We start from the raw sequence: 42631 nt of genomic DNA on the forward strand, positions 1-42631 counted from the left end.
ATCTCTGCCGCTTCAAACAAACGGGTGAACACGCGTTCCTGCAAGGCGACGGGACGTTCCATCAGGCGGGAAAGGTTGCGGAGCACAAACAGCCACTTGTCGAACATGGTTTCCAACTCAGACTCCGTCTTGTTGAACTTGGGCATCTCCAGGTAGACGAAGGTCAACTTGTCAAAGAATACATCTTTCGTGCGGGTGTCCATCAGTTTCACCTCCCGGCGGTAATAGGAATCGGCACAATCATCCATCGTGAAGTTCAGGATGCCTATCACATAGACGGCTTTCAATCGGTAGTCCCAATCGTTGCCGCGACTAGCCTGCTCACGGATGGGGAAGGTGGCGTAGTACAGGCTGCGGTCCTTGAAGAACTGCTGCTCGCCCCGCTGCATCTCCACCAGGAAACGTTCGCCTTTCTCGTTCGTGCAATATACGTCGAAAACGGCACGGCGCTCGACGGGCTGGTCAGACAAATGTTCCGTGTTGAGATACGTCACGTCCATGATCTGCTCGCGCTCCGGTAGCAACGCATTGAGGAAGCTGATTAGCAGTTCCTTGTTCAGTTCGGTTCCAAACAGCTTCTTGAAACCAAAGTCCGTATAGGGATTGACAAAACGTTCTTGAAAACCTTCCGAGCCCATCGTTCTTTCTTCTTTATCGGTTGATACCAAACACAGAGGCACGGAGACACAGAGTTTTTTGTTTTCTTCTCCATAGCTCACAGAGTTAATTTCCCTTCTCTCGAATGCGGCGAAGCCGCGGACTCTGTGCCCTCCCGTCATTTTTACCGACAGACAGTTACAGAACTTTGTGGCTCTGTGGCTCTGTGTTGGATATAAATTAAATCTAATTGATTACTTATGTCCTGCAAATTAACGAATTCATCGGGGAAATTCCAAACGATGAAAGGCATTTTTCACTGCTCAATCTTCCAGTCGCTAATCGTCCGTTTCTCCCTGTCGAAATTGATGCCTACCTTGACGATGGGCAGCCCGCACAAGGCGAAACGTTCGGGATAATTCTTCAAATCTATCTGCTGCATCGCCGTTTCGGCGGTTTGGTCCAGCTTCAGTTCCACCACATAGAGGGTGTCTGCTGTGCGCAACACCATGTCCACCCGTCCATGAGGCGTGCGGACTTCCACATCCACGTACATGCCCAGCAGGCTGAAGATGACATATAGCAATTGCTGGTAATGGCCCTCGTAATTGGTATTTTCCGCATAGGGAACCGTAGCGAGGAACTGCTGCAGGTGCTGCAATGCCATATCCATGTTCCCCACACGGAGGGCACGGTACATATTTGCCACCATGTTCTTGCCTTCTATGCTTCGGTGAGGCAAATAAAGCGGGAGCAGGCTTTTTAACAGGCCGATGCGGACTTCCTTGTTGGGGAGGTCAAGCAGGTACTGTCCGGTAATCTCGTCACAATCCTTTATGGTGATGTAACCGCTCTGATAGAGCAGCGGGGTGATGTCGGTCATCCGTTCGGTGGGGGCATCAAAATCTTCCACCATCGTTTCACGGCCGCCTATTTCCTGGGGAGAGACATGGTATTTCCGGAGCATCTCAATCAGGTAGGTCGGCGTGCCGCTACCGAACCAGTAGGAATTCAACCGTCCTACGCTGAAGGTATTCAGCAGACTGAAGGGATTGTAGATGTCGGGCGATGGCCACGTGAAGTGATAGCCGTCGTAGTTGTCCTTCAACTGTTGCAGCGTCTCTTCGCGGCTCAGTTCCAGGCGGGAAGCCAGCACATCCAGGTCCTTGTCCATTTGCGTTTCCATCTCTTCCTGAGTGATGCCACAGACGGCGGCATATTCGGGCAGCATACTGATGTTCTGGATGTTGTTCAGTTCGCTGAAGATGCTCAGCTGCGAGAACTTGGTGATGCCGGTCAGGAACACGAAGCGCAGGTAAGGGTCGCAAGCCTTCAGCGGACTGTAGAAGTTGCGCATCACGTTACGGAGCACGGGAAGGTCTTTCTCTTCGTGCATCACGTCCAGCAAGGGAGCATCGTATTCGTCAATGAGGACCACTACCCCTTTGCCGGTCTGTTTATAGGCACGCTGTATCAGACCCTCCAAGCGCTGGTTGGGCAGTATGTCACCTTCACCGCGCCCGTATATCTGCTCATATTGCAGCAGCTTACGTTCTAATTCCAATACAAGCGCTTCCTTATCCGTATGTTTGGCCGTACTCATGTCGAAATGCAGCACCGGATGCGGTGTCCATTCCGTCTCCGACTGTTCGATTGCCAAACCCTTGAACAATTCTTTCCGGCCTTCGAAATAGGCATGCAGCGTGCTGGTGAGCAGCGACTTGCCGAAGCGGCGGGGCCGGCTCAGAAACAGGTATTTGGAATTGCCGTGTGCCATGCGGTACACGTATTCTGTCTTGTCAATGTACAGATATTGCTTGTTTACAAGCTCGGAAAATGTCTGTATCCCTATGGGGTAACGCCTTGGCTGTTCCATGTTGTTGAAGTTTTTTCGGGTTCTGTAGCACAAAGATAATGAAAACGGTTGAGACGACCAATCTTTTTGCGTGAATTCATCCTTCACATAAACCTTAGGTTTAGTGTGCTAACTCTAAGGTTTATCGTACTAACCCTTAGTTTGAGCGTGCTAACCCTTTACATGCTCTTTTTATATAAAAGAACCGTGCCGTCCGTGACAGACGTGACAGTGGTTTTGCAACTTTCTCTGCGTATATACGTAATATAAGATTATAAAAACGTTTCTCGCGTACATACGCGTAAAAAGTTATAAAAGTACTGTCACAACTGTCACGCCGCCGGTGCAGAGCTTACCTTAAACGGCTAAGGATCAATCTCATCCAAGTGCTTCCTTTCGTCCGAACTCAGCAGGGTGTCGCGGTAAACATCCGTAACCACGTTTGCCAAATGCCGTTTGAGCCGGCTAAAATGGCATTTGAGCGTTCTAAAATGCCATTTTAGGATACGCGGATAGCAGTTTATGCTTTTCTGTTTTTCACTTTCTCCATATCCTCCAGGAACCACTCCAGCTTTTTCTCCCTCCATTGCCGGTACCGTCCCATGTCTACATGGGGTGCCGGGAGCGTCATCCTTTCCAGGCGTTGGCTGCAGGCCGGAAGGTCTTTTCTGTGGACACAGGCTGCGAGGACCGGGTGGGGCACCTCCCTGATCCGGAGCGGTATGATGCTGGCACCTGTGCACCGGCATGCCAGTTGGAAGGCGGAAGTCTCGAAAGCCACCCAGTATGTGCCGAGGCTGTACAGGTACATCGCTTCCCGGTTTCCGTCCTCCTTCCTCAGGATGGGACGAATTTCGTTTTGTATCAGTTGTTTCAGGTTGTATCCGGATGGCATGTCTGGTTGTATTTTAGAATTTCTTTCCGAATATGATGTTTCTGAAAGTCATCCAAAGGATTTTGAAATCGAACCACCAGGACCGGTGCTCCAAGTAGAACAGGTCATACCTCAGCCTGCGGAGCATCTTTTCGATGGTGTCCGTGTAGCCGTTGTAGAGTGTGGCGTAGGAGGTAACTCCCGGCCGTATCTGGTAGAGGTACCGATAGCGCGGGTCACGCTCCATTATCTGGTCGATGTAGAATTTCCGTTCCGGCCTTGGTCCGATGAACGCCATTTCCCCGATGAAGACGTTCCATAGTTGCGGCAGTTCATCCAGATGGTGTTCCCTGAGGAACTTCCCCACCTTTGTCAGCCGTGGGTCACATCCGCTTTTGTATAATGCCGGTCCGGACTTTTCCGCATCCAGCCTCATGCTTCTGAACTTGTAGATGTAGAATGGGCGTCCGAAACGTCCGATGCGCTCCTGCTTGAAGATGGCCGGTCCGTGGTCCTCCTGTTTTACTGCTATGTAGCAAACCAGAAAGAGCGGTGCGAAAATGATCAGGGCTGTCAGTGCCAGGATGCAGTCGACAAACCGTTTTACATTCCGTTCAAACCCGTTCATTCCGTCCCGTATGAAGCGGTCGTCGTTCATGTTATTATTTTTTTCTTCTTTCATTGTGGAGTCATTAAAGAGGATTTATAGAGATTGTATTCAAGGGCTTCCTATCTATTCCGGCAGGTTCCACCGTTTCATTTCCCGTTCAGCGTTGCTGTATTTTTTCTGTCCCATCCGGCAAAGCCTGTCAGCGGTTTTCTGTGCCTCTTCGGGTTTGAATGGGATTGCGTTTCCTTCGGTGCAGAGTGTGTACCATCGTTCCAGCACGGGTACGGAATGCTTGGACAGGTTGTGGATGCGTTTTGCATAGCAGGCGTAAGCTCTGCGTATGTCCGCGTCCCGCGAATGGTCGAGCAGCATGTAGGATATTCGGTTCATCACCTCGATTCGCTCCAGGGCTTCGGGGATGGTGATGCCCTGCCAGAGTCCGTCCGGTGTGAGGGAGTCTACCCATTCATCGGCCGTTTGGGTGAGGTAGGCATACCATTCGTCGTCCCGTTCGGCGTGCGACAGGTAGAAGTAGCAGGTCAGGCAACGGCACAGTGCTGTCCGCACCATCCCGTTGTTTCGTGCCGTTGCGAAGCTTCCTTCCACGGCCCGTTCTGCAGCCTCATACCAGCGTTCCATCCGGCGGAAGTCCACGATGAGTGAGTCCTTTCCCATGCGGTCGTATGCTGCGCACAGGCGGCGCAGGGTGGGGAGCGGGGTAAACATATTGAATATTTGTATCTTTATATCGTTATACCAGTTTGATATACTCCGGTTCCACTTCCACTGCTGCAGCCAGGAGCATGGGTATTTCCACGAGCAGCCTTTTGTGTTTTGATCCCCGGACGGTGACCAGTGTCCCCGTGTATCCGTCCAGTGGTCCTCCAATGATTCGTATTTTTCTGTCCCGCATGTCCGGTGTGATTTCTTCCGGGGTATAATACCTGGGCGACTGTGTACTTTCCACGGCCCGTATGAACCTCTCCATCTCCCGGTCCCTGACCGTCATGGGTTCCCTCCAGGTGTTCCTCAGGTACCGGTATTGGAAAGTCCGTATCCGCTCCACCAGGGGGTCAATCACTTCCCTTGTGTCGTACACGAATATCAGGTCCTGTATATAGGGCACCAGTCTGGGCTGCCGTTTTCCGTTTGCAGTGGCCATCAGCCAGACCATCGGCGTGAAATGCCGGATGTTTTTTTCCCTCAGCATTTCTCGTGCCGGCAGTTTGGCATTGCTCCGGCTCAGGTCCCGCATCACGAACCATTGCCTGTGGCCTGTTCCCGCCTGGTTGTCGGCCGGAATCTTTATGCCCGTTGTGGCTTCCATTTTTCGTTTCAAGACAATTTTATCAATCCTGCAGACGGTTGTAATCTGCAGATACCCAAACGGTTATTTCGGGCTCCTGAAAAAGTTCCGGCATCAGCCCGACCGGTATTTCCCGTTGTGCGACGGTCATGTGTACAACTATTGTTGCAGTACATCTCTTCGTAGGAGATGTACGATTTGTTATAACCGTATGGAAATCAGATAGTAGAAAGGGGAAAGGCAGAAGGGAATGCTAAACAAGACCAACAATGCTAAACAAAAAAATAAACAGAATTTGATTTTTAAATGTCCTGGAAGTTGCTCTAATCAATATTTTGCCTAACTTTGCACCGCGGTACATCTCCTACGAAGAGATATACCTATTCGTACAACACAAAGCCTCCATGAAGCAGTGTATGGATGGCGGTTCTGAACCTCCAGTTTTTCCCATCTTGTTTTTCTTTTTGTCTACGGCATAGTAAGGGTGCGTCTGGCACGCAAGGAAGCATCGGCTTGCACCTTGCAGGCGGTACACACCACTCTAATCCCGTTCTTGAAATGGAAATTCCCAAAGGCGAGGGCCAGAAACACAGTCGGGCACCCTGACAGCAGCAGGATGCCCGAACAAATAATAGTGTGGAATTTGGAAAGCGCTTATTTCCTCATAAATTCGCTCTTATTCCGGAAAGCGCAACAGAGTTTCCAGCGCAGGGACTGCAGGGGTTGAAGCAGGTCGAAGACGGGAAGTGTGAAGTAATAGCGCCGTTCTTCGCCCAAAGCCCGTGCATTATGGTTGATGACATACAACTGGAGAGCCAGACGGAGGAAGAATGCAGTCAAAGCCACGGCTGCCATCAGCCATTGCTGCAGGAGGATGCCCATGACAAGAGCCGTCAGCCATGACAGATGGAACAACAGGCGGGTCAGCGTCTCCAGACCGGCGGCATATCGTTGGGTACCTTTGTAAAAACGGGCTGTAGAGGCATAGCCTATTTTCTCTTCCCGCCAGTCTTTGGCACGGGCGCAGGGTGTGCGGCGCACCACCGAGGCGGTGTCAATCTCTACGCGTGTATTTTCGCCCATAGCCACTTGGTTGATGAAAAGGTCGTCGTCGCCGCGCACCAGGTTGAGGTATTCTGAAAAACCTTTGTTTTGATAAAACAGTTCCTTGCGGTAGGCCAGGTTGCCACCCAATCCCATGTAAGGGTGCCCGCCGAGAGCGAAACCTAGATAGCGGATGGCTTGGAACAGATTATCGTAAGCAATACGTTTGTGCAGCCATCCTTTTCCCCTGGCATAGCCGACGTGTCCCAGCACTATTTGAGTGGAGGGGGTGAAGTTACGTGCCAGCAGGCGGAGCCATTGGTTGCTTTCAGGGTGGCAGTCGGGTTCGGTCATCACCAGCCAGTCGTATTTGGCAGCCCGTATGCCCAGAGTGAGTCCCAGCTTCTTGTGGCTGATGTATCGGGATGAATTAGGCACGAAGCTGTGGTAGAGGTGGGGATACGATTCGCGGAGTTGGGTCAGATAGTCGGCTGTGCCGTCATCGGTTCCGTCTGTAATGACAATGACTTCGAAGCGCGGATAGTCTTGTGATAAGATGGAGGTCAGGTTGGCACGGAGATATTCGCAAGCTTCGCGGGCGTATATGACAACAGACAGTGGAGGGTATTCCGTGGCAAAAGATATGTCACCTTGCCTTGCGGCTTTGGCATGACGGGGTATACGCAGGTAGAGGCAGGCGTAATAGAGTGCCTGAATGAGCAGAAGACCACCCAGCGTGGCCAGTAGAAGTGTTTCGTTTTTGTCGAAAGTGAAAGCTTCCATAGGATGATATTATGAGTAAGAGCGCTGCAAATTTACAAAAAATCCGGAGATTGGTGCGGGTGCAGGACCATTTAGTTTCTATCAAACACAGAGATACAAAGTTCCGTGACTTTCTGTCGGAAAAATGACGGGAGGGCACAGAGTCCGCGGCTTCGTCGCATACGAGAGATGGGAAACTAACTCTGTGAACCGTGGACAAGAAAACAAAAACTCTGTGCCTCCGTGTCTCTGTGTTGTATCACTTAATTTTGCACAATTCCTTAGAAATTCAAAGCGATGTTTTATGGAAGAACCGGCACTACATCAAAGCGTGTTCCCGTAAAATGCCGTTCTATGTAGTGCTGCAGATAGTGCATTGTGTCATCGCGGATGGTTGTGTCTTTTACTTCCGGATAGAGGTTGTATAGCACAGTATGGAGTGGGATACCGCGTTTTTGGATGGCTTCGAAACTGAGCAGGGTGTGGTTGATGCTGCCCAATTTGCCCGAAGTGACAAAGATGAGAGGGGCATGCCGTGAAGCGATGTAGTCGATGGTGAGGAGTTCGTCGGTGAGGGGAACCATCAGTCCGCCGGCACATTCTACAAGTACCGTATCATACCGTCGTGCCAGTTCATCGGTGGCCAGTCCTATCTTTTCGAGGTCTATGGGACGTTGGTCGATGCGTGCAGCCAGGTGTGGCGAGCAGGGATAAGAGTAGATTTCCGGGGCAGTGAGCCCTTCTTTGTCTTCCGGCAGTAGACCGGTACCCATCAGTTTTCGGTGCAGGTCTATGTCTTCGGAGTGACCGGTGTTGCCAGTCTGTACGAGTTTCTGGGTGATGACGCGCAAGCCTGCCCGCTGAAGTTGTTGGGCCAGCCAGCCTGTGCAATAGGTCTTTCCGGCATCGGTATCAATGCCGCTGATGTAGAAAATGTTGTTGCTCATAGTCTTTTATTGTTTATGAAGAATGTTCGACTTTCCGGGTTACTATATAAATAGGGTGATAAGTGAGTGGAACCTTTCCGTCGTCTTGTGCAAAAAGCCGGATGTAATTGTCGGTGAAGTGCTGGAGGCGGGTACGGGTCCAGATACGCTTCTCGGTGCCGGTCACTCCCGTTTGCTTCAAATGACGGAGTACGTCTGCCGGCGTGGGGAAGGTAAGCGTGGCTATTTCTTCCGAAGCATGGAGCAACTTGAGGTCCGGAGGAAACATCGCAGCCAGCTCATCGGGGGTGAAATAGGACAGTCCGTTGCCTGTGAGTGCCCGTATTTCTTGCAGGTTGGATGGTCCGAAGGTGCTGAAGGCCAGTATGCCGGCCGGTGGCAGGACTTCGGAGCACCGGACAAAGAACTGACGGGGCGAGGTGAACCATTGCAATGTCGAGCACGAGGTGATGACTCGTGTTCGGGGGGGCACGGGCAAAGTCTCGGCATCGCCTGGCAGGAAATGTACATCGGGCAGGCTTAAAAGGTCGTTGAGACTTTGCTGCATCTCCGTGCACAAGTCGTTGAGCCACATCTCTTGTGGGTGGAAGGCTTGTTGCAGGAGGCGTGAGTAAATGCCCGTGCCGCATCCCACCTCCAGCAAAGCACCATCGGCCAGGTCGTCGGGGGAGGCATAATCCCGGAGCAGTCGGAGCATTTCGGCGGCAGCTTGGTGTTGTACACGTGCTTCCCGGTCGTAGGTCTTCCGTGCCCGGGCAAATCCGGCGGCTATCTGTTGTTTTTCCATACGTCTTGCAGATAATGTTGAAACATGGGTACACTATAGTGCGCATCATCCAGTGTATGGACAGCCACTCCCTGTTTTTGCCAGGCGCGGAGTTGGTTGTCGGGTGGAATTATGCGGTCCTGTGTGCCTACTACGGCTTGTGTCCAGCTGAAAGCAGGAGCGGGCAGGGACAGACGCAGGCGAGAGATGGCACGCATCTCGTCGGCCAGTTCGTCTACGGGACGGTGGGGAGTAACGCGCAGGAAGTCGTGGAAGGCTTCGGTGTTGAGGCACATGCGTCGGCAGAATTTATGCAGGGAGGCAGGGCTCAGGTGCTCCAAGGTGCCTTGCCAGATGTCGGGATGGATGCCGCACTCCGGGTCTATGGGAAAGGGGGTACCGTTCAGGGCGATGCTTTGTCCTAACTGTACATGCAGGCGGGGTACTACATAGGTGGCAGCCCATACACCCATCGACCAGCCTACCACGTCGATACTTTCGTAGGCATCGAGAGGAGCAAAATTGGCGTCCAAGGTACGGTAGTCGTAGCAGAGCAGGAAGTCCCGTCCTCCAGGCCGGTAAGTACGGAAAGGAGTAGCATCCGAAGCCCACCCTGCAAAGAACAGGAGCAGGCGGGGATGATGTTCTTGGATGAGAAATTCGTGTTGCATCAGAATTCTATTTCTTGGAAGACAGATATTTGATTAGTTTCTCCACCTCTTCGTCCACCAGGTCGGCTCGCAGCGAAAGACGCAGGCGGGCGGTTCCTTCGGGTACCGTAGGTGGCCGTACGGGCAGGAGGTAGAAGCCGTGTCGTTGCATTTCTTCGGCCAACTGCAGGGCTTGCGTGCTGTCTCCTACGGGCAGGGGAATGATGTGGCTACGCGAGGCGGTCTGAATGCCTTGCCTGTTGAGGGCATCGTGCACATGCCGTGTGATTTCTGCCAGACGCTGCCGCCTTCCTTGCATTTCCGGCAGGTGACGGACAATGTAGAGGCTCCATGCGGCTACCAGCGGGGGCAGGGCAGTGGTGAAGATAAAGGGGCGCATGTGGTTTACTAAGTGGTTGCGTAGGGTCTGGTTGCATGCTACGAAGGCTCCGGCCGAGGCAGCTGCTTTGCCCAGTGTGCCCACCAGCAGGTCTATGTCAGGAAGTACCCCTGCTTCTTCGGCGCATCCCAGTCCTTTCGGACCGCGCACCCCGAAGGCGTGTGCTTCGTCCACGTAAAGCAGGACATGGGGATACTGCCGTTTCAGTTGGACGATGTCGCGGAGTGGAGCTTCATCGCCATCCATGCTGAAAATGCTCTCGGTGACGATTATGATGCGGCGGTAGTTGGCAGCATTACTTTGGAGGAGGCGCGTCAGGTGCGTCAGGTTGTTGTGCTTGAAGCGGAACCAGTGGGCTTGGCTCAGTCGCATGCCGTCGATGAGACTGGCGTGTACCAGTTTGTCGGCCAGGATGAGGTCGCCGCGTTGGGCAAAGGCAGGCAGAATGCCGGTGTTGGCATCGTAGCCGCTGTTGAACACGAGGGCTGACTGGGTGCCGTAGAGGCGTGCCAGAGCCACTTCAAGTTCATCGAACACGGGATGGTTGCCGGTGAGCAGCCGCGAAGAGGAACTGGAGGGTATGAGGTGTTCGGGAGGCGCATTGTGGAGAAATTCGGCGTAGAGCGCATGGTCGGCAGCCAACCCCAGATAGTCGTTGGATGAGAGGTTGAGCATGCATTCGCCCTGTTTCAGTAAGTAGCGTCCTTCCTGTACCGCATGTGCGAGGGAACGGTAATTGCCCGCTATTTTCAGTTCCTCCAGGTTGGCTTGCAGGTCGTTTATCAGTTTATCCATATTAGATGCCTTTTACTACTTTGATAAGTCCTTGTGTCAGTTTAGATAATTCTTCGGGTTGAATGACATAAGGCGGCATGACGTAGACCAGCCGTCCGAAGGGGCGCACCCAGATGCCTTCGTCTACAAAGCGGCGTTGCATGCGGGCCATGTCCACAGGCTGTTTCAGTTCGATGACACCGATGGCACCCAACACCCGGACATCGCTTACTTGCGGCAGGGCGCGGGCCGGTTCCAGTTCTTCTTTGAGCTGGCGTTCGATGCGGAACACCTTGCCCTGCCAGTCGTATTCCCGTGAGGTAAGCAGACGGATGGAGGCACATGCTACGGCGCATGCCAACGGGTTTCCCATGAATGTGGGGCCGTGCATGAACACCCCCGGTGTCTGTGCCGAGAGCATGTCTGCCACTTCGTTGGTGGCCAGCACGGCAGCCATGGTCATATAGCCTCCTGTCAGTGCCTTGCCGATGCACATGATGTCCGGCTCCACTCCGGCATATTCCCAGGCAAAGAGCCTTCCTGTACGTCCGAAGCCAGTTGCAATTTCATCGAAAATGAGCAGAATTCCGTATTCCTGGCAAAGTCTGGCAGCTTCCACCAAGTATTGCGGATGGTAGAACCACATGCCGCCTGCGCCCTGCACGATGGGTTCCAGAATGAGGGCGGCTAATGTATCGGCATGTTCTTCGATAAGGAAGCGCAGGGGGATAATGTCTTCTTCATCCCAGATTTCGTCAAAACGTGAGCGGGGTTGTGGGGCGAAGAAGCGTTTGGGCAGGGCGGGGCCAAACAGTGAGTGCATGCCTGTGACGGGGTCGCATACCGACATGGCATTCCAGGTATCTCCATGATACCCGCTGCGGATGGTTACAAAGTTCTGTTTCTGTGCCAGATGTTCCAGTCCGGGGTGGGAGCGGCTCTTGGCATACCAATATTGCACGGCCATCTTCATAGCCACCTCCACCGAGACAGACCCCGAATCGGCATAAAATATCTTCTGAAGTCTGGGCGGTATCAGAGGCAGGAGCAGTTGTGCCAGCTCGATGGCGGGTTCGTGTGTCAGACCGCCGAACATTACGTGCGACATCTGCTCCAGTTGTTCATGGGCTGCCTGGTTCAGTTCGGGGCGGTTATATCCGTGTATGGCGCACCACCACGACGACATGCCGTCTACAAGTTGTTGTCCTGTCGAAAGCGTGAGGGTTGTTCCCCGTGCGCTTGCCACTTTATATACAGGCAATGGGCGCGAAGTAGAAGTGTAGGGATGCCACAGATGCAAGGTGTCTGCCTGTGTGTCGTCCGTCTCATAACCTGCTTCTTGGGCCAGCCGGTGGTCTTCGGTAGAAGTGGAGCCGGTAGTTGTGAGCAGGTCGCCTGTAATGGCTGCATTGATACCGATGTACATGGCCCGGCGCTGCACGTCTTTGGAGAAGCGTTTTCGTCCTCCGGCAAATCGCAGGGCTGCGCGAGGCAGGATGAACCGGAAGATAGCCACAGATGTCAGCAGTTCTTCATCGTCCAGGAGAGGTTGATGTTCCAAGGGGGTGCCGGGAATAGGAGCCAGTACGTTGAGGGGGACGGAAGTGATGTCCAACTCCCGCAGTTTGAATGCCAGTTCTATGCGCTGCTCCATGGTCTCGCCCATGCCGATGATGCCTCCGCTGCAAACTTCCAGTCCGGCGCGTCGGGCAGCCTGCAAAGTGGCAATTTTGTCATCCTGGGTGTGTGTGGAGCAAAGTGTGGGGAAAAAAGAAGGCGCTGTCTCCAGGTTGCAATGGTAACGCGTGATGCCAGCATCGGCCAGTTGGCGCATGCCTTCTTCGTCTACCAGGCCCAGCGAAGCGCAGAGTCGGATGGAAGTATAGTGGCGCAGGTAGCGGGCCGTGTCGCAAATGCGCTTCAGCAGTTGTCGGGAGGGGCGTCGTCCGCTGATAACGAGCGAGAACCGTCCAATACCCTGCAACTCATGCTGGTATGCCTGATTCAGGCAATCGTCCGGGTGTGCCAAGTCATAAATTTCTGCGTCCGTCCGGTAGTGGACCGACTGGGCACACCACTTGCAATCTTCCGGGCAACGGCCGGAACGTGCGTTGATAATGGAACAGAAGTCTACGCGCCGGTCGGCCAGACGGAAGGTTATCTCGTGGGCGGCTTCGTACAGGGCTTCTTTATCAGGCTGTCCGGCCAGAAACAGGGCCTCCGTCAGGGTGATGTTCCCGCCCCGGAGGACTTTCTCTTTCAAGTCTTGTATTTTCATAAGGGTCTTCTTTAAAATCAGAGGGTTCATGTTCGGTAATGAAGGCGACCGTGCCCGTATTCACCTGCTTGCAGAGCGCGCGGTCGGCAACGTCATGATGCAGATGTCCGATGGTGACACACCGCCCCATGCTGGCAAAGGCGGCATATCGCCCACGGTTCCAGCATCGGAAACGCAGGGCAGGGCGGTTGATAGATTGCATGGTCTGCTTCATTTTCCGGATTCTTATTGTTTAATGCGGATGCAAACTTACTCATTTTTTCGGTGATTCTGGTGTCTTGCGGATAATTTTGTGCATTTGCGGGTGGCGGTTTGTGGCCGATATATAAGAGGGCTGCTCCGCAGCGCTTAGAAGTTTGCTTCGCAACGCTTAGAAGTCTGCTCCGAAAGGCTTTGCAGCAACCAGCCTGGCAGGTGCCTGTGTTTCAACGGGGTTCCTGCATGAGATTCAGTGAGGCGCGGATAGTGCCGGACAGGACTTCCGCCGCTTTTTTTCACACAAATCTTTCTTACTTGATTTGCTTTCGGTTGAAAATTCGTAATTTTGCGCCCTTGTAATCGGAAGCTAAAAACATTAAAAGAACAGAATAAAAATGGCAGTAGAATTAAAGAACCTTACCAAACGGAGCGAGAACTATTCGCAATGGTACAACGAACTGGTGGTGAAGTCCGACCTGGCCGAACAGTCCGCCGTGCGCGGATGTATGGTCATCAAGCCTTACGGATACGCCATCTGGGAGAAAATGCAGCGTCAGCTGGACGATATGTTTAAGGAAACAGGTCATGTCAATGCCTATTTCCCCTTGCTCATCCCCAAGTCTTTCCTCAGCCGCGAGGCCGAACATGTAGAAGGATTTGCCAAGGAATGTGCCGTGGTGACTCACTATCGCCTGAAGAATGACCCCAACGGAGGAGGCGTAGTGGTTGATCCCGAGGCCAAGCTGGAGGAAGAACTTATCATCCGCCCCACTTCGGAAACCATTATCTGGAATACTTATAAGAACTGGATTAATTCCTATCGCGACCTGCCTATCCTGGTCAACCAGTGGGCCAATGTGTTCCGTTGGGAGATGCGTACCCGCCTCTTCCTGCGCACAGCCGAGTTCTTGTGGCAGGAAGGCCACACCGCCCATGCCACCCGTGAGGAGGCCGAGGCCGAGGCTGTGAAGATGCTGAACGTCTATGGTGACTTTGCCGAGAAATACATGGCTGTGCCTGTCATTAAAGGCGTTAAATCGGCCAACGAACGTTTTGCCGGTGCCCTCAATACCTATACCATCGAGGCCATGATGCAGGACGGCAAGGCATTGCAGAGCGGCACTTCTCATTTCTTGGGGCAGAACTTTGCCAAGGCTTTCAATGTGCAGTTTGTCAACAAGGACAACCAGTTGGAATATGTATGGGCTACTTCGTGGGGAGTATCTACCCGCCTGATGGGAGCGCTCATCATGACGCATTCGGATGACAACGGACTTGTATTGCCTCCGCATCTGGCTCCTATCCAGGTGGTGATTGTTCCTATTTATAAGAGTCAGGAGCAGCTGCACCAGATAGACGAGAAAGTGGCAGGAATCGTAGCTTGCCTGAAAGATTTGGGCATCAGCGTGAAGTATGACAATGCCGACAACAAGCGCCCGGGATTCAAGTTTGCCGATTACGAGGTGAAGGGCGTGCCCGTGCGCCTTGTCATGGGAGGACGCGATTTGGAGAACAACACCATTGAGGTGATGCGTCGCGACACGCTGGAGAAAGAAACCCGTACGTGTGACGGCATCGGGCAATATGTGAAAGATTTGCTCGAAGACATCCAGACCAATATCTATCAGAAGGCACTGGCTTACCGCAATGCACGCATCACTACAGCCGATACCTACGACGAGTTCAAGGAGAAGATAGAGGAAGGCGGCTTTATTCTGGCTCACTGGGACGGCACTACCGAAACAGAGCTCCGCATCAAAGAAGAGACCAAGGCTACTATCCGTTGTATCCCGTTCGATTCTTTCGTGCCAGGCGACAAAGAGCCGGGCAAGTGTATGGTGACAGGAAAGCCTTCGGAGCGGCGCGTCATTTTCGCACGTTCTTATTGATTCTGATTCCGAGGTTATTAGCATTGGGTGTGTCTCCGATAGGTTTTATTACCTTGCGTGGGGGCACACCCTTAGCTTTTAGTTCTTCACTTCTTCGTAACTCTCATGTCACACCGTTGCAACATCCCCTTCCTATCTTTGCAGTGCAAAACCAATGAAGGAGGACACTATTATGAAACTGAACCAAAACGAATGCACGGTGGAAGCCGCTACAGGCGGAGGATTCTTCGCTTACTACAAAGACAATCTTTTGTGTAGTGCTTATGGGGAAACACCCGATGAAGCCTTCGAAAATTTGGAACGGGTCATCGATGATTTCATCAGTGACATGTACATGGTAGAGGAGTATGTTTAATCTCATGACATACAAGTCGCTGTGGAAGTAAGGAACTTCTTACGTAATATTCCATAAATTCTCTTCGGAACCGTGCCCGCGTGATGCAGGTACGGTCTGTTTTGTATAGTTTCTTCCCTAAAAATAAATGTTTTGTGTGATGCGTGGATTGAAATATAAATGCTAAATTCGCGCAGAATAAAGCGGTTGTTGGATACAAGCTTGAAGACACGCTGAGGAACTCTCCATGCCTCAGCGCGTCAATAGACTGATATTTAATATTTAACAGATATATCAATGGCTAAGACTATCAGCAAAAAAGGTCAGCCCGAGACCTATATCGACCGGGACCTTAGTTGGATGTATTTTAACCGGCGCATCCTTCAGGAAGCAACCAAAACGCAGATTCCGCTGTTGGAGCGTCTCAGTTTTCTGGGCATCTATTCGAACAATCTGGATGAATTCTTCCGGGTGCGTATGGCTACACTGAGCCGCATAGCCGAGTGCGATGACAAGAGCGTACGCCGGGAGAGTGAACGTGCTTCCCAGCTCATCAAGCAAATCACTCGCCTGAACAACCGGTATGCCAAGGAATACGAACAGGCAATCCGCGATGTTACTCAGGCCTTGCGCGAAGAAAACATCTTCTTGCTGAAAGATGATGAACTGAGTGAAGACCAACAGGCTTTTGTACGCCAGTTCTTTCGTCAGAAGCTGAGTGGATTTGTCAACCCCGTGTGGCTCTCTGCCGTGCGAGAGCTTACCGAGGCTGCCGACGACAACATCTTCCTGGCCGTAAAGCTCCATACCGATGCACGCAAAGCTGCCGACTATGCCCTCATCGAACTTCCCGTGGCTGTATGCGGACGATTTATACATTTGCCCGACAAGGAGGGGAAGAGCTATCTGATGTATCTGGACGATGTAATCCGCTTCTGTCTTCCCATGATATTCAGCGGCATGGATTTCGTAGCCTATGAAGCTTACGCCTTCAAGTTTACCAAAGATGCCGAGATGGAGATAGACAATGACCTGCGCAATGGTATGCTGCAAAAAATTTCCAAGGGAGTAAAGAGCCGGCGCAAGGGCGATGCCCTACGTGTCATTTACGATGCTGGTATGCCCAAGGATTTGCTGAAGCGGGTGATGAACAAACTGAATCTGGATAAACTGGATACGGTGTTGGCTGGAGGTAGGTATCATAACCACAAAGACCTTATGTCGTTTCCCGATTGTGGCCGTAAGGATTTGAAATATCCGGCTTGGCCACCCCTTATCAAGCATGAACTGGACGAGAATGTCAGCCTGCTGAAGCTTATACAAGAGCATGACCGATACATACATGTGCCCTACCACAGTTTTGACTATTATATTCGTGTACTTCAGGAAGCGGCTATCAGCAAGAATGTAAAGAGCATCAAAACCACCCTTTACCGTCTGGCCAAAGGTTCGAAAGTGGTCAATGCTCTTATCAATGCCGCCCGAAACGGCAAGAAGGTTACAGTAGTCATCGAACTGCTGGCACGCTTCGACGAGGCTTCCAATATCAGTTGGTCCAAGCTCATGCAGGATGCCGGTATACATGTCATCTTCGGGGTGGAGGGACTGAAGGTGCACTCTAAAATCACGCACATCGGTATGAAGACGGGAGCTGATATTGCTTGCATCAGTACGGGTAACTTCCATGAGGGGAATGCCCGCATCTATACGGACTTCATGCTGATGACTGCCGCCAAGAGCATCGTAACCGATGTAAACGCGGTGTTCAGCTTTATTGAAAAGCCTTATACGCCTGTGCGGTTCAAGGAACTGCTCGTGTCGCCCAATGAGATGAAGAAGAAGTTCCTGAAGCTGATAGATGATGAAATCAAAAACAAAAAGGCCGGGAAGCCTGCCTATATACGCATGAAGATAAACCATGTCACCGACGAGACCATGGTGAAGAAACTTTACGAGGCTTCGGCTGCGGGCGTGCCTGTCGACATGGTGTTGCGGGGCAACTGCTCGCTGGTAACGGGCATTCCGGGGGTAAGTGAGACCATCCGCATCAACGGCATCATTGACCGTTATCTGGAGCATTCGCGCATCTTTATCTTTGCAGCCGGGGGAGAGGAGAAATGCTTCATCGGTTCGGCCGACTGGATGCCGCGTAACTTGGACAACCGTGTAGAGGTAGTGACACCGGTCTATGATCCTGCCATTAAGGCAGACTTGCGCACGGTGGTGGACTATGGCTTGCGTGATACCTGCCAGGGACGCATCGTGGACGGACGGGGCGAAAATCAGCCGTGGACTACAGGTGAGGAACAACCGTTCCGTTCGCAGGAAGAACTCTACAAGCATTATTGCAGGTTGGAGAAGGACACACAGCAAGACCTGCATTAACCTCTCACTTCCTCCTGTCATCTGTCGGGGGCATTTTTACATCTGGCAGGAGGAGTGGTTCTTCCCATAACCGGAGATGCCATTCTTGTTATTGGACTATCGCGGTTATGGGGAGCGGAAATACCAGTTAGGGGTTCTTGTTAGGGTACGACTAAAGAATAACCATTTATATGATATGAAGAGAATAATATGAGTAAGAAGTGTTATGCCGCCATCGACATCGGTTCGAATGCAGCGCGGCTATTGATTAAGCGGGAAGAAGAAAACGAGAATCTGGTGAGCCGCAAGCTGGCCAAGGTATTGCTGTTGCGTGTCCCCCTGCGTTTGGGTTTCGACGTCTTTGCCTTGGGTAAGTTGTCTGACGAACGCATCATCAAGATGCGCCGCCTCATGAAAGCCTATCGCCAGCTGATGAAAATCTATGAGGTGACCGACTACCGGGCATGTGCCACTTCGGCCATGCGCGATGCCAAAAACGGCAAGGCTGTCATCAACAAAATCTTGCGTGAGACGGGCATTCACATTGAAATCATCGACGGCCAGGAAGAGGCCCGCATGATATACAACAACCATGTAGAATGTTTGGAGGACCGTACGGGTAATTTCATTTATGTAGACGTGGGCGGTGGAAGTACCGAGATTAACCTGATGGTTAACGGCGAACTGGTGCAGTCGCTCTCTTACAACATCGGTACGGTTCGTATTCTGAGTGGAGCCGTGAAGCCTGAAACGTGGAGCATCATGCAAGACGACCTGCGGAGGCTTACCGCCGGTTTTCAAGGCATCAACATTATTGGGTCGGGCGGCAACATCAACAAACTCTACCGCATGGCTGCAGACAAAGACAAGAAGACGCAGCGTTTGCCCGTTGCCTCTCTGCAAATGCTCTATGACCAACTCAAGCCCCTTACCCCCGAACAGCGTATGAAAGACTTTTCGCTGAAGGAAGACCGGGCGGATGTCATTGTGCCCGCAGCCGAGATTTTCCTGACCATTGCCAAGATCGTTCATGCCGAATACGTTCACGTGCCGGTTATCGGTTTGGCTGACGGCATTATAGACGCCCTTTACCTGCGCGACCAGGAAAAGAAGAAATAGCATTGTGCCTTTCCGTGTGAAACGGGACGGAGGCAGGCTGGAAATTGACATACGTCAAGGCCTGTTTCCGCCCCGTTTTTTACTTTTGCACGCTCAAACAAACTACTGGTAAATTAACTGTTCGCGAATTATGAAGAAGAGTCTTATAGCATTGGCATTCGGCACCTTAGCCCTGGGCATTGCCGAATTTGCCATGATGGGCATACTGCCCAGTGTGGCTTCCGATTTAGGTATCAGCATTTCCACTGCAGGTCATTTCATCTCAGCTTACGCTTTGGGCGTATGTGGGGGTGCTCCTATTCTGTTATGGGCGCGCAAGTATTCTTTGAAGCATATCCTGATAGGTCTGGTGGTCCTGATGGCAGCAGGTAATCTTTGTGCCGCTTTCTCTTCCGGCTACTGGATGCTTCTGTTGTCCCGGTTTGTCTCCGGTCTTCCTCACGGAGCTTATTTTGGAGTGGCCTCCATTGTAGCCGGGAAGCTGGCCGATGAGGGGCGTGGCTCAGAAGCCGTTTCCATCATGATTGCCGGCATGACGGTAGCCAACTTGTTTGGCGTACCCTTGGGCACTTCGTTCAGCCACCTCATCTCGTGGCGTGTAACCTTTCTTTTGGTTGGCTGTTGGGGGATTATCGTGCTTTATTACATCTGGCGTTGGATTCCCCATGTAGAAGCCTTGCAGGATACCGGTTTCAAAGGCCAGTTCCGTTTCCTGAAGAAACCAGCTCCCTGGCTCATCTTGGGAGCGACGGCCTTGGGCAACGGGGGAGTGTTTTGTTGGTACAGTTACATTACGCCCCTGCTCACCCAGGTTTCCGGATTCAGTGCCGAAAGCGTTACTCCGCTCATGGTGCTGGCTGGCTTTGGTATGGTGGTTGGCAATCTTGTCAGTGGCCGCCTGTCCGACCGCTACACACCGGGGCGTGTAGGTACGGTTGTGTTGGGCATCCTCAGTATCAGCCTCGTGCTTGTCTTCTTTTTCTCTTCCAATCCCTGGTGTTCGGCCTTGCTGATGGCTTTATGCACTGCCGGCCTTTTTGCCGTGTCTGGCCCGGAGCAGGTGCTTATTATCCGTGTGGCTCCTGGCGGAGAAATGCTGGGCGGTGCCGCCGTGCAGATAGCCTTCAATCTGGGCAACGCCGTGGGAGCCTACGTGGGTGGGTTGGCAGTGACGGGCGGATACCGTTATCCGGCTCTGGCAGGTGTGCCTTTTGTGTGTGTCGGTTTTCTCCTGTTTCTGGTCTTTTACAAGAAATATCAGAAGAATTATTGAAGTTTCTCATTTTTTTCCGTATGTTTGTCCTCGCTTATTCCTTCTGTATCTTTGAGATGAGACGGAATAAGCGGGGACTTTTATGTAAAACTGAATTAAAACAAAAAGATTTATGAAGACATTGAATGCTTGGCGGATGCTTTGGGTGTGTATATTTGTTTTTACGCTTTCATCCTGTGGCGATGATGTGTACTACACGCTTGAGAATAATGATAATGACTTGTGCAACAAGCTTTGGATTACAAACTATACAACGGATGAAGGGCTGACGGGTACCTACCAGCTTCGCTTCTATAGCGGAGGCAAGGGCCAGGAAGTAGTGATTCTGCCCGTTACGGGAGGTACCAATACCACTGATAAAGAGATTACCTGGCGTTGGACGGATGAGAGCAAGGAGTGTTTGCAGTGGGTTTATACCGACGGGACAGTGCGTTATATGGACAATGTATGGGTGCGGCAGCATTATTTGTCCGGCGAGTTAGATGGCGAGCAACTGACGTTTGTGGAAGCTAATTACCAACATTGATAAACGGAGAAGCTTTATGAGGAGAACATCGTTCTTGCAATGCTTTCGAATCTTGTCTGTATGTGCTCTTCTTCTGTCGTTCACCTCATGCGAACAAGACGAAGACGTAGTGTTCGGCCGCCTGGTGCGCTATACTTGGGTAGGCGATTTGGGATTCTCCGATCCTTGGGGAGAACCATTGGAAAGCGGTCTTTATTTTGACAGCGACGGCTTTGGGCAGGATGAGCAGTGTTATTACGGAAGCGGTCGGGTAGCTACGGTAGAGCGTTTCCGTTGGATGTTGCAGGGCAATACGCTTTCTTTGGATTATGGCAACCAGTATCCTTTGATTGAGATTTCCCACCTCTATGTGGGAATGGATGAGCTTACGGGAGATTTGTTTGTAGGCGGGCGTTTTGTCGGTTCTGTAATTCTGTACCGATATTGAGGAGTGAATTCCGGCCATTTTTTTCATGCTTCTCCAGTTGTGGGGAAGGCAGCTCCGCAGAACTGTGTGGGATAGCGTAATTTCCTGAAAGCTGTTTTTAAGCGCGTGCTGAGCTATAAGAAGCCTGCTTCTAAGCGATAAAAGGTATAGGCCTTATATATAAGAACCAATCCGCTGTGGGTCAGCGGGATGAAAGGCAATTCATTTGCAATTCATTTCATTGTCCATTTACAGACATCGGGTATGTCTGCATACAGAGCCACGGAGGTACAGGTTATCCTTCCATGAACGGATGTAAAACCTGTGTTTCCGTGGCTCTGTGTCTGTTGGGGGCGTGTCTGTCTGGCAGAAGCAGATTGCTCCGACAGACAGTCTTATTTTGTAATATCAAACAGATAAGTTATTTTTGCTGTAATGGTTCCGTGGGCAGAGCGGGCAAAGTAGTCTTTCTTGGTGCTGCTGAAGAAGTCGGACAAGCCGAAGTAATACCGGCCTTCCACCAGAAAATTTCCGGCTTTGGTACGTAGTTCCACCCCCAGTCCTCCTGCAATGCCATAGTCAAACTCATTATCAATGGGTTTGCCGTGTTGTTCGGTGTCAGCGTATGGGTTGTTTTCCAACATGCCGTCCATATCGCCCGACTGTTTTTCGCTGTCGGAGATAAGGAAACCTATCTGAGGGCCGATGTTGATGAAGAACTGCATTCCCCGGTCTTTTCCAAAGGCGAGGTGGGCCAGGAAAGGAATCTCCACATAGTTCATCGTGCGTGTATAATGAACGTCCGGGTAGTATTCGTAAAATTCATCCCATCCGCGTTGCGAGAAGTTTACTTCGACTTGGGCGCCGCATATCATGCTGAAATATTTTTCGCAGATGTAGCGTGCCGTGAATCCGCCATTTATACCCAGCAGATTCTTTTGTTCTATGGTGGGAGAGAAACTTACCCTGTTCAGGTTGATACCGCCGTTCACTCCCAAGGCAAGGTTATAACGTTGTTCCCCTACCTGTGCCCCGGCACGGGAGAGGCACAGGAAAAAGAAAGCGAAAGCGGTAAATAATAATTTTGTTTTCATCTGTATCCGGATAATTATTGGGATGAATTAGTCGAAATCGAGTTTGAGGAGTTCGAAATTCTTAGTAAAGTGTACAAAGAATACTTTGCGGTTGATGAATCCTCCCCAGTTATTGACGCGCTGGAATTTGAATCCCGTCTGTATGGGGATGAGGTCCAGCTGCTGAATATCTTTTTCAAACTCCGAACCGTAGTTAGAGAGACCTTTCAGGAAGAAATAGCCCGTATCGAAGCCTAACATGCCAAACTTGGGGTAACGCTCGTCCATATCCTTTCCATACCATTTCTGGTAGCTCTTGGTGAAGTGTACGGCGGCTGGCAACAAGTTGTTGGTATAGAACGATGAATAGAAATAAGTGTCCAGTTCGAAGAAAGCGTCCAAGTGGTCCTTGGTATAAGTCTGCCATTCGGGATAGCCGAAGAGGTGAATGCTCTGTTCGGGCACCTCGCGTACCAGCATGGTGAGCTTGGGCAGCAGGTTGATGAGAGTAACGTTTGTGCCCGAGGTGGGTATGAACACGTTCTCACGCCCGGCAGCCAGTACAGACTTGAGCGATTCGGTTGTGGCATCTTCCTTCAGGCTCGATGTGGTAATGCCTTTGCGGCGCAATTCCTCTTTCAATCCTTTGATGAACTCAGCCTTGTCGCGTGTGCCCTGGCTGGCTTCGATGAAGATGACATTGGCACCGGCGAATTGGCGGAGGAAGTGGTCGTAAACTTCGGAGTAGAGGTAGGATTGGGGAGTGTTGATTTGATATACATTAGGGTTGCGGAACACCGTATTATCCTTGGAGGTGAAAGGGATGACCAGCCGGATGTCGTTTTTCTGCGCAAAGTCTGCCAAGGGCTGAATGTGCGACTGGTAGAGCGGTCCGAAGATGATGTCCATCTGTTTCATCTCAGGTTTGGAGAGCAGTGTAGAGAGCGACGCACTTTCGTTTCCGGAGTTATACGTATAAAGGTCGATAGACGTACCGGTGCGCTTCAAGCTGTCTACAGCCATTAGAAAGCCTTCATAATATTCTATCATGCGTGCCGCTTCGCTTTGAACCACATCGTAGAAGGGCAGTACGATTGCTGCTTTTATGGATTTGAATCGTCGGGCCTTCTCTGTGTTGGCCTGAAACAGTTCGGCATCGGTGGGGATGCGGGCAGGCTCTTGCGTAGGAGTTTGTTCGGTTTGTTTTTGAGGGTAGGGGATGCAGAGCCAACTGCCCCGGTCCAACTTCTCTTTATCCTTGATTTCAGGATTGGCTGCGATGAGTTGCTCTTCCGTGATGCCGTATTTGCGACTGATGCTAAACACGGTTTCGCGGCGTTTCACCTTGTGCATGTCGCGGCAGGGCGATTCTGCTGGGTTTTGTACATTCTGCTGGGGAGCACTCTTCTTGTCTTCGGTTGCCAGGTTCTTGTCGGCCACGGGGATGCAGATGACCTGTCCTGCGCGGAAGTTTTGGGCACTCAAGCCAGGATTGGCGTCGCAAATGGCTTTAGCCGTGGTATGGTAGCGGCGGGTCAGCGAGTAGAGCGTTTCCCCTTCGACAATGGTGTGGAAAGTAGGAGCCAGCGTATTGTCTGTGCTTTGGGGGATGCGCAGGGTTTGTCCGGCGTATATTCTTTCGTCAGTGCCGGGGTTCAGGCGTACAATGTCTGCCTGGCTGATGCCATACATACTGGCTATGGAGTAGAGACTCTGTCCTTTTTCGATGGTATGCAGGAAAAAAGTTACGTTTTCCTGTGCGTAGGCTTGCATGATACACGAACCTGCCATCAGGAGGGTGCAGATAAGTCGGCTAATCTTTTTCATTCCTTTATTCTTAATGTTTCCTTATATATGGTTTTACGGGCATCGGTTTTTAGGCTTATGCTTTTCCCAATTAGCGGCAAAGGTAAGAATAATGTGTCATTCCTGCCAACGTATTTCGTTAAGAAATAATATTCTGCTTTTTTAGGCTTAAAAACTGAAGAGGGAAGATGGAAATTCGGGGGGAAAGACGTATTTTTGCAGGGATAATGGGATTTTAGCTCATGACTGGCACAAATTGTACGGATGGCCATTGCCCGGCTTTATGCAAATTCATTGATACAATATTGTGTTTTCTGCACTCGACCCGATAATTTAACTTTCATGCAAGAAGAACAAGAATACATAAACGTTTATGGTGCCCGCGTGCACAACCTGAAGAATATCGACGTATCAATCCCCCGTGATAGCCTGACGGTCGTTACCGGCTTGAGCGGCAGCGGCAAGTCGTCGTTGGCTTTCGATACCTTGTTTGCCGAAGGGCAGCGCCGGTACATTGAAACCTTTTCGGCTTATGCACGGAATTTCCTGGGCAATCTGGAACGCCCCGATGTGGATAAAATTACGGGATTAAGCCCGGTCATTTCCATCGAACAGAAGACTACCAACAAAAATCCGCGTTCTACCGTGGGGACCACTACCGAAATCTACGACTTCCTCCGCCTGCTTTATGCCCGCGCCGGTGAGGCTTATTCTTACCTCTCTGGCGAGAAGATGGTGAAGTACACGGAGGAACAGATTATCGACCTTATTCTGCACGAATACAAAGACAAACGGATTTTTCTTCTTGCTCCGCTGGTACGCAACCGAAAGGGGCATTATAAAGAGTTGTTTGAACAAGTGCGTAAGAAAGGGTATCTTTATGTGCGTGTGGATGGAGAGGTGCGTGAGGCTCTGCCGGGCATGAAGCTGGATCGTTACAAGAACCATGATGTAGAGGTTGTCATCGACAAACTGATTCCCCAAGACAAGGACGATACCCGCCTGAAAAACTCTGTGGCCACGGCTATGAAACAGGGAGACGGTCTGCTGATGGTGCTTGACACCATGACCAATGAAGTGCGCCACTATAGTAAGCGGCTGATGTGTCCTGTCACCGGGCTTTCCTATCGTGAACCCGCCCCGCATAATTTTTCGTTCAATTCTCCGCAGGGGGCGTGTCCTAAGTGCAAGGGGTTAGGTGTGGTGAACCTGATAGACATAGACAAAGTCATCCCCGACCGTTCGCTTTCTATTGCCGAAGGTGCCATCATTCCTTTGGGAAAGTATAAGAACAGCATGATATTCTGGCAGATAGCAGCTTTGCTGGAGAAATACGAAGCCACGCTCAAGACTCCCGTGCAGGACTTGCCCGACGAAGCAGTCGATGACGTGCTCTATGGATCGGATGAACGGCTCAAAATAAAAAGTTCGCTGGTGGGTACTTCTTCCGATTACTTTGTAGTGTTTGAAGGCGTGGTGAAATACATACAGATGCTTCAGGATAGTGATGCTTCCGCCACAGCCCGCAAATGGGCCGAGCAGTTTGCCAAGACTGATGTATGTCCGGAGTGTCACGGTGCACGTCTGAACCGCGAGGCGCTCTCATTCCGTATACACGATAAGAATATCTATCAGCTTGCAGCCATGGATATAAGTGAGTTGTATGACTGGCTGATGCACGTGGATGAATTTCTGACTTCAAAGCAGAGACAGATAGCTGCCGAAATCTTGAAGGAAATCCGTACACGCCTGAAGTTCCTGCTGGACGTGGGATTGGATTATCTTTCGCTCAACCGGACTTCCATGAGCCTTTCCGGTGGGGAGAGCCAGCGTATCCGTCTGGCCACTCAGATTGGTTCCCAGCTGGTAAATGTGCTTTATATTCTGGATGAACCGAGCATTGGCCTGCACCAGCGTGACAACGAACGGCTTATTCACTCTCTTAAGGAATTGCGCGATATTGGCAATACGGTCATTGTGGTGGAACACGATAAAGACATGATGCTTTCTGCCGACTACATCATTGATATGGGGCCGAAAGCCGGTCGTTTGGGAGGTGAAGTGGTCTTTGCCGGTACACCCCAAGAGATGCTCCGCACACATACCCTTACCTCGCAATACCTCAACGGAGAGCTTGCCATTGAAGTGCCGCCCACACGCCGAGAAGGAAACGGTCACTCGCTTTGGCTGAGAGGAGCACGGGGCAACAACCTGAAAAACGTAGATGTGGAGTTCCCACTTGGGAAGCTGATATGCGTCACCGGTGTGTCGGGAAGCGGCAAATCTACTCTTATCAACGAAACCTTGCAGCCTGTTCTCTCGCAGCGGTTCTACCGTTCCCTCCAGGAACCTTTGCCTTATACGTCTGTAGAAGGACTGGAGTATATCGACAAGGTGGTCAATGTCGACCAGTCTCCCTTAGGGCGTACCCCCCGTTCGAATCCTGCCACTTATACGGGTGTCTTTCAAGACATACGCGACCTGTTTGCCGGGTTGCCGGAGTCGAAGATGCGTGGCTACAGGCCGGGACGTTTCTCTTTCAATGTGAGCGGCGGGCGGTGTGAGGCGTGCCAAGGAAATGGTTACAAGACAATTGAGATGAATTTCCTGCCTGATGTCTACGTGCCTTGCGAGGTCTGTCACGGAAAACGCTATAACCGGGAGACATTGGAGGTGCGTTATAAGGGTAAGTCTATAGCTGATGTGTTGGATCTTACTATCAATTTGGCTGTGGAGTTCTTTGAGAATGTTCCTTCTATATTAAATAAGATAAAGGTGTTGCAGGACGTGGGCCTTGGATATATCAAGCTGGGGCAACCGAGCACTACATTGTCCGGTGGTGAGAGCCAGCGTGTGAAACTGGCGACCGAGCTTTCCAAACGTGATACGGGCAAGACTGTTTATATATTGGACGAGCCTACCACCGGATTGCACTTCGAAGACATACGGGTTTTGCTGAATGTGCTCAACCGGTTGGTGGACAAGGGAAACACCGTGATTGTCATCGAACATAACCTGGATGTTATCAAGATGGCCGATTATATCATTGATATGGGTCCTGAAGGAGGACGGGGCGGAGGAGAGCTCCTTTCGTGTGGTACGCCCGAAGAGGTGGCTATGAGCGACCGTGGGTTTACGCCAAGGTTCCTCAGGCAGGAACTGCACGGATGACGTGTGCAACTTATAAAATACTTACGTATGAAACAGAAAATCAATAAAACCAATGTCGCCCGTCTTTTAGACAGAGATAAGGTGGCTTATGAACTGATTCCTTATGAAGTGGACGAAAACGATCTTAGTGCCGTGCATGTAGCTGCTTCGTTGGGTGAAGATATCGAATGTGTGTTTAAGACGCTGGTCTTGCATGGAGACAAGTCGGGATATTTTGTCTGTGTTATTCCTGGTGAACATGAGATTGACCTTAAATTGGCTGCCCGGGTAAGTGGTAATAAGAAGTGCGACCTCATTCCCGTCAAGGAATTACTCCCACTGACCGGATATATCCGTGGAGGCTGTTCGCCTATCGGCATGAAGAAAGCTTTTCCGACCTATATCCACCGCACTTGTCTGGATTTCCCCTATATTTATGTCAGTGCCGGTGTACGCGGACTTCAGCTGAAGCTTTCTCCTCAGGACCTGATTCGTGAGTCAAATGCAGAAGTTTGCGAGTTGTTTGTTTGATAATCCTACAAAATGTTTATATTTGCACCTGATTTTAAAAACTTATTTAATTTAACTCATCTAATATCTAATTCGTATGTTTGAAGGACAACCGAAAGGTTTATATGCGTTGGCGCTGGCCAATACCGGCGAGCGCTTTGGTTACTACACGATGTTGGCTATTTTTGTATTGTTTTTGAAAGCCAATTTCGATTTGTCACCCGGTACGGCGGGTACTATTTACTCTACTTTCCTGGCATTGGTTTATTTCCTGCCGTTTATTGGTGGTATTCTGGCCGATAAGTTTGGTTATGGAAAGATGGTTACAGTGGGCATTATAGCCATGTTTGTAGGATATGTGCTTCTTTCTTTGCCTTTAGGTAACGGCATGGCAGCTTGGGTATGTATGTTTGCCGCTCTGTTTATTATCAGTGCAGGTACGGGACTTTTCAAAGGAAACCTTCAGGTTATGGTCGGCAATCTTTATGATTCGCCCGAATATGCCTCGAAACGCGATTCTGCATTTTCTATTTTCTATATGGCAATCAACATCGGCGCACTTTTTGCCCCGACGGCTGCGGTTGAGATTATGGATTATGCCCAGCACACCTGGGGGGTGAGCGTGAATGACTCTTATCATTTCGCTTTTGCCGTAGCTTGTGTGTCGCTTATTGTTTCCATGGCCATTTATTACGGTTTCCGCCGTACTTTCCGTCATGTGGAGGGTTCTACCAAGCAGGTTGAAACAAAGAATACGGTGGAACACCACGAAGAACTTTCTCCACGCGAAACCAAAGACCGCATTGTGGCTCTTTGTCTGGTGTTTGCCGTGGTTATTTTCTTCTGGATGGCTTTCCATCAGAACGGTTTGACGCTGACTTATTTTGCCGATGAATTCACTGCCAAGAGCTCATCCGGTTTGGAGAGTATGATGTTCGATGTGCTGAACCTTGTAGCAGTCATTTTCATTGTGTATTCTCTGTTCTCTCTTTTCCAGAGCAAGACGGGCAAAGCCAAACTCATTTCTGGTATTGTCATAATCCTGTCTGTGGTTTTCCTGATTTACCGTTATTCTATTCTTGAGGGAAGCATTGCTGTCAGCGCTCCTATCTTCCAGCACTTCAATCCTTTCTTTGTGGTGGCTTTGACTCCTGTTTCCATGGCTATTTTCGGTTCTTTGGCCCGCAAGGGTAAAGAGCCTTCAGCACCGCGTAAGATTGGTTTGGGTATGTTGGTTGCCGCTTGCGGATATGTAGTGATGATTGTTGCTTCCATGGGATTGCTTTCGCCCACCGAGCAGGCTGCTGCTGGCGATGCAGGTACCTTTGTTTCTCCTTCCTGGTTAGTTTCTACTTACTTGGTGCTGACCTTTGCTGAACTGTTGCTGTCGCCTATGGGCATTTCGTTTGTGTCAAAGGTTGCTCCTCCCAAGTATAAAGGTATGATGATGGGAGGCTGGTTTGTGGCCACGGCTATTGGTAACTACCTGACAGCTGTTGCAGCCTGGTTGTGGGGCGACATGCCTTTGTGGGTAGTTTGGGGTGTGCTTATGGTACTTTGCCTGTTGGCTGCCCTGTTCATTTTCTCCGTCATGAAGCGTCTGGAGAAAGTAGCCTGATTGATGTTTCGGCAGCGATGGGAAAAGGTTTATGACGCTAACCCTGCATTTGAGCGAGCTAACTCTGCATTTGAGCGAGCTAAAATGGCACTTGAGCAAGCTAACTCTGCATTTCAGAAGCGTTGAATGCCTTTTCCTGATGTGATTAAGAATTAGGGCACGCAGATGACACGGATGTGACAGGCGGCTACAGATTACAGGTGATTGTTTTGTACCTGGCTGAATCTGTTGGAATCTGTTTTAGTCTGTGTCATTTGCGTGCCAATATTTTCTAACCTTCACACCACAAACAAAGAATTCCCTTTATTGCCTTCACGCCTTCACCATCCTGCAAATGATTGCTGTACAGCAAATTGCTGTGAAAGATACTTCCTTCACGCATCTTTCACAACCTTGGCGTGTGGTTTCCTTGTGTGTCCGCTGCTTAGCTCCTGGAAACGGACTGCTTAGCGCTTGGTTGTTTTCAGTGAAGAGCTTATCATTAAAGCTTGAGAACCACCCGGTCCCCCAGTCTCCTGGCCATGAGGCTCTGCACTTGTCGCAGGTCGTTGTAGCGAGTCAGTACGGCGGTACAACGGTCGTTGTCGGCCAGTACGGCGGGGTCTTGCAGAGCGCGCATGAGGTGAGTCAGTTCCTCGCTGACAATGGCGTACTTGAAGTTAATCATCAGCAAGGGCACCAATTCGTAGAGTCGCTCTTCATCGGTGACGATATGCTGGTTCTTGTAGTGGTATTTGCTCAACTGATAGCGGTCGCTCACTAATTCGGCGCTAAGTCGGCTGATAGCGGGGTCGGGATGGTTGAGGAAATAGTGTTCGGCGCAGAAGCCCTCGGTGTGGATACGTTCGGCAGCTTCCTGAAGCATCCGGCGGTGAAGGGGGTTATGGAAGGCCAGTTCGTCTTGCTGCAGGTCGGAGATAATGTATTCGGTGACAGTGACGGGCACCTCATGGCCTTCGTCATCGGGCACGTTGCACATGACGCGTTCGCCATAGCGGACAACCATCTGGAGGATGAGCTGTTCGTAACGGTAGAACTCGCGGCCTTCCTTGTCTTCCTGGGGGATGAACGACTGGTAGTTGTCCACGGGGGCAGGAGCAGGGACATCTTCTTCGGCAGGAGGAGGCGGAACATCGGTGGGCGCGGTCTCTCCTTCCTGGGTGGCAGTGGCACGTGCCTGGGCCTGGCGGCGTTCGCGCTCGCGCTGTTCGGCACGTTGCTCGGCCTGCTTTTCGCGTCGCTTGGCCACTTCAGATACCAACAGTTTGTCTTCAACGTGTAGCAGTTGGGCGCACTCCTTGATGTAGACATCGCGCACAATGGCTTCGGGGATGACGGCAATGCTTTGCACTAAGCTGCCGATTAGCTCGGCGCGTCTGATAGGGTCGCGACCCGCGTCTTCCATCAGCAGGTTAGTCTTGAAGCGGATGAAGTCCGTTTCGTGCTCGCGGATAAATGTCTGGAATTCTGTGGAGTTGTGCTTGCGTGCAAAGGAGTCGGGGTCGTCGCCGTCGGGCAGGAGGCAGACCTTGATGTTCATGCCCTCTTCCAACAGCATGTCGATGCCACGCAGAGAAGCCTTGATGCCCGCAGCATCGCCGTCGTAGAGCACGGTGAGGTTGTTGGTGAAACGATGTATCAGTTTGATTTGATGGGTGGTCAGGGCAGTTCCCGACGAAGCGACAACGTTCTCCACACCGCTCTGGTGCATGGAAATGACATCCGTGTAGCCTTCCACCAAGAAGCAGCGGTCTTGCTTCACGATGGCCTGCTTGGCCTGGTAGATGCCATACAGTTCATTGCTTTTGTGGTAAATCTCCGATTCGGGTGAGTTGACATACTTCATCTTGACACCCTTGGTGGCAGAGGCCAATACACGTCCACCGAAAGCCACCACCTTACCGCTCAGTGTATGGAAAGGGAAGATGACGCGGCCCCAGAAGCGGTCGCGCAAACGGTGGTCGTCTGTTTCGTAGCAAAGACCCGTTTTCACCAGGTAGTCTTGCTGGTAACCTTTTGCCAGGGCCTCCTTGGCAAAGGCATCGTGGCTTTCGGTACAGTAACCCAATTGAAACTTCTCAATGATGTCATCGCGGAAGCCACGGCTACGCAGGTAGGCCATGCCGATGTTGCGCCCTTCGTCCGTGTCGCGCAGGGTGCGGCGGAAGTAGTCGCAGGCAAACTGGTTGACGATGAAAAGGCTGTCGCGCTCGGTCTGTGCGGCTTTCTCTTCGGCGGTCTGTTCGCGTTCCTGGATTTCGATGTGGTACTTCTTGGCCAGGAAACGCAGGGCGTCGGGGTAGGAAAGCTGTTCGTGCAGCATGATGAAGTGCACGGGGTTACCTCCCTTGCCGCAAGCGAAACACTTGCAGAGGTTTTTGGCAGGCGAGACATAGAACGACGGCGTCTTGTCATCGTGGAAGGGGCACAGGCCCACGTAGTTCACCCCGCGCTTGCGCAGGGTGACGAAGTCGGACACGACGTCATAGATTTGCGCCGCGTCCATGATGCGGTCGATGGTGGAGTGGTCTATCATTTATTGCAACCTTCTCCTTATAAAATTACATCCAGAGACGATCGTTTCATCACTAATGGATAGCGTTCGGGATGTTTCAGACTTTCGATTTCGAGGTCAACATCCAACTCCGGCCATTCGATGGCATTCTGGCCACACATCCGGACGTTCAGCGCACTGCTGACCCGGGCATCGCGCAACCAAGGTACGCGGTTGTAGGATACAAAGTAGTCTTGTCCCAGGACAGACAGCATCATGCCTTGTGAATTAATCATCAAGACGCTTACCGATGTGGGCTGCAAACTGTTGTTTGAATTCGTTTCCATATTGTTCTATGATTTGGGTTATCTTCTTCAAATCTTTGGTGTTGAAGCCGTAATTCTCGGCCAGTTCTATGTTTGGCTCTAACCAAAACTTGGCTTCATATTCGGCTTTGACCACATGGATATGTTTTCTCTCTTCCTCGTTTGAGTAGATTTTGAAAGTATATCCGTCTTCTTGTCTGAACTTGGGACTCATGGCCTGTGCGTTGTTTTTGTTTGCGAAGATAAGTATAATCCTACAATAATCACTTTATCTTCCCCCGAATCTTTGTCAGATATTTCTTCATCCCCTCGGCATCGCGGTTGGTGATAATCTCCAGCAGTTGCTTCAGTTCAAGGCGGACGTTCTCCACTTGGGCGGGGGTACGGGGATTGAATAGGATTTCCTGCAGCAAATAGTCGTCTTCGCTGAGCAGGCCGCGGGCGATGGCCATGTGTTTCTTGAATGTGGTGCCGGGCGCTTCCTGGTGCTTCATGACGGCAGCGAAGACAAAGGTGGAGACAAACGGGATGGACAAGGAGTAAGCCACCGTCTCGTCATGCTCATCGAAGGTATATTCGAAGATGTTGAGTTTCAGCGTCTGGTATAGGTCCTTGAAGAAGATGCGGCCCAAGTGGTCACCCTCGGTGATAATGATGGCGTTCTCGTTGCTCAGGTTACTGAGGCTGGCAAAGGTGGGGCCGAACATCGGGTGGGTGGAAACGTAGCGGAAGCCGCTCTCGGTGTAGAACTTTTTCAGTCCGGTCTTCACGGAGGCGATGTCGCTGATGATACAGTCTTTAGGAAGGACGGGCAGCACCTGGCGGAAAGCGTCGAGGGTGTATTTGACGGTGACGGCATTGATGACCAACTCGGGTTCGAACTCCTTGATTTCGTCCAGGGTGGTGAATCGGTAGGTGTTGTAGACAAACCGCAACTGATGCGGGTTTGTATCGTATACGGCTGTCTCGTGCTGGAAACTCAGCAGGTCTGTAAAGAAGGAGCCCATCTTGCCGGCTCCGAGGATCAGTATTCTCATAATTAATAGTCCCTCCCTGACCCTCCCCCGAGGGGAGGGAACTTAGGAGGATAGTTTATTAAAAGGTTGTTACTTAATGACAAAACTACATATTTCTTGCCGTTCGCAAGCCTCCCCCTCGGGGGGAGGTTTGGAGGAGGCTGTGTTACTTGTTAATGATTTCCATTTGCTGGCGTACGCTCTCTTCGTGTACGGCCTCAAATACTTTCTTGATGCATTCTGGGTCGATGCCGCAGAGCGAGGCCTGCGAGCCACGTTTGTCCAGTATCTCGTTATAACGGCCCGTCTGGAGAATGGTCATATCATGCTCTTTCTTGTACGTGCCGATTTCGCGGGCGATGCGCATGCGTTTGGCCAGTATCTGGATGAGGTCGTTGTCGCACTCGTCTATCTGCTTTCGCAGTTCGCTGAGGTTTTCGGTGCTCTGTTGGGTGTCGCGTATGACGAGCAGGTTGAGGATGTAGTCCAGCACATCGGGTGTCACCTGTTGGGCAGCGTCGCTCCAGGCCTGGTCAGGCGAGCAGTGGCTTTCGATGATGAGGCCGTCAAAGCCCAGGTCCATAGCCTGTTGGCACAGCGGGGCGATAAGTTCGCGCTTGCCACCGATATGGCTGGGGTCGCAGATAATGGGCAGTTGCGGGATGCGGCGGCGCAATTCAATGGGGATGTGCCACTGCGGCAGGTTACGGTAGATTTTCTTTTCGTAGCTGGAGAAACCGCGGTGGATGGCGGCAAGCCTTTTCAATCCGGCCTGGTTAATACGCTCCAAGGCGCCAATCCACAGTTCGAGGTCTGGGTTGACAGGATTCTTCACCAATACGGGGATGTCCACACCGCGCAGTGCGTCGGCTATCTCCTGCATGGCAAAGGGATTGGCTGTGGTGCGTGCACCTATCCAAAGCAGGTCGATGCCAGCCTTGAGGCATTCGTAGACATGCTTGGCGGTAGCCACTTCGGTGCAGACATACATGCCTGTCTCCTGTTTCACCTCTTTAAGCCAAGCCAGGCCTTCGACACCCACACCTTCGAAGCCGCCGGGTTTGGTGCGGGGCTTCCAGATGCCGGCGCGGAATATTTTCAGCCCCTTGTCGGCGAGTTGGCGGGCGGTGTTCATTACTTGTTCTTCTGTCTCGGCGCTGCATGGGCCGGCGATGACCAGCGGGCGTTCTTCGGGGACGCCGGGCAGCTTGATGGGTTCGAGTTGGAGTTCCATAATTGTTTTGTATTTATAGGTTTTGTATTTCTTTCTTAATTAGTTTGAACCGCGTGCACGGGCTTTTCAGAAGACTCGTTGGATGCGTTCCAGTGCTTCTTGCAACCGCTCATCTTTGCAGCAGAGCGAAATGCGGATGTACCGCGCCCCATTCGAGCCGAAGATGAAGCCAGGGGTCAGGAAAACGCGGGCTTCGTGTAGTACGCGCTCGGTCAGTTCCTCTACATTGTTGTATGTGTCGGGAATCTTCCCCCAGAGGAACATGCCGGCCTGCTTCGGGTCGAATGTACAACCTAAGGCGTGCATGATATTTTCGGCCAAGGCGCGGCGGCGGCGGTAGTTCTGGTTGTTACCCTCGTACCAGCTTGTGTCGGCCTCCAGGGCTGTGGCAGCAGCCAACTGCATGGCGCGAAACATGCCGCTGTCTATGTTGCTCTTCACCTTCAGGACCCACTGGACGAACTGCGCGTTCGAGGCGAGCATGCCGATACGCCAGCCGGGCATGTTGTGACTTTTACTCATAGAATTGAACTCGATACAGCACTCCTTGGCACCGGGCACAGCGAGGATACTCAGGGGATGGTCGTTGAGGATGAAGCTGTAAGGGTTATCGTTGACGATGATGATATGCCGCCGTCGGGCGAAGTCCACCAGCTGTTTGTACAGTTCTGGTGTGGCGGGAGCACCGGTAGGCATGTTCGGATAGTTGGTCCACATCAGACGGACACCCGTCATGTCCATCGCTTCCAGCTGTTCCCAGTCGGGCATCCATCCGTCCTCTTCCTTTAGATCATAGGGAACAACGTCTGCGCCCAAAAGCTTGCTGAGCGAGGTGTATGTGGGGTAGCCCGGATTAGGCACCAGCACCCGGTCGCCGGGGTTGACGAAGGCCAGCGTGACGTGCAAGATGCCCTCTTTCGAGCCAATCAACGGTTGGATTTCCGTTTTCGGGTCCAGCTCCACGCCATACCAGCGGCGGTACCAGTCGGCAAAGGCCTGCCGCAGTTCGGGTATGCCCACGTAGGGCATGTAGCCGTGACCGTCGGGGTTGTTGGCGGCCTGACACAAGGTATGTATCGTCTCTTCCGAAGGCGGCATGTCAGGGCTGCCGATGCCCAGGCTAATGACGTCCATGCCCTGTGCGTTCATCTCGGCCACTTCCTTCAGTTTACGCGAGAAGTAGTATTCGCTCACGCCCGACAGGCGGTCGGCCGGCTTATAATTCATAGCTCGTAGCTCGTTACTCGTAGCTTTACTGGATGCTTGCTTTTCCATCTTCGTATTCTCCTAATATTTTAAGTTGCTTGGTTAGTGGACTGATGGCCGCGATGGCCTGTTTGTAGCGCAACATCTGGTCGAACATGACGTCCACGTAGAATTCATATTCCCATTCGCGCCCGATGATAGGCAGCGACTGTATCTTGGTGAGGTTGATGCGGTAGAACGACAGGATGCTGAGCACCTGCGAGAGACTCCCTTCCTGGTGAGGCAACGTGAATACCACACTGGCCTTATTGGGTTCGTGGGTACGTTGGCGGTTCAGGTCATCCACCTGCCAGGGATCTGCCACGACGAGGAAACGGGTAAAGTTGTGCTTATTCGTTTCGATACCCTCTTCCAGCACCTTCATGCCATACATTTCGGCAGCATGTTTCGAGCAGATAGCTGCATGCCCGCATAAGTGTTCGCGGTGGATGATTTCGGCACTTAGGGCGGTGTCTTCGGCTTCTACCACCTTAATCTGTGGGTGGCGGTTCAGAAACTCCCGGCACTGCATCAGGGCGATGGGGTGGGAGTTAACTTCGGTGATGTCTGCCCAGTCTTCTTCGGGTAGGCAGACGAAGCTATGGCTGATGCGCAGTTTGTATTCACCCACTATCTGCGTGCCGCTCTGGCGCAGCAGTTCGTAGTTGTGTAGCAGGCTACCGGCTATGGTGTTCTCTATGGCCAGCATGCCTATGGTGTGGCTGTCTTCTCGGATGGCCCCGAACACTTCTTCGAAGGTAGCGCAACAAATCAGTTCGATGTCTTCGCCCTCGAAGTAGCGGTGTGCCGCGATGTCGTGGTAGGAACCCAGCGTTCCTTGGATAGCTATTCGTTTCATACGTTGTTGTGTCTAACAAAAAATCCCGCTTCCAGTCGTGGGAGCGGGATTCATATTTTTTTCATTTAAGTTCCTGTTTCAGTTCTTAAGCGTCACTGTCACTTGACACATACAAACTCCCGCTCTACTTTGTGGCTAAAGTAAAAGTAAAAGAAGAAGTAATATGCGTAGTTAAATGACTTCATAATCTCTGTTTTTTATTTCTCGGTTTAATTACGTGGCAAAAGTAATGCTTTTCTTTGAAATACAAACAAAAGTTGGCGTTTTTTTCGCGAAATGTAGCAAAATTACTGTTTCTGTACTTGGACGGTTACCAATACCGGTCGGTGGTCCGATGCGGCAGTCTCTGCAATGACTGTGTCTTGTTTCACCTCAAAGCGGTAATTATTGCCTGAAAAAGCATAGATATAATCAATGCATCCATTGGGTTGGTCGGCGGGGTAGGTATTGGCAGCTGTGTCGTTTAGGGTAGTGAAGTGTTGCCTCAGGAGTTGCTGAGGAGTTTCATGCGGCTGTGAATTCATGTCTCCAGCCAGGAATATGGGCTTTCCTATACTGTCAAGGGCCTGTAGGATGAGTGGGACAGAGGCCTCTTGGTCTTCTGGTGTCAGCGACTGGTGTGTGGCGCAGAACACATAGTCATTGAATTCTGCCAGAATCAGGGTCCGTGCCTCTTCTCGTCCGGGCATGGGCAGCGTCCGGCAACTGATTGGTGCTTCTTTAGAGAGAATTCCGATGCCGTAGCTTCCTCCATCATAAGGGATAGCTGCGGAGAAGAAAGCATTCATGCCTGTCATGATACGTAGGCTGTCAAGGGCATATATTCCACCGTTACGCCCCGTTACACTATCCAGTTCCTGCAAGGCCACCACATCGGGATTGGCCTGACGGATGACTTCGGCAATGCGTTGGTAGTCGCGTTTACCGTCCAAGCCGATGCAGTTGTGTACGTTGTAGGTCATAAGACTGATGTCTGTAGCAGGATTGCTTTCTGCTACTTGTGGTTGTTTCTTTCCGTTGCATGCCAGCAGCGTGGCGGCCAGCAGCATAAGTAAAACTGTTTGGTATTTCATATTTCTTTTGTTTATAATCCCAGAATATCTCCTGTTTGTACCAGTGGTTTGTTGTTATATTCCCCGTTGAAAGCTTCCGCTTCTTTAGGGTTCAGTTCCAGTTCTTTCTTCAGGTCCTCCACCGAACCTTCCTTATCGCCGTTCAGCAATTTGGCTCGTCCCCGTTCGTGATAGAGGGCAGGGCTGTCGGGGTTCAGTTCAATGGCTTCATCCAGCAGTCCGATAGCTTCTGTGGGCTTGCCTTGTGACAGATATAGACGTCCGAGGCTCAAGAAAGCTTGTTCGTTGAAAGGATTTACTTCGCTGACGTGGCGATAGTCTTCTTCCGCTTTCGCAGTATTGCCTGTAGCTTCATTTATTTTCCCACGCAGTAAGAGAGCGCTTTCTTCATCGGGTTCTTGAGCCAGAATGGCCTCAATGTCTTCCGAAGCTTCTTTGTATTGTTTCATTTGTGTCAATGCCTCGGCACGGAGCAGCCTGGCTTCGTTGAAGTCGTCTTTCAGGGTGATAGCTTGGGTGAGATGGGCGATGCACATCAGACTGTTGCCCTGTCCGTTGTCTGCCTTACCCAGCAGATAGTGTGCCATGGCGTTGCCTTCTTCAAGAGCAATGGCTTTCTGGGCAGCTTCGGCCATAGCCGGATAGTCTTCCTGCATGTAGCAGATGTTGGCCAAGGTTAGGAAAGTGGAGGTATGTTCAGGTTCGAGCTGTACCATCTGCTCCAACTGTTGCCGGGCTTGTTCCAATTGGTTGGTTTGTGCGTAAGCCTGTGCCAAGTAGCTGCGTGTCTCAAAATCTTCGTGGATGGCCAGTGCTTCCGTGAAGCATTTGATGGCATAGTCTTGCCGTCCCATGCGTTGGGCACGCATTCCGTCGTACTTGAATATATCGAAGTTCTTTTGTTTGGCCTTTTCCTGTTCGGCCATCGGGTTGTCGGGTTTGCCCGAAAAGAAAGATTTAAAAAATCCCATGGTTGATATTTGTTGTTAGTGTTTTGGTTGCAAAAGTAATGAATTATTTGGTTACTTCCTGCATTTTCAGCAGGCCGTTTTCGCAGGTGAGGATTCTTTCATCCATTAAGTCGCGCAAGATGCCTGCCACAATATCTTTATCTGTTGCTACCGTGCCTGCCACTTGTGCGGGAGTCAGGTTCGGGGTGCTCTTCAGTGTCTGTATGATGGCTGTGCGGATAGACTTGGGGCTGGGCGTGGGGTTTTTCTGCTTGTTGCGCAATGTCAGACACGTGTCGCAGAGTCCGCAGTTGTGTTCATTTTTCTCTCCGAAATAACGCAGCAGCATCCGGCTGCGGCATACCGTTTCGTTTGCAGCATAATCCAGCATGGCTTCGATGCGTTGTTCGTAGCGTTTTCGGCGCTCTTCGTAGACAGAGGGAGGGATACTGATTTCCGAAATGTCGACTCTTTCTCGCGTATATATAATATGTGGAATTTTTTTCCGGGGAATGTAACTTACGATGTGCAATCGTGAGAGTCGCAGCAGCAGTTCATAGACATGTTGCCGTTTAAAACCGGTGCGTGTGGCCAGCGTATCTTCATTGATAAAAGCGTAGTCTGTGAACAGCCCTGTGTAATTGCGGAGCAGGGTACGGATGAGCAGTTCTGTGTCGGCATCTGTTTCGTGCAGGCGATAAAGCTCATCGCGTCGGATGGTGAAAAGCAAGCGCGAGGTGTTGTCCTCTTCGTTGGTGTACTCTAAATAACCTGCTTGTGTGAGTATCTTCAAGGCGCTGTCTACAGGTACGGGAAAGTATTTGAACTTGCGGCAGAAGTCTTCGATGTCGAACTCGCGTACGCAGCCGGCTCCGTCACCCATGGCCATCTGGTAATAATATTGCAGGTGTTCGTACACATCTTTAATATATTCTTTGTCGGGGAACGCATCAGGGATGCGGCGTTTCAGTTGGGTCTTGTCTGATTGTGCATAGAGTATGACGGCATAAGCTTTTTGTCCGTCTCGTCCGGCACGTCCCGCTTCTTGGAAGTAAGCTTCGATAGAGTCTGGCAAGTCTATGTGGATAACCAGGCGTACATCCGGTTTGTCGATACCCATGCCGAAAGCGTTAGTAGCCACGATAACCCGGCTGTCGCCCCGTTGCCAGCGTTGCTGGCGGAGGTCTTTCGTGGCATCATCCAGCCCGGCGTGATAGTAGTCAGTCGTAATACCTTCGGCGGTTAGCAGTTCTGCTATTTCCTTGGTGCGTCGGCGGCTGCGTACGTAGATGATGGCGCTGCCAGCCATGCTGTGCAGGATGTGTAGTAATTCTTCTTGTTTGTTTTCCGTGTGTCGGACGATGTAAGCCAGATTAAGCCGTTCGAAGCTCATGCGGAATACATTGGGGCGGGCGAAGTGCAGCCGCTTCTGTATGTCGTCCACCACCTGGGGTGTGGCGGTGGCGGTGAGGGCAAGTACGGGTACGCCGGGGAGCAAGTCACGTATTTCGGCTATCTTCAAGTAAGCAGGACGGAAGTCATAGCCCCATTGCGAGATACAGTGGCTTTCGTCTACGGCTATCATGTTGACGTGCATTCGGCTCAGTTTGGCGCGGAAAATATCGGTGTCGAGCCGTTCGGGCGAGACATAGAGAAACTTGTAAGGACCGAAGATGCAGTTTTCCAGCGTGGTGATAATGTCTTGCCGGTTCATGCCAGCATGTATGGCCAGGGCGCGTATGCCTCGGTTCTTGAGGTTTTGCACCTGATCTTTCATTAAGGCGATGAGAGGAGTTACAACGATGCATAACCCTTCTTTGGCCAAGGCAGGTACCTGGAAGGTAATCGACTTGCCACCGCCTGTAGGCATCAACCCCAAGGTGTCTTCACCCCGCCCGATGCTGCGGATGATGTCCTCCTGGATGCCCCGGAAAAAATCGTAGCCCCAATATTGTTTCAGGATGCGGCGATAGATATTTTCCTCTTGTGGAAGCGAACCGTTCTGTACAGGTTCTTCTCTGTGCAGAACGGTTCCGTTATTCCCTGTTACCTGCTTCATCTTCTTTCCAGTTGGGTTTGATGTCTTCTATCTGGAGTTGCACTTCACCTCTTTTGTGGGTATTTTCTTCGATGGTGTAGCAGATGTCAAACGAGCGTTTGGTCTTGATGAAGCGTACGTGTGAGCTTTGTCCGAAAGCAATGCCGTTCATCACATTGTTCGACTGGTTGTCTACCAATTCCAGCTTGATGTGTTCCTGTTCGCGGCCCACTACCTTGCTGGTCCCATAGTCGTAAACATTGTGTGTGCAGAAGATAGGTTTTACGTTTTCCGGTCCGAAGGGATTAAACTTCTTCAGGTCGCTGAAGAACTTGGGTGTGATATCACGGAAGTTTATCTCGGCATTAATGTCAATGACAGCACTGGTCTGTTCGGGCAATATATGCTGCGACACAAATTGCTCAAAACGTTGTGTGAAAGCAGGCACATTTTCCACCTTCATCGACAGTCCGGCAGCGTAAGTATGCCCGCCGAAGCTTTCCAACAGGTCGCGGCAGTATTCAATGGCTTTGTAGACATCGAAGCCCGACACGGAACGTGCCGAGCCTGTGGCCAGTCCTCCAGTGCGGGTGAGTACCACGGCAGGCCGGTAGTAAATCTCCGTCAGGCGTGATGCCACGATACCTATGACGCCGCGGTGCCATGCTTCGTTGTAGAGCACGATGGAACGTCGGTGAGCAAAATGCGTCAGCCCTTCCACAATATGGTTGGCTTCTTCGGTCATCGTCTTGTCCAGATCCTTGCGCGTTTCGTTGTAACCGTTGATGCGCCGTGCCTTTTCGAGGGCAGTCGAAAAGTCCTTTTCCGTTAGCAGGTCCACGGCCTCCTTCCCGTTTTGTATTCGTCCGGATGCGTTGATACGTGGTCCTATCTTGAAGACAATATCGCTCACTGTCAGTTCTTTGTCTGTCAGTCCACACACATCAATAATGGCTTTCAGCCCTACGCTGGGGTTGGAATTGAGTTGTTTTAGTCCGTGGAAGGCGAGAATGCGGTTTTCGCCCATGATGGGCACAATGTCCGATGCGATGCTCACCGCCACCAGGTCCAACAGAGGAATGAGGTGGTGGAACTCGATGCCGTTGCTCAGTGCGAATGCCTGCATGAACTTGAAGCCTACGCCGCAGCCCGACAAGTGTTCGTAGGGATAGGTGTTGTCTTCGCGTTTGGCATTAAGTATGGCTACAGCGGGGGGCAATACGTCGTCGGGCACATGGTGGTCGCAGATAATGAAGTCTATTCCCTTTTCGCGGGCATAAGTTACTTCGTCTACAGCCTTAATGCCGCAGTCTAGCACGATAACCAGCTTGACACCTGTTTCGGCGGCATAGTCCACTCCTTTCATCGATACGCCATATCCCTCGTTGTAGCGGTCCGGGATATAGTAGTCGATGTTGGAGTAATACTGCTGGATGAATTTGTAAACCAGTGCCACGGCAGTAGTTCCGTCCACGTCATAATCTCCATAAATTAATATCCGTTCTTTCCTGCCCATAGCCTTGTTCAGGCGGTTTACGGCCACGTCCATGTCTTTCATCAGGAACGGGTCGTGCAGGTCGGGCAACTGGGGGCGGAAGAATTTCCGTGCGGCTGCAACCGTGGTAATTCCCCGTTCCGTCAGTAGTCTGGCCAATATCGGACTAATGCCCAATGCTTGTGCCAGCTGCCGGCTTGCTTCTGCCTGTTGGGGTGTGATGGTAGGATAATTCCATTTGTACGTCATTTTATATTTTGTTTTTTCTTTTTTCTTTCTTTAATCGCTGAAAACGGCCTCTCGGCATACTGTACGGGCACATTGCTTACGTGTCGAATCAAATATTATTCCGTTCCGACAGGGCCTTTTGCTTCAACAAGTCGTAAAGGTAGCAAAAAGTATTGAGAAATATGGGACAATCGCATCAAAATTTTAGAATCAGTCTAAAATAGGTCACTCTGGCTCATCTCTGTGACAGATTTCATGCAGGTTGCCGCAAGGTAATTGCCGATGTGGTGAGCCTGTAAAGCTCAATGTTTGTTTATCACAGAAGTACATTCACCCATTTGTCATGACGAAACAATCAGAACTTCTCGGTGTATATAAGCAGAGGAGTGTGTATATTGTTGATAATCAGCGTTCTGCTCCTAATATAACGTGAGTTCGATATAAGGATTGAAATTATTCCTTTGAAAATTAGGAACATAGCGATAAAAGCATTAAATTTATAGTGTCCAAGTATAACATTTAAGCAATTACCACTATGTTCTCA

Annotated in this window: 36 protein-coding genes; 10 read left to right on the forward strand and 26 right to left on the reverse strand. The window is 51.2% G+C overall.

Annotated features, from left to right (window positions below):
• The 13 genes from B5F34_RS14495 to B5F34_RS17620 all read right to left on the reverse strand — a co-directional run.
• Window positions 1–638: Rpn family recombination-promoting nuclease/putative transposase (locus tag B5F34_RS14495; protein ID WP_087340425.1), on the reverse strand; the 638-nt coding region annotated here is incomplete at its 3' end.
• Window positions 639–913: 275 nt separating this feature from the next.
• Window positions 914–2473, reverse strand: a complete 1560-nt coding sequence (locus tag B5F34_RS14500) for an ATP-binding protein (protein ID WP_087340426.1) — start codon at window positions 2471–2473, stop codon at window positions 914–916.
• 499 nt (window positions 2474–2972) lie between these two features.
• Window positions 2973–3347: a hypothetical protein gene (locus B5F34_RS14505; protein WP_087340428.1), complete on the reverse strand. Its 375-nt coding sequence runs from the start codon at window positions 3345–3347 to the stop codon at window positions 2973–2975.
• 13 nt (window positions 3348–3360) lie between these two features.
• Window positions 3361–4008, reverse strand: a complete 648-nt coding sequence (locus B5F34_RS14510) for a sugar transferase (RefSeq protein WP_087340430.1) — start codon at window positions 4006–4008, stop codon at window positions 3361–3363.
• 51 nt (window positions 4009–4059) lie between these two features.
• A complete protein-coding gene (locus tag B5F34_RS14515) occupies window positions 4060–4662 on the reverse strand; it encodes a hypothetical protein (protein WP_087340432.1) in 603 nt (200 codons plus the stop codon).
• A gap of 25 nt (window positions 4663–4687) precedes the next feature.
• Window positions 4688–5191: a UpxY family transcription antiterminator gene (locus tag B5F34_RS14520; protein ID WP_087340489.1), complete on the reverse strand. Its 504-nt coding sequence runs from the start codon at window positions 5189–5191 to the stop codon at window positions 4688–4690.
• Between the two features lie 705 nt (window positions 5192–5896).
• A complete protein-coding gene (locus tag B5F34_RS14525; RefSeq protein ID WP_087340434.1) occupies window positions 5897–7069 on the reverse strand; it encodes a glycosyltransferase in 1173 nt (390 codons plus the stop codon).
• Between the two features lie 281 nt (window positions 7070–7350).
• On the reverse strand, window positions 7351–7995 hold the full coding sequence (gene bioD / locus B5F34_RS14530) for a dethiobiotin synthase (RefSeq protein WP_087340437.1): 645 nt from the start codon (window positions 7993–7995) through the stop codon (window positions 7351–7353).
• Window positions 7996–8008: 13 nt separating this feature from the next.
• A complete protein-coding gene (gene bioC, locus B5F34_RS14535; protein WP_087340440.1) occupies window positions 8009–8782 on the reverse strand; it encodes a malonyl-ACP O-methyltransferase BioC in 774 nt (257 codons plus the stop codon).
• Entirely contained in the window at window positions 8764–9432 is a 669-nt protein-coding gene (locus tag B5F34_RS14540) for a pimeloyl-ACP methyl esterase BioG family protein (RefSeq protein WP_087340442.1), read from the reverse strand. Before B5F34_RS14540 ends, bioC begins: the two co-directional genes overlap by 19 nt.
• 7 nt (window positions 9433–9439) lie before the next feature.
• Complete coding sequence (locus B5F34_RS14545) at window positions 9440–10606, reverse strand: 8-amino-7-oxononanoate synthase (protein WP_087340444.1); 1167 nt, start codon at window positions 10604–10606, stop codon at window positions 9440–9442.
• A 1-nt stretch (window position 10607) separates the two neighbouring features.
• Complete coding sequence (gene bioA / locus B5F34_RS14550; RefSeq protein ID WP_087340446.1) at window positions 10608–12863, reverse strand: adenosylmethionine--8-amino-7-oxononanoate transaminase; 2256 nt, start codon at window positions 12861–12863, stop codon at window positions 10608–10610.
• A complete protein-coding gene (locus tag B5F34_RS17620; protein WP_162609346.1) occupies window positions 12778–13077 on the reverse strand; it encodes a hypothetical protein in 300 nt (99 codons plus the stop codon). Before B5F34_RS17620 ends, bioA begins: the two co-directional genes overlap by 86 nt.
• A 379-nt stretch (window positions 13078–13456) precedes the next feature.
• On the opposite strand from B5F34_RS17620, the gene proS reads away from it, so the two are divergent.
• The 7 genes from proS (at window position 13457) to B5F34_RS14585 (ending at window position 20993) form a co-directional block, all read left to right on the forward strand.
• Complete coding sequence (gene proS, locus B5F34_RS14555; protein WP_087340448.1) at window positions 13457–14950, forward strand: proline--tRNA ligase; 1494 nt, start codon at window positions 13457–13459, stop codon at window positions 14948–14950.
• Between the two features lie 172 nt (window positions 14951–15122).
• Window positions 15123–15305 (forward strand): hypothetical protein, encoded by a 183-nt coding sequence (locus tag B5F34_RS14560; protein ID WP_087340490.1) that lies wholly within the window; start codon window positions 15123–15125, stop codon window positions 15303–15305.
• A 276-nt stretch (window positions 15306–15581) separates the two neighbouring features.
• Window positions 15582–17669, forward strand: a complete 2088-nt coding sequence (locus B5F34_RS14565) for an RNA degradosome polyphosphate kinase (RefSeq protein WP_087340450.1) — start codon at window positions 15582–15584, stop codon at window positions 17667–17669.
• A 189-nt stretch (window positions 17670–17858) separates the two neighbouring features.
• Complete coding sequence (locus B5F34_RS14570) at window positions 17859–18767, forward strand: exopolyphosphatase (protein WP_087340451.1); 909 nt, start codon at window positions 17859–17861, stop codon at window positions 18765–18767.
• Window positions 18768–18897: 130 nt separating this feature from the next.
• The gene (araJ, locus tag B5F34_RS14575; RefSeq protein WP_087340453.1) at window positions 18898–20040 is read left to right on the forward strand and encodes an MFS transporter AraJ; all 1143 of its coding nucleotides are present in this window, start codon (window positions 18898–18900) and stop codon (window positions 20038–20040) included.
• Window positions 20041–20152: 112 nt separating this feature from the next.
• A complete protein-coding gene (locus B5F34_RS14580; protein WP_087340455.1) occupies window positions 20153–20566 on the forward strand; it encodes a hypothetical protein in 414 nt (137 codons plus the stop codon).
• Window positions 20567–20582: 16 nt separating this feature from the next.
• Window positions 20583–20993 (forward strand): hypothetical protein, encoded by a 411-nt coding sequence (locus B5F34_RS14585; RefSeq protein WP_087340457.1) that lies wholly within the window; start codon window positions 20583–20585, stop codon window positions 20991–20993.
• A gap of 374 nt (window positions 20994–21367) precedes the next feature.
• Here the strand turns inward: B5F34_RS14585 and B5F34_RS14590 are convergent, their stop codons facing one another.
• Both B5F34_RS14590 and B5F34_RS14595 read right to left on the reverse strand, forming a co-directional pair.
• A complete protein-coding gene (locus B5F34_RS14590) occupies window positions 21368–22066 on the reverse strand; it encodes a porin family protein (RefSeq protein WP_087340459.1) in 699 nt (232 codons plus the stop codon).
• Between the two features lie 27 nt (window positions 22067–22093).
• Complete coding sequence (locus B5F34_RS14595) at window positions 22094–23872, reverse strand: LysM peptidoglycan-binding domain-containing protein (RefSeq protein WP_087340461.1); 1779 nt, start codon at window positions 23870–23872, stop codon at window positions 22094–22096.
• 321 nt (window positions 23873–24193) lie between these two features.
• On the opposite strand from B5F34_RS14595, the gene uvrA reads away from it, so the two are divergent.
• The 3 genes from uvrA (at window position 24194) to B5F34_RS14610 (ending at window position 29129) form a co-directional block, all read left to right on the forward strand.
• Complete coding sequence (gene uvrA, locus B5F34_RS14600; protein WP_087340492.1) at window positions 24194–27022, forward strand: excinuclease ABC subunit UvrA; 2829 nt, start codon at window positions 24194–24196, stop codon at window positions 27020–27022.
• Between the two features lie 27 nt (window positions 27023–27049).
• A complete protein-coding gene (ybaK, locus tag B5F34_RS14605) occupies window positions 27050–27532 on the forward strand; it encodes a Cys-tRNA(Pro) deacylase (protein WP_087340463.1) in 483 nt (160 codons plus the stop codon).
• Between the two features lie 76 nt (window positions 27533–27608).
• Entirely contained in the window at window positions 27609–29129 is a 1521-nt protein-coding gene (locus tag B5F34_RS14610) for a peptide MFS transporter (RefSeq protein ID WP_087340465.1), read from the forward strand.
• A 481-nt stretch (window positions 29130–29610) separates the two neighbouring features.
• Here the strand turns inward: B5F34_RS14610 and dnaG are convergent, their stop codons facing one another.
• From dnaG to recJ, 11 genes are all read right to left on the reverse strand, one after another.
• Window positions 29611–31665: a DNA primase gene (gene dnaG / locus B5F34_RS14615; protein WP_087340467.1), complete on the reverse strand. Its 2055-nt coding sequence runs from the start codon at window positions 31663–31665 to the stop codon at window positions 29611–29613.
• A 17-nt stretch (window positions 31666–31682) separates the two neighbouring features.
• Window positions 31683–31970 (reverse strand): DUF2442 domain-containing protein, encoded by a 288-nt coding sequence (locus B5F34_RS14620; RefSeq protein ID WP_239448988.1) that lies wholly within the window; start codon window positions 31968–31970, stop codon window positions 31683–31685.
• Window positions 31912–32163 carry a DUF4160 domain-containing protein gene (locus B5F34_RS14625; protein WP_087340470.1) on the reverse strand — a complete coding sequence of 84 codons (252 nt, stop codon included), beginning with the start codon at window positions 32161–32163 and terminating at the stop codon, window positions 31912–31914. Before B5F34_RS14625 ends, B5F34_RS14620 begins: the two co-directional genes overlap by 59 nt.
• 49 nt (window positions 32164–32212) lie before the next feature.
• Window positions 32213–32986 carry a prephenate dehydrogenase/arogenate dehydrogenase family protein gene (locus B5F34_RS14630; RefSeq protein ID WP_087340473.1) on the reverse strand — a complete coding sequence of 258 codons (774 nt, stop codon included), beginning with the start codon at window positions 32984–32986 and terminating at the stop codon, window positions 32213–32215.
• 145 nt (window positions 32987–33131) lie between these two features.
• Entirely contained in the window at window positions 33132–34199 is a 1068-nt protein-coding gene (locus B5F34_RS14635) for a bifunctional 3-deoxy-7-phosphoheptulonate synthase/chorismate mutase type II (RefSeq protein WP_087340475.1), read from the reverse strand.
• Between the two features lie 66 nt (window positions 34200–34265).
• Complete coding sequence (locus B5F34_RS14640; RefSeq protein ID WP_087340477.1) at window positions 34266–35426, reverse strand: aminotransferase class I/II-fold pyridoxal phosphate-dependent enzyme; 1161 nt, start codon at window positions 35424–35426, stop codon at window positions 34266–34268.
• Between the two features lie 25 nt (window positions 35427–35451).
• Window positions 35452–36303 carry a prephenate dehydratase gene (locus B5F34_RS14645; RefSeq protein WP_087340479.1) on the reverse strand — a complete coding sequence of 284 codons (852 nt, stop codon included), beginning with the start codon at window positions 36301–36303 and terminating at the stop codon, window positions 35452–35454.
• 287 nt (window positions 36304–36590) lie between these two features.
• Window positions 36591–37376, reverse strand: a complete 786-nt coding sequence (locus B5F34_RS14650) for an endonuclease/exonuclease/phosphatase family protein (protein ID WP_087340481.1) — start codon at window positions 37374–37376, stop codon at window positions 36591–36593.
• Between the two features lie 11 nt (window positions 37377–37387).
• Entirely contained in the window at window positions 37388–38347 is a 960-nt protein-coding gene (locus B5F34_RS14655) for a tetratricopeptide repeat protein (protein WP_087340483.1), read from the reverse strand.
• A gap of 43 nt (window positions 38348–38390) precedes the next feature.
• Window positions 38391–40385, reverse strand: coding sequence for an ATP-dependent DNA helicase RecQ (locus B5F34_RS14660; protein ID WP_087340485.1), 1995 nt, complete (start codon window positions 40383–40385; stop codon window positions 38391–38393).
• Entirely contained in the window at window positions 40363–42108 is a 1746-nt protein-coding gene (gene recJ / locus B5F34_RS14665; RefSeq protein ID WP_087340487.1) for a single-stranded-DNA-specific exonuclease RecJ, read from the reverse strand. The genes B5F34_RS14660 and recJ overlap by 23 nt, the downstream gene beginning before the upstream one ends.
• Window positions 42109–42631 lie beyond the last annotated feature (523 nt).

The organism is Mediterranea sp. An20, from assembly GCF_002160055.1.
Lineage (GTDB): Bacteria > Bacteroidota > Bacteroidia > Bacteroidales > Bacteroidaceae > Bacteroides > Bacteroides avicola.

Excerpts from the sequence above, each read along its gene's own strand:
- ybaK (WP_087340463.1), top strand. The coding sequence starts at position 27,050 with ATGAAACAGAAAATCAATAAAACCAATGTCGCCCGTCTTTTAGACAGA.
- B5F34_RS14545 (WP_087340444.1), bottom strand. The coding sequence starts at position 10,606 with ATGGATAAACTGATAAACGACCTGCAAGCCAACCTGGAGGAACTGAAA.
- B5F34_RS14590 (WP_087340459.1), bottom strand. The coding sequence starts at position 22,066 with ATGAAAACAAAATTATTATTTACCGCTTTCGCTTTCTTTTTCCTGTGC.
- B5F34_RS14640 (WP_087340477.1), bottom strand. The coding sequence starts at position 35,426 with ATGAATTATAAGCCGGCCGACCGCCTGTCGGGCGTGAGCGAATACTAC.
- dnaG (WP_087340467.1), bottom strand. The coding sequence starts at position 31,665 with ATGATAGACCACTCCACCATCGACCGCATCATGGACGCGGCGCAAATC.
- B5F34_RS14510 (WP_087340430.1), bottom strand. The coding sequence starts at position 4,008 with ATGAAAGAAGAAAAAAATAATAACATGAACGACGACCGCTTCATACGG.
- B5F34_RS14500 (WP_087340426.1), bottom strand. The coding sequence starts at position 2,473 with ATGGAACAGCCAAGGCGTTACCCCATAGGGATACAGACATTTTCCGAG.
- recJ (WP_087340487.1), bottom strand. The coding sequence starts at position 42,108 with ATGACGTACAAATGGAATTATCCTACCATCACACCCCAACAGGCAGAA.
- B5F34_RS14635 (WP_087340475.1), bottom strand. The coding sequence starts at position 34,199 with ATGGAACTCCAACTCGAACCCATCAAGCTGCCCGGCGTCCCCGAAGAA.
- B5F34_RS14585 (WP_087340457.1), top strand. The coding sequence starts at position 20,583 with ATGAGGAGAACATCGTTCTTGCAATGCTTTCGAATCTTGTCTGTATGT.
- proS (WP_087340448.1), top strand. The coding sequence starts at position 13,457 with ATGGCAGTAGAATTAAAGAACCTTACCAAACGGAGCGAGAACTATTCG.
- bioC (WP_087340440.1), bottom strand. The coding sequence starts at position 8,782 with ATGGAAAAACAACAGATAGCCGCCGGATTTGCCCGGGCACGGAAGACC.
- B5F34_RS14660 (WP_087340485.1), bottom strand. The coding sequence starts at position 40,385 with ATGAAGCAGGTAACAGGGAATAACGGAACCGTTCTGCACAGAGAAGAA.
- B5F34_RS14515 (WP_087340432.1), bottom strand. The coding sequence starts at position 4,662 with ATGTTTACCCCGCTCCCCACCCTGCGCCGCCTGTGCGCAGCATACGAC.
- B5F34_RS14565 (WP_087340450.1), top strand. The coding sequence starts at position 15,582 with ATGGCTAAGACTATCAGCAAAAAAGGTCAGCCCGAGACCTATATCGAC.
- B5F34_RS14650 (WP_087340481.1), bottom strand. The coding sequence starts at position 37,376 with ATGAAATACCAAACAGTTTTACTTATGCTGCTGGCCGCCACGCTGCTG.
- bioD (WP_087340437.1), bottom strand. The coding sequence starts at position 7,995 with ATGAGCAACAACATTTTCTACATCAGCGGCATTGATACCGATGCCGGA.
- B5F34_RS14595 (WP_087340461.1), bottom strand. The coding sequence starts at position 23,872 with ATGAAAAAGATTAGCCGACTTATCTGCACCCTCCTGATGGCAGGTTCG.
- uvrA (WP_087340492.1), top strand. The coding sequence starts at position 24,194 with ATGCAAGAAGAACAAGAATACATAAACGTTTATGGTGCCCGCGTGCAC.
- B5F34_RS14625 (WP_087340470.1), bottom strand. The coding sequence starts at position 32,163 with ATGAGTCCCAAGTTCAGACAAGAAGACGGATATACTTTCAAAATCTAC.
- B5F34_RS14645 (WP_087340479.1), bottom strand. The coding sequence starts at position 36,303 with ATGAAACGAATAGCTATCCAAGGAACGCTGGGTTCCTACCACGACATC.
- B5F34_RS14580 (WP_087340455.1), top strand. The coding sequence starts at position 20,153 with ATGAAGACATTGAATGCTTGGCGGATGCTTTGGGTGTGTATATTTGTT.
- bioA (WP_087340446.1), bottom strand. The coding sequence starts at position 12,863 with ATGAAAATACAAGACTTGAAAGAGAAAGTCCTCCGGGGCGGGAACATC.
- B5F34_RS14630 (WP_087340473.1), bottom strand. The coding sequence starts at position 32,986 with ATGAGAATACTGATCCTCGGAGCCGGCAAGATGGGCTCCTTCTTTACA.
- araJ (WP_087340453.1), top strand. The coding sequence starts at position 18,898 with ATGAAGAAGAGTCTTATAGCATTGGCATTCGGCACCTTAGCCCTGGGC.
- B5F34_RS14610 (WP_087340465.1), top strand. The coding sequence starts at position 27,609 with ATGTTTGAAGGACAACCGAAAGGTTTATATGCGTTGGCGCTGGCCAAT.
- B5F34_RS14655 (WP_087340483.1), bottom strand. The coding sequence starts at position 38,347 with ATGGGATTTTTTAAATCTTTCTTTTCGGGCAAACCCGACAACCCGATG.
- B5F34_RS14505 (WP_087340428.1), bottom strand. The coding sequence starts at position 3,347 with ATGCCATCCGGATACAACCTGAAACAACTGATACAAAACGAAATTCGT.
- B5F34_RS14570 (WP_087340451.1), top strand. The coding sequence starts at position 17,859 with ATGAGTAAGAAGTGTTATGCCGCCATCGACATCGGTTCGAATGCAGCG.
- B5F34_RS14620 (WP_239448988.1), bottom strand. The coding sequence starts at position 31,970 with ATGGAAACGAATTCAAACAACAGTTTGCAGCCCACATCGGTAAGCGTC.
- B5F34_RS17620 (WP_162609346.1), bottom strand. The coding sequence starts at position 13,077 with ATGAAGCAGACCATGCAATCTATCAACCGCCCTGCCCTGCGTTTCCGA.
- B5F34_RS14540 (WP_087340442.1), bottom strand. The coding sequence starts at position 9,432 with ATGCAACACGAATTTCTCATCCAAGAACATCATCCCCGCCTGCTCCTG.
- B5F34_RS14525 (WP_087340434.1), bottom strand. The coding sequence starts at position 7,069 with ATGGAAGCTTTCACTTTCGACAAAAACGAAACACTTCTACTGGCCACG.
- B5F34_RS14560 (WP_087340490.1), top strand. The coding sequence starts at position 15,123 with ATGAAACTGAACCAAAACGAATGCACGGTGGAAGCCGCTACAGGCGGA.
- B5F34_RS14520 (WP_087340489.1), bottom strand. The coding sequence starts at position 5,191 with ATGCGGGACCTGAGCCGGAGCAATGCCAAACTGCCGGCACGAGAAATG.